Origin of the sequence: Agrobacterium tumefaciens (genome assembly GCF_005221325.1) — a bacterium.
Lineage (GTDB): Bacteria > Pseudomonadota > Alphaproteobacteria > Rhizobiales > Rhizobiaceae > Agrobacterium.
This window is the reverse complement of sequence record NZ_CP039889.1, coordinates 1,501,200-1,557,500: the sequence shown is the minus strand read 5'-3', so window position 1 is coordinate 1,557,500 and position 56,301 is coordinate 1,501,200. Positions and strand designations below refer to the sequence as shown.

Below are 56,301 nucleotides of genomic sequence, written 5' to 3'. Positions count from 1 at the left end.
CTATGACGGGGTTTACCGTGCTGCTCTCGCTTATGGCATGAACCAGAGCATGGTCTCGCAGCTCATCAAGCTTCTCGCCAGCAGCGTCGATTTCCAGGCGCAGCTGAAACCGAGCGATACGCTGGAAGCCTTTTTCTCGGTGGAAGATGCGGACGGCAAGGCGACGGACAAATCCGAACTGCTTTACGTCAATGCCAAGTTCGGTGACAACGAGACACGTTTTTACCGGTTCCAGAGCCCCGAGGATAACAGCGTCGATTATTTCGACGAGAACGGCAAGAGCATCCGGCAATTCCTGTTGCGCAACCCCGTTCCGAACGGCCGCATGACCTCCGGTTTCGGCATGCGTCGCCACCCCGTCCTGAAATTCAGCCGCATGCATACCGGCACCGACTGGGCGGCAGCCCGTGGCACGCCGATCATCGCGACCGGCAACGGCACGGTGGAAAAGGCCGGCTGGGCCTCCGGTTACGGCAACCAGACCCTGATCCGCCATGCCAATGGCTACGTCTCCTCCTATAACCACCAGAGTGCGATCGCCAAGGGCGTCACCGAGGGCTCCAAGGTCCGGCAGGGTCAGGTGATCGGTTATGTCGGTTCGACCGGCCTTTCGACCGGTGCGCATCTGCATTACGAGCTGATCGTCAACGGCACGAAAGTGGACGCGATGAAGGTGCGCCTGCCGGGCGGAAAGTCGCTTTCCGGCGTGGCACTGGCCCGTTTCTCCGATGAGAGAAAACGCATCGACAATCTGCTCAACATCGATGAAAAGCCCAATCAGGTGGCGAGCCGCTGATCCCAGCGAATTCCAAATCAACAGTACCGATCATATGAAAAGGGCTCCGTTTCCGGAGCCCTTTCATTTTATGCTGCATCGGCCGTTTCGGTCTCGGCCTCACCCTTGGCGGGTTTGACCTTGAACAGCAACCGGTCGGTGCCCGAGGTTACCTTGACCCGCGAACCATCGGGGATTTCACCGCCGAGGATCATTTCCGCAAGCCGGTCCTGAACCGATTTCTGGATCACCCGCTTCAGCGGACGCGCACCATAAGCCGGATCGTAACCCTTGTTGGCAAGCCAGTTGCGGGCATCCTCATCCAGTTCGAGCGTGATCTTGCGATCGGCCAGAAGAGATACGAGGCGCTTCAACTGGATTTCCACGATCGCACCCATTTCGTCGCGCCGCAGGCGGTGGAACAGGATGATATCGTCGATACGGTTGAGGAATTCCGGCCGGAAATGCGACCGAACCCTCTCCATGACCAGTTCGCGAACCGAATCCACATCGTCATTGTCGCCCATCTGCGTCATGAATTCCGAACCGAGGTTCGAGGTCATGATGATGATGGTGTTCTTGAAATCGACGGTGCGGCCCTGACCATCCGTCAGGCGGCCATCATCCAGCACCTGCAACAGAACGTTGAAGACATCAGGATGCGCTTTCTCGATCTCGTCGAACAGCACGACCTGATAGGGCCGGCGACGAACCGCTTCCGTCAGGGCACCGCCCTCTTCGTAACCGACATAACCGGGAGGTGCGCCGATCAGCCGGGCAACGGAGTGTTTCTCCATATATTCCGACATATCGAGGCGAACCATCGCGGTTTCGTCGTCGAACAGGAAGCGGGCGAGCGACTTGGTCAGCTCGGTCTTGCCCACGCCCGTCGGGCCGAGGAAGATGAACGAGCCGATCGGTCGGTTCGGATCCTGAAGACCGGCGCGCGAACGGCGAACCGCCTTCGACACCGCCTGCACGGCCTCACCCTGTCCGACAACGGACTTGGCGAGCTCGTCTTCCATGCGCAACAGCTTTTCGCGCTGGCCTTCCAGCATCTTGTCGACCGGAATGCCGGTCCAGCGGGAGACGACGTGGGCAATATTGTCCGGTGTCACCACTTCCTGAACCATCGAACCGGCGCCGCTGCTGTCGCGTGCTTCCGCCGCAGCCAGTTCCTTTTCGAGACCCGGAATGATGCCGTAGGTCAACTCACCGGCCCGCTGGAACTGACCGTTGCGCTGGGCAATCGCCAATTCGTTGCGGGCTTCGTCGAGCCGCTTCTTCAGGTCGGCGGCATGGCCGAGCTTCTGCTTTTCCGCCTGCCAGCGGGCCGTCAGTGCATCTGCCTTTTCTTCCGTATCGGCCAGTTCGTCCTCAAGCTTCTTCAGGCGGTCAACCGACGATTGATCCGTTTCCTGCTTCAGGGCTTCGCGCTCGATCTTCAGCTGAATGATACGGCGATCCAGTTCGTCCAGTTCTTCCGGCTTGGAATCCACCTGCATGCGAAGACGCGAGGCAGCCTCATCCATCAGGTCGATTGCCTTGTCCGGCAGGAAGCGGTCGGTGATATAACGGTTGGAAAGCGTCGCAGCCGCAACCAGGGCCGAATCCGAGATGCGGACCTTGTGATGCTGTTCGTATTTTTCCTTCAGACCGCGCAAGATCGAGATCGTATCCTCGACGTTCGGCTCATCCACCAGAACGGGCTGGAAACGGCGGGCAAGGGCTGGATCCTTCTCTACATGCTTGCGGTATTCATCAAGCGTGGTGGCGCCAACGCAGTGCAGCTCACCACGGGCAAGCGCAGGCTTCAGCAGATTGGACGCATCCATCGCGCCATCGGCCTTGCCGGCGCCGACCAGCGTGTGCATCTCATCGATGAACAGGATGATGCCACCATTCTCGGCCTGCACCTCATTCAGCACAGCCTTCAGGCGCTCTTCGAATTCACCGCGATATTTCGCACCGGCAATCAGCGCGCCCATATCGAGCGCCATCAGCTTTTTGTCCTTCAGGCTCTCCGGCACATCGCCATTGACGATGCGCAGCGCAAGGCCTTCGGCAATCGCCGTTTTACCGACGCCCGGTTCACCGATTAGCACCGGATTGTTCTTGGTGCGGCGCGACAGGACCTGGATGGTGCGACGAATTTCGTCGTCACGACCGATGACAGGGTCGAGTCTACCCTCGCGGGCTTCCTCTGTCAGATCGCGCGCATATTTCTTCAGCGCGTCAAAGCCCTGTTCGGCATTGGCGCTGTCAGCGGTGCGGCCCTTGCGAATGTCGTTGATGACCTGATTGAGCGCCTGCGCACTCGCACCCGCCTTTTTCAGGGAAGCGGAGGTGGAAGCGGAGCTTTCAATCGCAAGCGCCTGCAGAAGACGCTCGACGGTCACGAAACTGTCGCCGGCTTTCTTGGCAAGATCTTCTGCGGTCGAGAATACCTTGGCGAGCGGAGCCGTCAGCGAAAGACCGCCATTGCCGCCGGAAACCTTGGGCAATTTTGCTAGCGCCGCGTCATTGGCAAGACGCGCTTCCCTGGCATCGCCGCCAGCGCGCTCGATCAGCGATGCGGCCATGCCCTGCTCATCATCAAGCAGAACTTTCAAAACATGTTCGGGCGAGAACTGCTGATGGTTTTCGGCAAGCGCAAAGGTCTGCGCCGATTGCAGAAAACCGCGAACGCGCTCGGAGTATTTTTCAATATTCATAGTCGAACCTCCATTGACCGGTCCGCCCGCTTTCGGCACGGACCCGGGTGTTAGGGTTGAGGCTCCCTCAAAGGCAAGCCCCGCTACGACAGCCGTGTTCATAGGATTTCACGATCGCCGCCTCTCGATGGTCGGTCGCCGGCGAATGCGGTTTCCGTCCATCCTGCACGAATATGGGAGGCATTTTCATGGGTTTAAAGGGGCGAAAATCCGCTGTGCGGGAAATTTTCGCCTGACTTGACCGACAGCAATTCCGCCCCGCATCAGACTGGGGCAAAAGCCCGTCTCGCGTCCATCGCCAAAAACAAAAAACTCCGGCAAGCCGGAGTTTTTCAATCGCAGAGCTTATTTGCAGACGCGGCTTATTCAGCAGCATTCTCAAGCGTAGTCGCTGCAGCATCATCACCAGCCGGCGCATCTTCGCCTTCAGCACCTTCCGCAGCGGCGGTGCGACGCGGGCGACGCGGGCGCGGACCGGTTGCCCGGCGCGTCTTGGGTGTGCGTTCGGCCGGCGCTTCCGCCTGCTGCTGCTCTTCCTCGACGGCCACTTCCATGGGCGTGCCTTCGATGACGGGCTGCGGTGCCTGGCTGGCATCGTAGACCGGCGGCTGCTGTTCGGCGGCGACCTGCGGCTGGCGCGGCTGACGCTCCTGCCGTTCGCGGCGATCCGGACGCTCACGACGCTCCTGGCGCGGTTCGTTCCGCTCAGTACGTTCCTGGCGTTCCGGCTGCTGCGCGCGCTCGACCTGTTCGGCCTGCTGCTGCGGTGCAACGAAGTTATCGTCGCCGTCGTTCATATCCATCTCGTCGCCATCGGCGGCATTGAACTCGCCACGGTCGTCGCGCTGGAAGCGTTCCTGCATCTGGGCCTGAGCCGACGCGATGATGCGGTTATAATGTTCAGCGTGCTGCAGATAGTTCTCAGCGATCACGCGGTCGCCGGAACTCTGCGCGTCGCGCGCCAGAGCCGTGTATTTTTCCGCTATGTGCTGGGCTGTGCCACGGATTTTAACATCGGGGCCGGAGCTGTCATAAGTCCTGGTGAGCGGATTACCGCCCTTGCGGTTGAAGTTGTTGTTGTTACCGCCACCATTGTTATTGTTGTTGCTTCCACGCCCCCGGCCGCGCTTGTTTTGCTGTCCTGGCCTCATCAATTGCTCACCTGAATTCTGTTTTGCTGACAATCTGATTATTTTCATGCAATTCCGGGCGGAAAACCGCTGGAAATTTTTCCTGAAATTGCTGCATTACGCGCCCTGCTGAAGATAACCCCAGACAAGACCTCGCGTATGACGACCGGTCGCGCAAAATGCTGCAACGAGCCACCTGCGAACAAAGTTTACTGATTCACATGCCGGAAACGCCCAGCCTTCAGGGTTCTAAAAGAACCCGCTTCGGGACTGAGACCCATACCCTGACGAATCTAAATTCGTCCTCAGCCACCCGGCATGTGGCCGCAAACTATCCCGCTTCCTGCGGAAAACCAAGCCTTTTCTTTTGCTGTGCAAAATATCCTTGCAAAAAATCCGCAGACATATCGCGAACAACTATCTCCGGAAGGTCAAAACTCTGTCGTTACCGCCATAATCCTTCACGGCATCCAGAAGAGAGAAGCCGTGGGAAGCAAATATAGCGGAAACATCAAGCCTTTGATCGAAACCGATCTCCACACCGACAATCCCGTTTTCCACAAGAAAGCGGCCTGCGTCGGCAGCAATGAGGCGGTACGGTGCAAGGCCGTCCTGACCTCCATCCAGCGCAGCCATCGGATCGTGGTTACGAACCTCTTGGTCGAGCGTTGCAACGATATCAGTTCTTATATAGGGCGGATTCGACACAATTATGTCAAAGCGACCAGAGATTTTTTCGAACCAGTCACTGCGAATGATTTCGAAGCGTGAATTGAGACCGTTTCGAGCAGCATTTCTGGCCGCCGTTTCCAGCGCATCGGCCGAAATATCACTTCCGATACCGGACGCCTGCGCACATTCCTTTAAAAGCGCCAGACAGATCGCACCCGTTCCCGTGCCCAAGTCCAGAATGCGGGCGCTACCCTTTCGGGAAACCGTCTCTTTTAACGCCGGCAACAGCGTATCGACGAGAACCTCTGTATCCGGGCGGGGTTCGAGCGTTTCCTTCGACAGAAGAAGATCAAGGCCATGAAACTCGCGGTGGCCGAGAATGCGATGCACCGGTTCGCCGCAGGCCCGACGCTCGATCATGGCGACGATACGGGCGTTTTCTTCCACGGTGACTGGCCGTTCGGACTTCATCACGAAATCGGTCAATGAAAAATCGACAACATCAGCAATCAGAAGCCGCGCATCGACAAGCGGATCATCGATCCCGGCTGCCTGCAGCCTTTTGCGGGCGGCGGCAAGCGCGCTCGCGACACTCGCTTCAGTCCCCGTGCTCAAAGCTGCTCGCCAAGCTGTGCCAGCTGGCCGGCCTGATAATCGGCAATCAGCGCATCCACTAGTTCATCGATCTCGCCTTCGATCATGCGATCCAGCTTATAGAGCGTGAGATTGATGCGGTGATCGGTGACGCGGCCCTGCGGAAAATTATAGGTGCGGATGCGCTCGGAACGATCGCCGGAACCGACCTGGCTCTTGCGGTCGGCCGAGCGTTCGCTCTCCACCTTTTGCCGCTCGATGTCATAAAGACGCGAGCGCAGGACCTGCATGGCCTTGGCGCGGTTCTGATGTTGCGATTTTTCCGAGCTGGTGACGATCAGGCCCGTCGGAAGATGGGTGATGCGAACGGCGGAGTCGGTGGTGTTGACGTGCTGGCCGCCCGCACCCGAAGCGCGCATCGTATCGATGCGGATGTCTTCCGGACGAATTTCGACGTCGATGTCCTCCGCTTCCGGCAGCACCGCAACGGTGGCGGCCGACGTGTGGATGCGGCCGCTCGCTTCCGTTTCGGGCACACGTTGCACACGGTGCACGCCGGATTCGAATTTCAGCTTGGAAAACACCCCTCGCCCGCTAATCGTCGCGATGATTTCCTTGTAACCGCCCGCTTCGCCTTCGCTGGCGGAAAGAACTTCAACCTTCCAGCCCTTGGTCGCAGCGAAGCGCTCATACATGCGGAACAGATCGCCGGCGAACAGCGCCGCCTCGGAACCGCCGGTGCCGGCGCGGATTTCAAGGATCGCGCTTTTTTCATCCGCCGCATCCTTGGGAAGCAGCAGGACCTGCATATCTTTTTCAAGCTCACCGATGCGGCTTTCGACCTCCGGCAGCTCCATTTCCGCCAGATCACGCATGTCCTTGTCAGTCGTCTTGTCGGCAAGCAGCGCCTCGAGATCGGCGGCCTCGGAGATCGCCTTCTCGTATTCGCGGATTTTCTTCACCACCGGCTCAAGTTCGGAATATTCCGAAGCCAGCTTCACATAGACATCCGCTGCCGGACCGGCCGACATGCGCGCTTCGATCTCTCCGAAACGCCTTTCCAACTCGCGCATTTTTTCGACGGGAAGCTTCGCCACCAGTCACTCCAATAATGAAACAGGTCTTTTAGAGCGCTTTCGCTTTTCTTCGAAACGCGAAAGCGCTCTAACTTTTTGCTTTAACGCATTTCCGGACGGAAAACCGGGGTCCACTTTTCCTGGAAATGCTCTAAATGGGAATGGAATGCGTCGCGGCAAAGCGTAACAACACCTCGCGCGCGCTTTCCAGCGAATTGTGATCGTCCAGCGCCGCGTTCAGCTCTTCGGCAAGCTTTGTGGCATCAAGCCCGAGCAGCATCGCCTTCACCGGGCCGATCGCCGTCGGCGACATGGAAACAGAACGGAAGCCGAGACCAATCAAAGCCATGGCCGAAAGCGGCTTGCTTGCCATTTCACCGCATAGCGTGACCGACGTATGGTGCCTTTCACCGGCGCGCACGATATCGCGCAAAATGCGCAGGAATGGCTTGCCGAGATTGTCGAAACGATCCGACACCCGTGCATTGCCGCGATCGACCGCCATCGAGAACTGGAACAGGTCGTTCGAGCCGACGGAAACGAAATCCACCTCCTGCATCAGCTCATCGAGCTGCCACATCAGCGAAGGGACCTCCAGCATCGCGCCGAACTGCAACTTTTTCGGCAGCGCATGGCTGAACTTCGAAAGATGCTGCACTTCTTTCTGCAACAGATCGCGTGCGGCGCGGATTTCGGAAACCTCAGTCACCATCGGCAGCATCATGCGCAGCTCCGCACCGGAGGCGGCGCGCAAAAGCGCGCGCATCTGCGTGCGCATCAGGCCCGGCCGGTCGAGCGACAGGCGGATCGCCCGCCAGCCGAGCGCCGGATTTTCCTCTTCCTGACCGCGCATATAAGAAACGACCTTGTCGCCACCGATATCCAGCGTGCGGAAAGTGACGCTCTTGCCCTTGGCCTGGCGCAAAACCGAACGGTAGAAAGCCTCCTGCTCCTCGCCCTTGGGCATGTTGGAGGCGATCATGAATTGCAGCTCGGTGCGGAACAGGCCGATGCCATCGGCGCCGGATTCCTCCAGCTGCGGCAGGTCCACGAGAAGGCCCGCATTCATCTTCAGATTGACCTTCTGGCCATCCTTGGTGATCGGCTCGACATTGCGCAGCGCACGGAACTGCTCCTGCCGCTTGGCGCGCAGGCGCACTTTTTCTTCATAGGCGCGCTGCAAATCCGACATCGGGCGCAGATGCACCTGACCGTCATCACCATCGATGATGATCGGATCGTTGTTTTCGGCCAGCGCAACAATGCCCGCCGCCTGCCCGATGATCGGAATGCCCATGGCGCGCGCCACGATAACGACGTGGCTCGTCACCGCGCCGTCTTCGAGTACCAGCCCGCGCAGTTTTTCACGCGGATAATCCAAAAGTTCGGCCGCACCCATGGCGCGCGCCAGAACGATGGCATCGAGCGGGAAATCCTGTTCCGGTCCACGCCCGCCGAAACCGATCAGCTGGCGCAGCAGCCGGTTGGCGAGATCGTCGAAATCATGCATGCGCTCGCGCAGATAGGGATCGGTCAGGCGCATCATGCGCGCCTTGGTGTCGCTCTGCACCTTCTCGACCGCCGCTTCCGCCGTCAGGCCGTTGCGGATCGCCTCTTCCATGCGCCGCACCCAGCCCTGATCGTGGGCGAACATGCGATAGGTCTCGAGAACCTCGCGGTGCTCACCTTCGGTCGGCACGTCGCGGCGCTGCAACATGTCATCGATCGACAGGCGGAGCGACCCTATAGCATCGGCAAGACGCCGGATTTCCGTATCCGCGTCCTCGTTCAGCAGGTTCGTGACGACGATGCGCGGATCATGCAGCACGACATGGCCAAGACCGATGCCTTCGCCATAACCGTCGCCATCGATGGAGACGGCGCGCGTCAGGTCCAGCTCCACACCGGGGCGGGTGATCTTTTTCAACTCACCGCTCGCCACTATTTCAGCGATAAGCATCGCGGTTGTCTCGAGCGCTTCAACTTCATCCTCCCGGTATGTTCGGCTGGCCTTGTTCTGGACCACAAGAACGCCAAGAGTGCGACCGGAGCGCAAAATCGGCACGCCGAGGAAGGAATGATAAATTTCCTCACCGGTTTCAGGAAGATAACGGAAAGCGGGATGCGCCTGCGCATCGGAAAGATTGAGTGGCTGGGCGGAAGCGGCAATGGTGCCGACAAGACCTTGCCCCATTTTCAGCTGGGCAAGATGCACGGCATCCTTGTTGAGACCTTCGGTGGCATAAAGCTCCAGCACGCTGTCGGAGCGCAGCACGTAAACCGAGCAAACCTCCGCCACCATGTTGCTGGCTATCTGGCGAACGATCTGGTCCAGGCGGTCCTGCGGCTCAAGGTGCTCCGCCATCATTTCGCGCAGCCGCTTGAGCAGGACGCGCGGACCTGCGGAAAGGTCTCTCATCGCGTTTGCTCCCCGACGCTTCCGATCCGAATGTCATAATATTCGAGAATCAAAACGTCATTTAAAAATTTATAGCGCGAGAAGCGCGTCCCGCAAGGGACACGCTTTCATGAAACGCCACATCGGAAGAACGCAACTCCGAAGAATCGGAGCATCGGGAACCGATGTCTCGGCTTAAGCTTTATCGAGACCGTAGGCGGAATGCAAAGTGCGAACCGCAAGTTCGGCGTAGGCGCCGTCGATCAGGATCGAAATCTTGATCTCTGACGTGGTGATCGCCTTGATGTTGATGTTCTTCTCGGCAAGCGCCTTGAACGCGCTGGCGGCAACGCCGGCGTGGCTGCGCATGCCGATACCGATGACCGAAACCTTGGCAAGGCCCGTTTCGTTCTGCGCGACGTCAAAGCCGATCTGCGCCTTGTTGTCATCGAGAACCTTGAGCGCCTTGGCAACGTCGCCCGAGGGGACGGTGAAGGTCATGTCGGTGCGCGAACCGTCTTCGGAGATGTTCTGCACGATCATGTCAACGTTGATATGCGCTTCCGCCAGCGGTCCGAAGATCGCGGCGGAGACGCCCGGACGGTCGGCCACACGGCGCAGCGAAATCTGTGCTTCATCCTTGGCATAGGCGATGCCGGTTACGACTTCCTGTTCCACGATTTCATCCTCGTCACAAATCAAAGTACCGGGCGGGTTGATGAGGTCGCCCATGCCCGGCGCATCGGGATCCTCGAAACTGGAGCGAACGAAGGTGCGCACCTTGTGTACCATGGCAAGCTCAACTGAGCGAACCTGCAGAACCTTCGCGCCGAGAGACGCCATTTCGAGCATTTCCTCGAAGGCGATCTTCTTCATGCGGCGAGCCTTGGGCTCGATGCGCGGATCGGTGGTGTAGACGCCGTCGACATCGGTATAGATGTCGCAGCGATCCGCCTTGACGGCGGCGGCAATGGCCACAGCCGACGTGTCCGAGCCGCCGCGGCCGAGCGTCGCGATGCGGTTATCCGGACCGATGCCCTGGAAACCAGCGACAACGGCAACCTGTCCCTCACCCATGCGCTTGACGATATCGGACCCGTCGATCTCGAGAATACGGGCGGCGCCATGGGCGTTATCGGTGCGGATCGGGATCTGCCAGCCCTGCCAGGAGCGCGCATTGATGCCCATGGACTGCAGGGTGATTGCCAGCAGGCCTGATGTCACCTGCTCGCCGGATGCGACAACCGCGTCATATTCGCGCGCATCATAAAAGGAGGCGGCGTTGGTGCCGGCCACCTTCGCAGCATTCTGCACCCAGTCCACCAATTCGTTGGTTTTGCCGGACATGGCGGAAACGACTACGGCCACTTCATGGCCGGCATCCACTTCGCGTTTCACATGCCGTGCGACATTGTGAATGCGTTCGAGGTTCGCGACGGACGTGCCGCCGAATTTCATGACAATGCGAGCCATAGCCTTGACCAGTACCATCCCATTTTCCCGCCGGCTCCTTCAGGAAAACGGACGGACAAGAACAAACCCAGTCGGCCCTTCCTTAAAAAAGAGCCTCAAGTTGCGGGTCTCTTAGCGAAAAGGTGGGGGGCACGCAATGCCGTTTATGAACCATGCGGTACGCCTTTTGAGCCGCCTTCAAAACGGATGAAGACGCCGCAGAACGGTTAGCAGGATAAAACACCCGTAAAAGAGCGTACCGCAGTGCACTGTACAAACCGGCCTATTCGCAGTATGGAGCGCGGCAATGCAACCGGCCAGATGGCCGAAATGGCCCGTATCGGCTGCCCCGGAGACTTTAGGACCTATTGGTTTCGGGCGGATGCGGGCAGCTTCATATCCGAAAGACGGTAGATGACAGACACCCAGGGTATCGCCCCGGCGATCGCGCAGGCGTTGGAAAAACGCGGTTATAAAGACTTGACCCCCGTACAGCAGGCCATGCTTGCGCCTGAGCTGGCCGACAAGGACGCGCTGGTTTCCGCGCAGACCGGCTCCGGCAAGACGGTTGCCTTCGGCATCGCGCTTGCGACCACGCTGCTTTCGGAAAATACCCGCTTCGGTCAGGCTTCCGCACCACTAGCGCTGGCAATCGCACCAACCCGCGAACTGGCCATGCAGGTCAAGCGCGAGCTGGAATGGCTTTATGAATTCGCTGGCGTGTCGATCGCGTCCTGCGTCGGCGGCATGGATATCCGCAACGAGCGCCGGGCGCTGGAGCGCGGCGCCCATATCGTCGTCGGTACGCCTGGCCGCCTGTGCGACCACATCAAGCGGGGTGCACTCGACCTTTCGTCCATCCGCGCCGTGGTGCTGGATGAAGCCGACGAGATGCTCGATCTCGGCTTCCGCGAAGATCTGGAATTCATTCTGGAAGAATCGCCCGAAAACCGTCGCACGCTGATGTTCTCGGCCACCGTGCCGCGCAGCATCGCCAAGCTGGCCGAAAGCTACCAGAAGAACGCAGTGCGCATCGCCACCGCTTCCGAACAGAAGCAGCATGTGGATATCGAATACCGTGCCCTGCTGGTATCGCCGTCGGACCGCGAAAACGCCATCATCAACGCGCTGCGCTTTTATGAAGCCCGCAACGCCATCGTTTTCTGCTCCACGCGCGCCGCCGTCAACCATCTGACGGCCCGGCTGAACAATCGCGGCTTTTCGGTCGTGGCTCTCTCCGGTGAACTCACCCAGAACGAGCGCACACACGCCCTGCAGGCCATGCGTGACGGCCGCGCCCGCGTTTGCGTGGCAACCGACGTTGCCGCCCGCGGCATCGACCTGCCGGGCCTCGAACTCGTTATCCACGCCGACCTGCCGACCAATTCCGAAACGCTTCTGCACCGTTCGGGCCGTACCGGCCGCGCCGGGCAAAAGGGTGTCAGCGCCATTGTTGTGCCCGTAAGCCAGCGCCGCAAGGCCGAGCGTCTTCTCGAAGGCGCAAAGGTCAGCCCGACGTGGGTTCACCCGCCCTCCGTCGAAGAGATCGTCGAGCGTGATGGTGCAAGGCTTCTGGCCGATCCAACACTCAGCGAAGCCGTGGCCGAGGACGAACGCGATTTCGTCACCAAGCTGCTCGAACAGCATGGCGCGGAAAAAGTCGCCGCCGCCTTCGTGCGTCTCTACCATGCCGGACGTTCCGCGCCTGAAGACATCACCGAAGTTTCGCTCGATAACAGCCGCAAGCCGCGCCGCGACAGCTTCGAGACCGTCGAAAACAACGCACCGCGCCGCGAACGCTCCGACTTCTCCGACAGCGCATGGTTCTCGCTGTCCGTTGGCCGCAAGCAGAGCGCCGAGCCGCGCTGGCTCATCCCGATGCTTTGCCGTTTCGGCAAGATCACCCGCCAGGATATCGGCGCGATCCGCATGCAGCAGACGGAGACCTTCGTGGAACTGGCCGCCGATGCCGTCGACCGTTTCACCTCCGCCATCGGCAAGGACATGATGCTGGAGAAGGGCATTCGCCTGAAGGCGCTGGAAGGCAAGCCGGAAATGACCGGCGGCGTCCGCGAAGACACCCGCCCGGCCAAGGCGCAGCGGAAATTCAGCAAGCCGGACAATGCAAGCGCCCCCCGTGACGACCGCAAGGGCGAAGACAAGCCCTGGAAGAAGAAAAAGCCCTTTGGCGACAAGCCGAAATACGAGGGCAAGAAGGACAAGCCTTTCGAGAAGCGTGGGCCGAAGCCGACGAAAGGTTGAGGTCACTCTGCGACTGACGGCGGCGGCAGGCATACCCGCTCTCAACGTCATCCTCGGGCTTGTCCCGAGGATCTGCAACCTATTGATTTTATTCAACGTGATTGGATCCTCGGCACAGGGCCACTGCTGTCCGGTTTAAATTTCCATTCCGAGAAGTGTCATCTGTCTTGGATCGGCGGTTTTAGCTGGTGGCGGCCTTGTGAGGCTGTCGGTTCTTCGGCGATGCATAAGATTGGCGCGCACCAGGCGTGCGAATGCCAGTGGGCTTTGGACGAGTTTCTGGTCTGCCTGCGCCATGCGCAACAATAGATAGGCGATGAGCGCCACGGCGATCTGGATGCGCACGGCGTTCTCGCTGTTGCCAAGGAAATGCCGGATCCTCAGCGTCTGCTTGACCCAGCGAAAGAACAGTTCGATCGCCCAGCGCCGTTTGTAGAGATCGGCGATCTCCTGTGCGGGCGCGTCGAGATCGTTGGTCAGCAGTCGCAGCACCTTGCCCGTCTGCGTCCTGACTGTGATCTCCCGCACGGGGTCGCCAAACCGATTGCGGCGGCTTGCCGCCATGCGGGCGGGCAGAAGCCCGATGCGATCGAAGAGGACGATGCCATCGCCGCTGACAGCTTGCTGGCTTGTTACGGTCAGCTTCGTATGGGACTTGAACCGCGTGACGATGCGGCAGCCGGCCTTGTCGAGCGCCGCCCACCAGCCGAAATCATAATAGCCAAGATCGAACACATAGGTCGCACCCGCCGCGATCGGCATGGCCTTGGCGGCTGTGATGTCGTTGACATTGGCGGGCGTGACCGCCGCATAGATCGGTCGCTCGGCATCGGCGTCGTAGACGACATGAACCTTGGCGCCGCAGGCCTGATGGGAAAACCGTGCCCAGTCGCACCCGGCCCCGCTCAGCCGAACGCCGGTCGCGTCGATGAGATAGGTGGCCTCCGACACCGACCGGCGCAACCCGCGGCCCGCGCGGGCGACCATCTCGCGAAACAGACCGGCAAAGACCTCGCTTGAGCGCCGTGCATTGGCATCGCACAGCGTCGAGCGCGACACCGGCCTTCCACCGACGTGATAAAGCCGCGCGGCATGGCTTTCGAGGCCGCCGACGATCTCGCGCAGACTGACGGCTCCGGACAACTGGCCGTAAAGCAGGGCGATGAACTGGCTCTTCGTTGACAGCCGGCGCACATGCTTGTCGGCGCCATGCTCATCCACAAGCCTGTCGAACCTGCTCCAAGCCACCCGCTTCAACAGATCGTGGAATACGCTATTGTAGTGCCGCACGGTGTTTTTCCTGTTCGTGTCCGAGATCGTCGCCAAACGTTCGAATACGAGTAGAATCAACACCGTGCGCCATGTCTACAAATTTAAACCGGACAGCAGTGGCACAGGGCCGAGGATGACGTCGCGTAACTGGCTAGACCTCTTTCCATCGTCTGGGCACTACACCCGTTTTGCGTCCAGTGCGCGATAGATAATCTGTATAGCAAAGAAAAAGCCCCGCATTCGCGGGGCTTTTCTGTCTCTATCCGTCAAGAACGCTGCGCTCAGAACTCCAGCGCGCGATCGCCGTTTTCATCCTTGATACGGTTCGGCAGACCAATCTTGTTCAGGATGTTCAGGAACGGCTTCGGCGGCAGTTCTTCAACATTCGCCATCTGCTTAACATCCCATTCGCCTGTCGCAATCAGCATGGCGGCAGCGACCGGGGGAACGCCGGCGGTGTAGGAGATGCCCTGCGAGCCGACTTCCTCGTAAGCTTCCTTGTGGTCGGCCACGTTGTAGATGAAGACTTCGCGTTCCTTGCCGTCCTTGATGCCCTTGACGATATCGCCAATGCAGGTCTTGCCGACATAGTCGGGCGCCAGCGACGACGGATCGGGCAGGACGGCCTTCACCACCTTCAGCGGCACGACTTCCAGACCTTCTGCCGTCTTGACCGGCTTTTCGGACAGGAGACCGAGGTTCTTCAGCACGGTGAAGACGTTGATGTAGTGATCACCGAAGCCCATCCAGAAGCGCACATCGGCACCCTCCATATTTTTGGACAGCGAATGCACCTCATCATGGCCGGTCATATAGGCCTTCTGCTTGCCGACGACGGGCAGGTCGAATTCCTGGCCGACTTCGAACATCTGGTTCGTCTGCCACTGACCATTCTGCCAGGAATAAACGACGCCGGTGAATTCGCGGAAGTTGATTTCCGGATCGAAGTTTGTCGAGAACCAGCGGCCATGGCTGCCGGCATTGATATCGACGATATCGACCGAAGTGACCTTGTCGAAATAGTCATCCTTGGCAAGGCGGGCATAGGCGTTGACGACGCCCGGGTCGAAACCGACGCCGAGAATGGCGGTAATGCCCTTTTCCTTGCATTCTTCCGCGCGCTTCCACTCGTAGTTTCCATACCACGGCGGCGCTTCGCAGATCTTGGTCGGATCCTCGTGGATCGCGGTATCCATATAGGCAACACCCGTGTCCATGCAGGCACGAAGAACGGACATGTTGACGAAAGCCGAACCGACATTGATGACGATTTCCACGCCGGTTTTCCTGATCAAGGCTTTCGTCGCCTCGATATCCATAGCGTCAAGCGCATGGGCCTCAAGCTTCACATCTGTCTTGAGGCTCTTCTTTTCGCGTACGGACTCGACAATCTTGCGGCACTTTTCCAAAGTCCGTGACGCAATATGAATGTCTCCCAATACATCGCTGTTCTGGGCGCATTTATGCGCCACGACCTGTGCTACGCCACCGGCGCCGATGATCAGAACGTTCTTCTTCATTTCAGGTGATGCCTCCTTTTCCCCGCAGGGATAAGCTTCGTTGATGTTAAAAACAGGGTTTAAGACAGGCTTTGCTCGAAATCGGCAAAGTCGAATTCACGAACGGCGCGCACGGAGCCGTCCAGTTCCTTGATGGCGATCGCCGGCATCTTCACGCCGTTGAACCAGTTCTTCTTGACCATGGTGTAACCGGCCGCGTCCTGGAAGGAGATGCGGTCCCCCACCTTCAGCTCCTTGTCGAAGCGGAAATCGCCGAAAATATCGCCGGCAAGGCAGGACTTGCCGCAGACCATGTAAGGATGCTCGCCCTCATTCGGCGAAACCTTCGCGGTTTCGCGGTAGATCAGCAGATCGAGCATGTGGGCTTCGATGGAACTGTCGACGATGGCGAGGTTCTTGCCGTTGAACAGCGTATCGAGAACCGTCACCTCGAGCGTCGTGCTCTTGGTGATCGAGGCCTCGCCCGGCTCCAGATAGACCTGCACGCCATATTTTTCGGAGAAGGCGCGCAGACGGTCGCAGAACTGGTCGAGCGGATAATCGTCACCGGTGAAATGAATGCCGCCACCGAGGCTCACCCATTCGGCACGCGACAACAGCGATCCGAATTTCTCTTCGATCTGCGTCAGCATGCGGTCGAACAGCGAGAAATCACCGTTTTCGCAATTATTGTGGATCATGAAACCGGAAATGCGGTCCATGACCTTATCGACCTTGGCGACATCCCACTCGCCAAGACGGCTGAAGGGGCGTGCAGGATCGGCAAGATCGAAGCTCGAGGAGCTGACCTGCGGATTGAGGCGCAGACCACGGGTGATGCTAGATGCCTTCTCCGCAAAACGCTCCAGCTGGCCGATCGAATTGAAGATGATCTTGTCGGCATTCGCGATCACTTCGTCGATTTCATAATCGGCATAGGCGACGGAATAGGCATGGGTCTCACCACCGAATTTCTCGCGACCGAGACGCACTTCATAGAGCGAAGACGAGGTGGTGCCGTCCATATATTGCGACATGAAATCGAACACCGACCATGTGGCGAAGCATTTCAGCGCCAAGAGCGCCTTGGCGCCGGATTTTTCCCGCACATAGGCAATCTTCTCCATGTTGCGAAGAAGTTTTGTCTTGTCGATGAGGTAATAGGGCGTCTGCAGCATGTCGTTTCACATATTGATTGAAGTCAAGGTCGGTCTTGGATGATGGGCCTTATATGATGCTTGTGACAGGAAAACAAATGTCCGGGGGCGAATTCCTGAAAAATGCCCGGCTCAGCAATATGGTTGAAGAAAACACATGACGTTACGGAACCAAGCGCCAGCGGGCGCGTTTCAATCGCGGACAGGCGGGTTGTTTCTGCCGCCGCAACAAGAGTTAGGCGGCGACGGTCGTTGACATGTCGCCAACTCCATCAACGATGTTCAGGAAGGACTTCACTCATGGCAAGCGTGCGTAGCAGCGTTAATGACAAGATCCAGCAATCCCTCGAAAACGGTGATGCAGCCGATGTGGCCGCACAGCTCGCCCAGCTTCGCGACGATCTGGCAAATCTTGCCAAGAGCGTGAAAGCGCTTGGCGTCGGCGCCTCTTACGAGCTGAAGGCACAGGCCGCCCGGGTCGCAGACGATGCGATTTCTGCGTCGAGCGACATGGCGGATACTGTCCGCAACGAGATTTCCACGCTGAACGACAACCTCACCGATCAGGTCCAGAAGAACCCGCTGCAGTCGCTCGGCATCGCCGTTGGCGTCGGCTTCGTTCTTGCCCTCCTGACGCGTCGATAAGCTCATGCTTGAGGCATTGCTGGTCTATCTGGGGGAGACCCAGCGTGAAGGGCGTGTCGTCACGAGACGGCTGCGCTCCGTCATTATATTATCGGTGCTGGCAGGGATATTTTTCCTGATAGCCTTCGTCGCAGCGGTCGTGGCGGGATCAATCTATCTCGCGCGTCACGTTGGGGCTGGACCGGCGGCGCTCGTCGTTGCGGGCTCTGCCTTTCTGCTCGGTGTTATCATGCTGGTGGCGCTCGCCATCCTCAAACGCCCGAGGGTCTACGCGACCAGACCGATGACACCGCTTGCTGCCGCAGCACCTTTAACGGCAGCGCCGCTCGCTCTGCAATCGCTGCTTTCGCTTGCAATCCAGGCACGCCCTTACGCGACACTTGCCGTCGCTGTTGCGGCCGGATTTCTCGCGACGAGAGCGGGTACAAAAAAGACCAAGTAACTTCTTGGCCGCCTGGCAAGACCAACCGCGCATCCAGACGATGGATGCGCGGTTTTTTTTATGTTACCCGCGAAGGATAGACTGGTTGATGGCATCCTGTGCCACGCCGCCCTTATTTGAACAAAGTGACATACAGTCTCGGGCAGTCTCTGCGCGTCCGTAATTTTCTGAAAGGCAATTGATGAAGAAGAAAGTCCTTGTCGTCGGCGGTGCCGGCTATATCGGTTCGCACACCTGCCTTCTCCTGTCTGAGCGAGGATATGAACCAGTTGTTTTCGACAATCTCTCCAACGGGCATGAGGAATTTGTCCGCTGGGGGCCTTTCGAACAGGGTGATATTCGTGACCGGGCGCGGCTGGACGAAGTCTTCGCCAAACACCAGCCGGAAGCCGTCCTCCACTTCGCCGCGCTGATCGAAGTCGGCGAATCGGTCAAGCAGCCGGTCGCATTTTACGACAATAACGTCATCGGTTCGCTCAACCTGCTTTCCGCCGCCATCGATGCCGGCGTCACGTCCTTCGTTTTCTCCTCCACCTGCGCGACCTACGGATTGCCGGAACAGGTGCCGATCGACGAGACGCACCGGCAGGCGCCGATCAACCCCTATGGCCGCACCAAATGGGTGGTGGAGCAGGCGCTGAAGGATTACAGCACCTATAAGGGGCTGCGCTCGGTAATGTTGCGCTATTTCAACGCTGCGGGTGCGGATTTCGAAGGCCGCATCGGCGAATGGCACAAGCCGGAAACCCACGCGATCCCGCTTGCCATCGAGGCTGCACTGGGCCGGCGTCAGGGCTTCAAGGTGTTCGGCACAGATTACGACACGCGCGACGGCACCTGCGTGCGCGACTATATCCACATTCTCGACCTTGCCGATGCGCATGTGCGGGCAGTGGATTACCTGCTGGAGGGCGGCGAGACTGTCGAGCTTAACCTCGGCACCGGCACCGGCACCACGGTGAAGGAACTGCTGGAGGCAATTTCCGAAGTCTCCGGCCGCCCCTTCCCCGTCGAATATACCGGGCGGCGTGACGGCGATTCCACCACCCTCGTTGCCAATAACGACAAGGCCAGAGAGGTTCTCGGCTGGGAACCGCGTTACTCCCTGTCGGATATCATCAAATCCGCCTGGGCGTGGCACTCCTCCCGCAATGCCGGGGACTGAACAACCTTACGCCCATACCAAAAAAGCACCGGCCAGCTGGCCGGTGCCTTTCGCGGGACGACTGATCGAAGCCCGTCCCGCTCCTGCCTCCCAGGGATTGGGAATTAAGGCTTGGTTGCCGATGTGGTCGTGCTGTCAGGAGCGGCCGGCGCTGCCGCATTCTTCTCGCTGGCCTTCTGCTCCAGCGTCTTGAATTCCGGCGCTGCCTTCAACGTTTCCGCCGTTTCGGTGGTGGTCAGGCGGATGGTGCCATCCTGCGTATTGCGCGTCATCGTGACCTTATCCATGGGAACTGCCACATCCTTGGCGCCGATGCCGAGGAAGCCGCCGACGCCGATCACTGCTGCGACCAGACCGCCGTCTTCTTTCATGATGAGGTTGGTGACGTTACCGATGCTCTCATCGGCGGCGGTATAGACCGACTTGCCGATATAGTCGTTGGCGCTCACCTGGGTTTCACCCTGCTCGGTCAGATAGGCGCCGCCTGTCGTGGTGGCCGCGCTGTCATTGGCCGAAGGAGCCGCAGGCGTCATGGGTGTGGCGGGCGGTGTTGCCGGTTCCGTCTGCGCGCCCGGATTTGCCGGTGCGGGCTGAGTGTTGCCCTGAGCGATGGCCAGCGGCGCGAAAGCCGTCGTGCCCATCAAAGCGGCGGTGACGAGTATCGTAAGTTTCTTTGCCATTTCGTACCTTCCTTTCATCGTTCTCAACTGGCCGGGCGGTGATGGTTTTCACTTTCGCTCCGTGGCCGGTTCGTCTTGCAAACGGGCTCGTCGTTGAAATAGTTCCGATTTTTTCCGGTCGCGCCGATGCGATTGTCGCCTGCTGAGACAATTGAAGGTAAAAAACAGGCATTGCTAACGGAGGACAGCGCGCTATTATCCCTGCCGTAACAATGCCATAACTGCCGGAGTTTTTTATATGCCTGGACCCGGCGACAGACTGAAAGACATGATCTCGGCTTTGCGTCGGCGCAGCGCTAATTTTTTCCCGACGGCCTCCATCGGCACCTATCTGGTGGTGATGGCAACCGTCATCACGCTGCCGCTCATCCTTTTCGTCGGTTATCTGATGCTGCGCCTCGAGGCGGAAAAACGCGATGACCTGCAGCGGGAAACAATCGAGGATGTGCGGGTGGTCTCACGCAATATTGACCGCCGTCTGCAGGAAATCGCCACTTCGCTCAATCTGCTCTCGCAATTCCCCGAGCTTGAGAATGGCAACCTCGCAGCGTTTCAGGGGCGCGTTGCCGAAAGCCTGAAACGGGAGGGCCTCTACGCCATTCTCGCCACAAAGGATGGCCAGCAGCGTCTCAACACGCGCGTGCCCTATGGCGAGCCGCTCGGCAAGGTGGCGGCCGAGGCCAATCTGGCCAGGGCGATCGATTCCCGCCGCATCACCGTTTCGGATCTGTTTTTCGGCTCCGTCAGCAAGGAATGGGTGTTCAACGTCACTCTGCCGCTCGATCCGGACCTTGGATCCGCGGGAGACGCGCTGATCCTGACGCAGAATGCCAGTGATCTCAGCCGGCTCATTCCCACGGAAAACCTGCCGCGCCACTGGGCGGTCGCGATCATCGACGGCACCAACCGCGTCGTCGTTTCCACTGCGCAGGACGAGGCGGAAGTGGGCAAGCCCTTTGTAAACCCCGCCATACTTTCGGAAATGCAGGCCTTCAGCGGTAATTTTTTCGACGGCAAGGGCAACCTCTACGCCTATGCGCAGCTGCCGGGCTGGCAATGGAAGACCGTGATGTGGGGACCGCTTGCCGCGAGCCAGGCGGCGCTGATCGACACCTGGCGGCAGATGATGATCGGCAGCCTTGTGCTGGTGCTGATCGCCATCGGCGGCGCCTATCTGGTCGGTCGGCAATTGCGCAGCTCCATCCGCGATCTGACCCATATGGCCGAGCGCATCGGCGAAGGCGAGATCGTCGCCCCCGTCGATACCAAGATAAAGGAGGCCAACCAGGTCGCCATCGCACTCTCCAACGCCTCCTTCGACAGAAGCCAGTCGGAAGAGCGATTACAACTGCTGCTGCACGAACTGGTACACCGTTCCAAGAACATTCTGACGCTGGTTCAGGCGATGATACGGCAGCTGGGACGCGAAAATAAAAGCATTCCTGAATTCCAGAAGGAAGTGGACCACCGCCTGCGCGGCCTTGGAATGTCGATTCGGGCTCTGGCGGAAGTTCAATGGCAGGGTCTGCCGATCCGCAAGCTGATCGAAACCCATCTCGATGTTTTCGGCACGGTCGTGGAGCGCTTCAGGCTGGAGGGCGACGATTTCATGCTGTCGCCGGAAGCGGCGCAGAACTTCGGGCTCGTGGTGCATGAGCTGACGACGAACTCCATCAAATATGGTGCACTTTCGGTACCGCCGGGAAAAATAACCGTAAGCTGGAAAGCGCTCGAAAAAGATGGTCGGCAGATGCTCCAACTGATCTGGACGGAGACAGGCGGGCCGCCCGCAACCGAGCCGAGCCGCAAGGGCTTCGGCACCACCGTCATCAAACGCCATGCGGAAGGCGCCTTCGGCGGGAACGTCACGACGGAGTATCGCCAGACCGGCTTCGAATGGTCGCTGGAAGCGCCGCTGCGCTATTTCATCCCCAAGCGATCCGAGCAGACACACTGAGCGTCGCCCCGGCAGCTAAAATTTGGCGATTGTCAAAAAAAATGCATTTTGCGGGAACCCAATGCGCCGGTGTGCATTTTTACTGCAGGCCAAGCAATTCCCCCGTCCCCGCCTGAAGCTTGGCTTGATATAAACGGGTTTCACCCCTGAAAACCCGTCATAAAAATAGCACGGCTCTCTTATGGGCCGTGCTTTTTTATTGTGGGCTTTGGCATGGTCGTCAGGCCTCAACCATCCCTCCGCAACCTTCTCAGGAAACCGCACTGTCACCCGAAGGGAACTTCAGGCGATAGACGATCCGCTCCGGTGTCAGCTGGTATTCGGCACTGCCGCCGAGAGCGGAAGGCACCACCTTTTCCAGCACCACGCTGCCGAAACTGCCGCGCCTGGCCTCCGCCGGTTCCTTCGAGGGCATCATCGGCTCATTCCACTCTACAATATAAAAATCACCGTCCTGGCGACATTGGAGAGCGATCGGCGGGTGATAGGCCAGATTGCCACTATGGCTTACGGTGTTGACGACCAGCTCATGGAAGGCGAGCCCGATATAAAGCGCGCCATTCGGGTTGAGCAGCAGGTTTTCGCCTTCCATATGGATGAGGTTCGGATACTCAGGCACATAAAGCTCGAATTGCTGCCGCAGAAGCTCGAATATGCGTGCACCCCGCCAGTCCGAATCCGTGATGAGATCCTGGCTCTGGGCAAGAGCATGCAGCCGGCCGCGGAACTTGCGCAGGAAATCATCCTTGGTGAGGCTGAAACGGGCCGTCTGTCCCGCAAGGCTCTGGATAATCGCCAGCAGGTTCTTGGAGCGGTGGCTGACCTCACGCAGCAACGAGCGCAGGAGCTGCTCGCGCCGCCGTTCCGACGTCACCTCCCGAATGGTGGTCTTCATTACCACCTGGTTCGACTGATTGAAGGTGGAGTGAACCTGAAACTGGAAGACACGATCATTGCCGGCGTTGACTTCCAGCATACCGCGGCTGCCCGCCGTGTTCATGTCCTTCTTCAGTTCAGCCAGCCGGACGGAGAGATCGTTGCCGAACAGATTTTCATCCGTCGGGTACGAATCCACCGGCAGTTTCCAGACATCCGGCAGATTGGCCACGAATATATAATCGCGGTTCCAGTCCTGCAGCATGACCGTCTCGCCCGAATCGAGCAAGGCAAGGACGAGCGAATCGTGAAGTTCGCTCTCGTCCCTCTCCGCGTTATGCCATGCCAGCCGATGCAAATTCATCTCCTTGCAGAAAGCCGCGGGAAGACCCCACGACCATAACCGCCAACGTCCGGGCGCCACACTGGTTCCCGGTCAGGCTGCGGTTTCGGCAAATCTCACGCCGCGACGCGTGAGCTTTCGTTGAAAAACAGGGCCTGGCTGATGAGAGCTTTCACCATGTCCGGGTTAAACGGCTTCGTCACGAGGAAGGTCGGCTCCGGTCGCTCGCCTGTCAAAAGACGCTCGGGGAAGGCCGTGATAAAGATCACCGGGAGGGTGGTCATCTGCAGGATGTCCTTCATCGCATCGAGACCGGAGCTGCCGTCAGCGAGCTGGATATCGGCCAGGATCATTTTCGGCTGAGTGCGATGGAAGAGATCGAGGGCTTCCGTATGGGTGCGGGCGATGCCCGTGACGCGGTGGCCAAGATCGGTGACCATCTGCTCGATATCCATGGCGATCAGAGGTTCGTCCTCGATGATCATGATGTCGGTCGCCACCTGCCTTGCAATTTCAGAGGCCGCCTCGTCGATCAGCCTGCCGACCTGATCCTCGGACACTTTCAGGACCTCTGCGGTTTCCGATGGCGTGAACTCTTCAACCGTCGTCAAAAGGAAAGCCTGACGGGCCAGCGCCGGCACGGCGGAGAGATTGGCGGAGGCGCGCTTTTCCCATCCCGACAGGTTTTCGTCGGTCTTAATATTGATCGTGACGGAACTAAAGATCGATACGAACAATTGATAGAGCGAAACGCGATCGCTGCTTGTCTGCGGAAAAATGCTGATATCGGCGATCAGAGCTTCGAGTGTTGCCGCAACATAGGCATCGCCCGTCGATTGTGAACCGCAAACGGCACGCGCGAACCTGCGCAGATATGGCAGGTGCGGTGCGATGCGTGTAGAAACTGACATGGAATTCTCCCCTTTCATGCGGTCTGCAACGCAAACCCGAGATAGCAACGTGCGCATCACAAAAAAAGTTCCAAACTGCCGGAACTATTTTTTTTACCGCGCATTATTTGCCACGACGAAAAAGGAATACCGGACGTTATGAGCATGTTTCAATCGGATCAAGATCAGCCGGACAATTCGGCGCCCCCCCAGGTTCCACATTCCGGGCGGGCGGTGATTTCCCGTAAGCTCAGAGAGCTTTATGATGCCGTTCAGGATGAAGGCATCCCTGACAAATTCCTCGACCTTCTCGAAAAACTCGATGAAGCCGAAAGTAAAGCCAAAATGAAGGCTTCGGAGGAATGATGGCGAAAGAGCCGGAGCAGACAGAATACAATTTCAAGCGGGAAATGCTGGCAGCGCTGCCGAACCTGCGCGCCTTCGCGATTTCGCTCATCCGTTCGAGGGACCGTGCAGACGACCTCGTGCAGGACACAATCATGAAGGCCTGGGCCAAACAGGACAGTTTTCAGCCCGGCACCAATATGCGGGCATGGCTGGTGACGATCCTGCGCAACGAATTCTACAGCCAGATTCGTAAGTCCGGCCGTGAAGTGCAGGATACGGACGGGGTCTATACCTCGCGCCTTTCCGTGCCGCCGGAACAGCATGGTTCCGTCGATCTTCAGGATTTCCGCGCAGCACTCGCAAAATTGCCCGACGACCAGCGTGAAGCCATCCTGCTGATCGGCGCCTCGGGTTTTGCCTATGAGGAAGCCGCCGAGATTTGCGGTTGCCCTGTTGGCACGATCAAGAGCCGCGTGAGCCGTGCAAGGCTGCGCCTCCAGGAACTGCTTGGTATCGAAAACGAAAACGAATTCGGTCCGGATGCGCAGATGAGCGCGGTGACAGCCGCGGCCACGGCGCGCTGAAAGAACGAAATTGGAATGACAATGAACGGGTAGGCTCACGTCTGCCCGTTTTTCCATTTCCGCTTTTCAAATACCCGTTTCCTTGACCGACTGCATGACCACGAAGGTCGAGGTATTGGCGACAGACGGCAGGCTTGAGATTTTTTCGCCGAGCACCCTTCTGTATTTGCGGATGTCGCTGGTGCGCACCTTCAGGAGATAATCGAAGGCGCCGGCGATCATGTGGCACTCTTCCACTTCCTTGATCTTGCGCACCGCCGTGTTGAACTCCTCCAGCGCCTTTTCCCGCGTGTCGGAAAGCTTGACTTCGGCGAAGGCGATGTGATCGACACCGAGCTTCTGCGGATTGAGCATGGCCCGGAAGCCGAGAATATAGCCCTCATCCACCAGCCGCTTCAACCGTGTCTGGCAAGGCGTCTTGGAAAGGCCGACCCTTTTTGAGAGTTGCAGCACCGACATGCGCCCGTCTTCGCTGAGCGCCTCGAGAATCTTGAGATCGAAGTGATCCAGACCGTCTGTTTTCTGACTATTTGCCATGCAATTTTACGCCATTCTCGATTTATAAAAGTTCATATGGCCTGTTTTATCCTGAAAATAAGGCCATAGCAATTTTTCCGGCAATGATATTGTAAGCGCCAGGATGACAAGCGGCGGGCGGAGGACGCGCTGCCGCCGACGATCTGTTTTCAACAGCGTTTTCAGGATTTTCAGAATGGCCGATGGTGCAAGCAACGCCGCTCTTGCGATGAACGGTATCTTCCAGAATTTTGCACCGCCGGTGCGCGAACAGAGCCTGCTGCGCAAGGCGATCACCGCCGCCTATCGCCGCCCGGAGGAAGAGTGCCTGGCGCCGCTGCTCGAGGCAGCAACCGTGGCATCGGAACAGGCGACCGCCATTCGCGCCACGGCACGCAAGCTGATCGAGGCGTTGCGCGCCAAGACCAAGGGCACCGGTGTCGAAGGACTGGTGCAGGAATATTCGCTCTCCAGCCATGAGGGCGTGGCGCTGATGTGCCTTGCCGAAGCGCTTCTGCGCATTCCCGACACCGCGACCCGCGATGCGCTGATCCGCGACAAGATCGCGCGCGGCGACTGGAAGTCCCATATTGGCGGCGGACGCTCGCTTTTTGTCAATGCCGCCACCTGGGGCCTCGTCATCACCGGCAAGCTGACCTCGACGGTCAATGACAGCGGCCTTTCGGCGGCGCTGACCAAGCTGATCGCCCGCGCCGGCGAACCCGTCATCCGCCGTGGCGTCGATATGGCGATGCGCATGATGGGCGAGCAGTTCGTGACCGGCGAGACGATCGGCGAAGCGATCAAGCGTTCCAAACCGCTTGAAGAGCAGGGCTTCCAATATTCCTACGACATGCTGGGCGAAGCCGCGACCACCGCAAAGGATGCGGAGCGCTATTACAAGGATTACGAAAACGCCATCCACGCCATCGGCAAGGCCTCTGCCGGCCGCGGTATCTATGGCGGGCCGGGCATTTCCATCAAGCTTTCAGCGCTGCATCCGCGTTACGCCCGCGCGCAGGCCGAGCGGGTGATGGCGGAGCTTCTGCCGCGCGTGAAGTCGCTGATGCTGCTCAGCAAGACATACGATATCGGCCTCAATATCGATGCCGAGGAAGCCGACCGGCTGGAACTGTCGCTAGATCTTCTCGAAGAACTGGCGCTGGACAAGGACCTTGCCGGCTGGAACGGCCTCGGTTTCGTCGTGCAGGCCTATGGCCGCCGCTGCCCCTTCGTTCTGGATTACATCATCGATCTCGCCCGCCGTTCGGGCCGCCGCATCATGGTGCGCCTCGTCAAGGGCGCTTATTGGGATGCGGAAATCAAGCGCGCGCAGGTGGAGGGGCTGGAAGACTTCCCTGTGTTCACCCGGAAGGTGCACACCGATGTCTCCTACATCGCCTGCGCCCGCAAGCTGCTCGACGCGCGCGATCTGGTCTTCCCGCAATTTGCGACCCACAATGCGCAGTCCATGGCGACGATCTATCACCTCGCCGGCCCCGATTTCAAACTCGGCGACTACGAGTTCCAGTGCCTGCACGGCATGGGCGAACCACTTTACAGCGAAGTCGTCGGCAAGAAGAAACTCGACCGCCCCTGCCGCTTCTACGCCCCGGTCGGCACCCATGAGACACTGCTGGCCTATCTCGTTCGTCGTCTTCTGGAAAACGGCGCGAACTCCTCTTTCGTCAACCGCATTGCCGACCCAGCCGTGCCGGTGGATTCCCTGCTGGAAGACCCGGTTGCGGTAGTCAAAGCCTATGCCGTTCCCGGTGCACAGCACGACCGCATCGCCACCCCCGCCGGTCTCTTCGGCCCGGAACGGAAAAATTCCGCCGGCCTCGACCTCTCCAGTGAAACGACGCTCTCTGCCCTCGACAAGACCTTGAAGGCAGGTGCAGCAACAGAATGGAAGGCTGCCGCACCACAGGCGGGCGGCCAGACACGTCCGGTCCTCAACCCCGGCGATCACACCGATATCGTCGGCCAGGTGACGGAACCCACCGAAGCCGATGTCGAGGCGGCCATGCAACGGGCGGCGGCCTCAAGCTGGTCCTCCACCCCCGTGGAAGACCGCGCCGCCTGCCTGGAGCGCGCAGCTGACGCCATGCAGGCCGAAATGCCCGCGTTGCTCGGCCTCATCATGCGCGAGGCAGGAAAATCCATGCCCAACGCCATTGCCGAGGTGCGCGAGGCCATCGACTTCCTGCGTTATTACGCGGCGGAAGCCCGCAGGAACTTCAAATCAGGCGAAACGCCGCTCGGTCCGATCGTCTGCATCAGCCCATGGAACTTCCCGCTCGCCATCTTCATCGGACAGGTGACGGCGGCGCTGGTTGCCGGCAACCCGGTTCTGGCAAAACCCGCCGAGGAGACACCCCTGATCGCCGCGCAGGGCGTACGCCTGCTGCATGAAGCGGGCGTTCCGCAAGACGCCGTGCAGCTTCTGCCGGGCGACGGCAAGACGGGTGCAGCACTCGTCGGTTCACCACTGACGGCGGGCGTGATGTTCACCGGCTCCACGGAAGTGGCGCGGCTCATTCAGGGCCAGCTTGCCGGCCGGGTTCTGTCCAATGGCCAGCCGGTGCCGCTGATCGCAGAGACCGGCGGCCAGAACGCCATGATCGTCGATTCCTCGGCACTTGCAGAACAGGTCGTCGCCGATGTCATTGCGTCCGCCTTCGACAGTGCCGGACAGCGCTGCTCCGCACTGCGCATTCTCTGCCTGCAGGAAGATGTGGCGGACCGCACGCTGACCATGCTGAAAGGCGCATTGCATGAATTGCGGATCGGCCGTACGGATCGGCTCTCCGTGGATGTCGGTCCCGTCATCACTGCAGAAGCAAAAGGCATCATCGAAAAGCACATTGACGGCATGCGTTCGCTCGGTCACCGCATCGAGCAGATCGCGCTTGCGGGGGAAACCGGCAAGGGCACCTTCGTGCCACCAACCATCATCGAGATGAAATCGCTTGCCGATCTGAAGCGCGAGGTCTTCGGGCCGGTGCTGCACGTCATCCGCTTCAAGCGCGATAATCTCGACCGGCTGATCGACGAGATCAACGCCACCGGCTACGGCCTGACCTTCGGCCTGCATACGCGTCTCGACGATACGATCCAGCATGTGCTCTCCCGCGTCGCGGCCGGCAATCTTTATGTGAACCGCAACATCATCGGCGCGGTGGTCGGCGTGCAACCGTTTGGCGGGCGCGGCCTTTCCGGCACCGGCCCCAAGGCCGGCGGCCCGCTCTATCTTGGCCGCATGACGGAAAAAGCACCGAAGATCGACCGCATCGCCAGCCAGCAGGATCAGGCCGCGGTCGATCTCGCCCGCTGGCTGGATGAAAATGGTCAGACCGTCGCCGCCGAAGCCGCGCGCCAGGCGGCAGCGCTTTCCGGCCTCGGCTTCGAGACCGAACTGGCGGGACCGGTCGGCGAGCGCAACGTCTATGCGCTGCATCCACGCGGCAAGATCCTGCTGGTGCCGGCAACCGAACAGGGGCTTTACCGCCAGCTTGCGGCGGCGCTTTCCACCGGGAACTCGGTTGTCATCGACAATGCTTCCGGACTGGAAAAGGCAATCTACGGCCTGCCGGCAACCGTCACCTCGCGCATCGTCTGGGCGGATGACTGGAAGAAATCAGCACCTTTCGCCGGTGCGCTGGTCGAGGGCGATGCGGAGCGTGTGGTTGCGATCAACAGGAAGATTGCCACCCTGCCCGGCCCGCTGGTTCTCGTTCAGGCAGCGACGACGGACGCACTTTCCGGCGAAAGCCAGCCTTATACTCTCGACTGGTTGGTGGAGGAGGTCTCCGTCAGCGTCAACACCACGGCTGCCGGCGGCAATGCCAGCCTGATGAGCATAGGCTAAGACATGGTCCCGGCAGGGTCTCGACCCTGCCGCGCCACCTATTGTCCAGTAATCTCGCCACGGCCGAAGAGCTGGTTCAGAACCTGTTCTTCCAGCCTTGCGAATTCCGGCGTGCCATGGCGGCGCGGACGCGGCAGCTTCACATCGAGATCGAGCGCGATACGCCCCTCATCGATGACGACGATGCGATCCGCGAGCGCGACGGCCTCCGAAACATCGTGGGTTACGAGCACGGCGGTGAATTTCTGTTTGCGCCAGATACGCTCCAGTAAAAGCTGCATTTCGATGCGGGTGAGCGCATCGAGCGCGCCGAGCGGCTCGTCCAGCGCCAGGATTTGCGGATGGGCGACAAGCGCGCGTGCCAGCGCCACGCGCTGCTTCTGGCCGCCGGAAAGCACATAGGGCCACTCGCCCGCCCGATCCTTTAAGCCGACCTCATCGAGAATGCCAAGCGCCTGTTCCCTTGCAGCTTCGCCTTTGGCGATGCCGGTCAGGCCCACCGAAACATTGTTTGCGATCCGCTCCCACGGCAGAAGGCGCGGCTCCTGAAACATCATGCGGGTGCGGCTTGATGCATCCTTTGAGACGGTTCCGGTCGTCGGCGTGTCGAGGCCGGCCAGAATACGCAAAAGCGTGCTCTTGCCGCAGCCGCTCTTGCCGATGATGGCCAGAAACTCGCCTTCCCGCACATCGAGATCGATGCCGCGCAGAACCGGCTTGTCGCCGAAGCTCTTCGTGACGTTGCGGAAGCTGAAGGCGACCTTGCCTTCGGCCGGTTTGGCACGGTGTTCGATCTTCGCCTCGGTTCCGGGCGGAAGAGGTTGCGGGGCATCGGGGCGTCTCAGCGTCGTCACATTACCGGTCGACATGGGTTACCTCAGACTTTCTTGAAGGCTGGATGCCATTGCAGGAAGACGCTTTCGAGGAAGCGGGCGAAACTGTCGGCGAGCTTGCCGAGAAGCGCATAGATGAGGATCGACAGCACAACGACATCGATCAGCAGGAATTCGCGCGCCTGCATGGCCATGTAGCCGAGGCCGGAGGACGAGGAGATGGTTTCCGCCACGATCAGCGTCAGCCACATGATGCCGAGCGCGTAACGCAGGCCGGTGAAGATGGACGGCAGCGCGCCGGGCAGGATGACCCGCCGGAACAGCGTGAAGGGCGACATGCCGTAGGTGCGGCCCATCTCCACCAGCTGCGGATCGACGCCCTGAATGCCGAGCAGCGTGTTGATGTAGATCGGGAAGAAGACCCCGAGCGCGACGAGAAAGAGCTTCGCTTCCTCATCGATGCCGAACCACAGGATGACGAGCGGAATGAGCGCCAGATGCGGAATATTGCGGATCATCTGCAGCGTCGTATCGGTGAAGCTGCGCGAAAATCTCGACAGACCATTGGCCAAACCGAAGATGAAGCCGATAGCGCCGCCAATGGCGAAACCGGCGAGTGCGCGGGCGGAACTGACGCCGATATTGGCGATGAGTTCACCCGAGAGCAAAAGCCGCCAGAAGGCTTCGGCAACAGCGGAGGGGGCCGGCAGCACGTTGGCGGAAATCAGGCCAACACGCGCCGCCACTTCCCATCCCGCAAGGATGATGGCGGGAAGCAGCCAGCCGGTGGCGGCACCACCTATCTCAGTACGCTTTCCAGTGCTCATGACGTCCCTCCGGTCCGGCTTAGTTGGTCGCGCCCGACCAGACGGCATCCTTGATGCTGATCTGTTTCGGGATGAGGCCAAGACGATAGAAGCGGTCGGCGGTTTCCTGCTGGCTGGCGACGATCTTGTCGTCGATCCTGGTGATGCCGAATTCCGAGCGGTTGGCGGCGAGCGTCTGCGCCTCCAGCGGAACGCCCGTCACTTCATGCAGCGCAGCCGCCACCTTGTCGCGGTTTGCGGCAGACCATTTTGCCGCTTCGCCCAGAGCACCGACGGTGGTGTTGATCGTATCCGCATGGGATTTGGCATAATCGCGATTGGCGAGGAAATAGGTGCTGACGTCAAGAACGTCGCTGGTGCGGGCAAGGGTCACCGGCTTGTAGCGGGTTTCGGCAATCGCGTAGAACGGGTCCCAGACGGCCCAGGCATCAATCTTGTCGCTGGCAAAAGCGGCCGCGGCGTCGGCCGGGCTGAGATAGGTCACCTCGATATCGCTGAATTTCAGGCCGTTCTTCTCCAGCGCCGCAACCAGCAGATTGTGGGCACTGGTGCCCTTGCCGACGCCGACCTTCTTGCCCTTGAGATCGGCAACCGATTTGATACCGCTTTCAGGCTTGGTGAAGATCGCCTCGCCCTTGCCGTTCGAAGGAAGCGCCGCGACATAGACAATGGCCGAACCCGCCGCCTGACCGAAAATCGGCGGCGCGTCGCCTGTCCAGCCGACATTGATGGAGCCGACATTCAGCGCTTCCACCAGCGGCGGGCCTGCCGTGAACTCCACCCAGGACACCTTCACGCCTTTGGCCTCGAGCGCCTTTTCGATGACGCCCTGCTGACGGGCGATCACCGGCAGGCCGGTTTTCTGATAACCGATCTTCAGTTCTTCCGCCGCCTGTGCGGCAAATGCCAGCGTTGAAAAGGCGGCGGCGGCGATGAGACCGGCGGAAAGGACGCGTCGGGTAATGGCTGGCATTTCATCTCCTATCACCAGCCCCACTGGCCGGTCTGCGATATGGAGCAATGCTAGGGTTTCCAACAAAAACGATAGAGAGACAATAATTCAATATAACTGATATCGCAGGAATAAAATTCCGCTGCCATCAGGCATTTCCGCAAATATTGGCGGCGGCTTGTTTTCAGCCCCCAAACGAAAACGCCGGCGCACGAGGCGCCGGCATATGGATCAATCAGGATGCGGTGGGCTTATTCGATATCGAAGGAAACGCCCTGTGCCAAAGGCAGCGCCTTGGAATAGTTGATGGTGTTGGTGGCGCGGCGCATATAGGCCTTCCAGGAATCCGAACCGGATTCACGGCCGCCACCGGTTTCCTTCTCACCGCCGAAGGCGCCACCGATTTCCGCACCCGATGTGCCAATATTGACGTTGGCGATGCCGCAATCCGAGCCCTCCGACGACAGGAAGCGTTCCGATTCCTGAATGTCGCGGGTGAAGATCGATGAAGAAAGACCGGCGGCGACGGCGTTATGGGCGTCGATCGCCTGATCGAGATCGCTATATTTCATGATATAGAGGATCGGCGCGAAGGTTTCTTCCAGAACGGGGCCAACCTGCTTCGGCATTTCGACCAGTGCCGGCTTCACGTAATAAGCGTCTGCCGCACCGGTATCCACGCGGCTGCCGCCATTCACAACGCCACCTGCCGCCTTGGCAGCCTCAAGCGCCTTTTGCATGCCGTCAAAGGCCGCCTTGTCGACCAGCGGGCCGACAAGTGCGGCGCTTTCCAGCGGATTGCCGACGGAGACGGAGGCATAGGCCTTCTTCAGGCGCGGCACGAGTTCGTCATAAACGCTGTCATGCACGAAAAGGCGACGAAGTGTGGTGCAGCGCTGGCCGGCGGTGCCCATGGCGCCGAAGGCGATGGCGCGCAGCGCCATGTCGAGATCGGCCGAGGGGCAGACGATGCCGGCATTGTTGCCGCCAAGCTCCAGAATGGCGCGGGCGAAGCGCTTTGCCAGACGCGGGCCGACATCACGGCCCATGCGGGTGGAACCGGTGGCGGAGACGAGCGGCACCTTGGCATTGTCCACCATGGCTTCACCGACGGCGCGGTCACCGATCAGCAGTTGCGACAGACCTTCCGGCGCATCGCCGAAGCGCGCAGCCGCGCGCTCGAAGATGCCCTGCACGGCAAGGGCCGTCAGCGGGGTCTTCTCCGAAGGCTTCCAAACCACCGAATTGCCGCAGACGATGGCAAGCGCGGCATTCCACGACCAGACGGCGACGGGGAAATTGAAGGCCGAGATGACGCCGACGACACCGAGCGGATGCCAGGTTTCCATCATGCGGTGGCCGGGGCGTTCGGTGGCGATGGTGAGACCATAAAGCTGGCGCGAAAGACCGACGGCGAAATCGCAGATATCGATCATCTCCTGCACTTCACCGAGGCCTTCAGACGGGATCTTGCCCGCTTCCAGCGAAACGAGACGGCCAAGATCGGTCTTGAAGGCGCGGAGTTCTTCGCCGAGCAGGCGGATCAGCTCACCGCGGCGAGGCGCCGGTACATTACGCCAGGTCCTGAAGGCCGCGTCAGCCTTGTCGACCACGGCTGCGACACCCTCTACCGACACAGTCTTGAGGCTCGCGATCTGCTCACCCGTGACGGGGCTGAAGGACGCCATGTCGCCGCCGGTATAAAGATCGCGGGCAACACCCATCCTGTCGAGCAGAGCCGCGGCTTCCTGTTTCACATCAAGCTTCGTCATCGCATCCATGTCCATCGTCCTTTTGGTTGAAAGGGGAGGAAAGGCCGTGTGGATACGGCGCTTTCAACTCCCGGCACTCATCTTTCCCCGAATTTTTCATTCGTTGTTTGAAACTGGGCCCGGCAACGCCGGAAAACACCGTTCCATTCTTTCCCGTAATCATATATGGCCATAACAACCCTTTTCCAATGAGGAAAGCGGGTAAGTTGATGCGAGAATGGAATGGATCCGCGCAGAAGACTGGTTCCTGACATCGTTACCCTGCAAGCGTTCGAATGCGCGGCACGGCATGGCAATTTTACGCGTGCGGCCGAAGAACTCAACCTCACGCAGAGCGCTGTCAGCCGACAGATCGGCGAGCTGGAAGCGCAGACGGGAATGCAGCTGTTCGAGCGCATCCGCCGGCGGGTCGTGCTTTCGGAAGCGGGGCGCAAGTTCCTGCCCGATGTGCGGCGCCTGTTGCAGCAATCCGAACAGCTGATGGTGCGTGCGGTTTCCGCCGGAACCTCGCATGCATCGCTCTCCGTCGCAACATTACCGACATTCGGAAGCCGCTGGCTGATGCCGCGCCTCTCCCGCTTCATCGACGCCAACCCTGATATGACGATCACGATCGGCTCGCGCTCGCATCCCTTCGATTTTGATGAGGAAGGTTTCGATCTCGCCATTCACTACGGCCAGCCAATCTGGGCACACGGCACCTGCACGTTCTTATGCAACGAGGTGATCGTGCCGGTCGCGAGCCCTGCCCTGCTCCGCCGCGCAGGCGTGGACCGGGCGCAGGATCTGGCCGGACAACCGCTGCTGCATGTCACGACGCGGCCGAAACTCTGGACGGAATGGCTGGAAATGAACGGCGTGACGGCTGACAATGCCTATCAGGGCAGCCGTTTCGATCAGTTTTCGATGATCATCGAGGCCGCCGCGAGCGGCATCGGTTTCGCCCTTCTACCCAGATATCTCATCGAGGCGGAACTCGCCTCCGGCCGCCTCGAAATCGTCTTCGACATACCCCTGCAAACCGACAAGAGCTATTACGTCGCCCTGCCGGAAGGGCGGCAGGACAATGCGCTTGCCCGCGCCTTTCAGTCCTGGCTGCTCGATCAGGTTGGCAAGCCGTTATAGCTAGCTGTGCGCATCAGAGGCGATTGCGGAAAAACGGGTTCCATCGCACGGTGCCGAGCCTTACCTTTTCACGGATCATCGTCAAAAGTCCCGATCCAGCGATGACGGCGAGACCCAGCACCGCAACGGCGTCAGGATATTCGTGAAAGAAGGTCATGCCAATCGCCACGGCCCAGAGTATTTGCGAATAATGCGATGGCGCGATCTGGCTCGCCGGCGCGATGCGGGTTGCGACCAGAAGGGTGATCTGTCCCGTCGCCGTGCAAAGGCCGATGAAGGCGAAGGCCAGAAGCTGGTGCAGGTTGGGTATGACGAAATCGGGGATGGAAGCGATGCCGTTGAAGGTAAGGCCGTAAATCAGGAGCACGCCCATGATCGAGGTGCGCTTTTCCTTGCCCGCGAGCGAGCGCAAAAGCACGATGGTCATCGCCGCCAGGAACGCGACGCCGATGGCGGCGATATGGCCGAGTTCCAGCGTCTTGAAGCCCGGCCGCACGACGAGGACGACGCCGACGATGCCGGCCAGAACCGCCGCCCAGCGCCATGGGCCGATATTCTCCTTCAGCACCACGGCGGAAAGTACTGTCACGAAAAGCGGTGACAGGAAGATCAGCGCATAGGCTTCCGCAAGGGGAATGGTGGTGAAGGCATAGATGCCGAAAATGCCGGCAAAGAGACCGGAAATCGCACGCCCATGCACCGCGAATGGCCGGCTCATGCGCCAGAATTCGCGCCACCTTTCCTCACGCGGTTTGCTGAAGAAGATGAAGATGCCGGAGAAGAGAATACTGAAAAAACCGATCTCGAAAACGCTGATCTGCGATCCCAGCGACTTGATCGTGGCATCGCCCATGGAAAAGGTCGCATAAGCGAACAGACCGAGCAGAAAACCCTTTTGCATTTGACTTCCCCGAACATCGACCGCAACGCAAAGCATCCCCCGGCCGCGTGGAACGCGACCCGGACGCCCCCTCCAAGGGGACAGACAGTCTGGCAGATTTGATCCTCGACCCTATGGCTAGACCCGGCTACCTATGAGTGCAAGCCGCAAAACAGGCAAAAATGAGCGATCTCACCGCATCGATGCAATCGGCTGCGAGGTGCGGCAAATTTGTCCCGCCAAGGCCATCACATCACCGTCATGGAAAGAGGTTAGCCGGTGTTGATCGTGGCGCTTGGCGACGGGCATGAAGGCGGCTAAATATCATCATGCGATTTTTCACCCGCCGATTTCCCCGGCCGGTGCTGCCGAGTTAACATGGCCTCGCTAACCGAAAGGAAAAAGAATGCGGATAGTGATGATCGGTTCGGGTTATGTCGGCCTTGTGTCCGGCGCGTGTTTTGCAGATTTCGGCCACGATGTGGTCTGCGTCGACAAGATGCCGGAGAAGATCGAGGCCCTGAAAAACGGCCATATTCCGATCTTCGAACCGGGTCTGGAGACGATCGTCGCCAACAACGCCAGGGCCGGCCGGTTGAGTTTCACCACCGATCTTTCCGCGGCCGTCGCCAATGCCGAGGTCGTCTTCATCGCGGTCGGCACGCCCTCGCGGCGCGGCGATGGCCATGCGGATCTCGGTTACGTCTATGCGGCGGCAAAAGAGATCGCCCATGCGCTGGATGGTTTCACCGTCATCGTCACCAAATCGACCGTTCCGGTCGGCACCGGCGATGAGGTGGAGCGCATCATTCGCGAGGAAAACCCCTCCGCCGATTTCGCCGTGGTGTCCAACCCGGAATTCCTGCGCGAAGGGGCAGCCATCGAGGATTTCAAGCGGCCGGACCGTATCGTCGTTGGCCTTTCCGACGAGCGTGCCCGCCCTGTCATGACGGAGGTTTACCGTCCGCTCTACCTCAATCAGTCGCCGCTACTCTTCACCACGCGGCGCGCGTCGGAACTGATCAAATATGCCGCCAACGCCTTTCTGGCGATGAAGATCACCTTCATCAACGAAATGGCTGACCTCTGCGAAAAGGTCGGCGCCAATGTGCAGGACGTGTCGCGCGGCATCGGTCTCGATGGCCGCATCGGCTCGAAATTCCTGCATGCCGGCCCCGGTTATGGCGGCTCCTGTTTCCCAAAGGATACACTGGCGCTTGCCAAGACCGCGCAGGATTATGATGCGCCGGTGCGGCTGATCGAAACCACCATTGCCATCAACGACAATCGCAAGCGCGCCATGGGCCGCAAGGTCATCAATGCGGTGGGCGGCGACGTTCGTGGCAAGAAGATCGCCGTGCTGGGCCTCACCTTCAAGCCGAACACCGATGACATGCGCGACAGCCCGGCGATCGCCATCATCCAGACCCTGCAGGATGGTGGGGCAAAAGTGGTCGGTTACGATCCCGAAGGCATGGCGAATGCCCGCCATCTGATGGAGGATATCGAATACGCAACAGGCCCCTACGAGGCGGCGCAAGATGCAGATGCCGTGGTGATCGTGACGGAATGGAACCAGTTCCGCGCGCTTGATCTGCCGCGCCTGAAGGCGATCATGAAAAGCCCTGTTCTGGTGGACCTGCGCAATATTTACCGCACGGATGAAGTTGCCGCGCATGGTTTCATCTATGCCGCCGTCGGCCGCCCGCATGAGGATACCGCCGGCAAGGAACTCTAGCGCTTCGTCGTCTGGAATTTCACTGAAACAATTTTCGCGCTTCGGGTTAACCGCAAACGCACCAACAGATTCGGGACATAGTCATCATGCGTTATCTGGTTACCGGTACGGCAGGCTTCATCGGCTTTTACGTCGCAAAGCGGCTGCTGGATGCGGGACACTTCGTGACCGGCTTCGACGGCATGACGAAATATTACGATGTCAGCCTGAAAGAAAAACGCCACGCCATCCTTTCCCGCTCCAACGGCTTCCGGGCTGAAATCGGCATGCTGGAAGATACCGATGCGCTAAAGCGGGCGGCGGAGGCCGCAGAACCTGAGATCATCATCCATCTCGCCGCCCAGGCCGGTGTTCGTTACAGCCTTGAAAATCCGCGCGCCTATATCGATTCCAATCTCATCGGCTCATTCAACATGCTGGAGCTCGCGAGAAGCCTTGATGTCAAGCACCTGATGCTGGCATCGACCTCCTCCATCTACGGCGCCAACGAAAAAATCCCATTTGCGGAGAGCGACAAGGCCGACGAGCCGATGACGCTTTATGCCGCCACCAAAAAATCGATGGAGCTGATGGCGCACAGCTATGCCCATCTGCACAAGCTGCCCACCACCGCCTTCCGTTTCTTCACCGTCTATGGCCCGTGGGGACGGCCGGACATGGCGCCGATCAAATTCGTTGATGCCGTCTCCAACGGCCAGCCGATCGATATTTACGGGCAAGGCAATATGAGCCGTGATTTCACCTATATCGACGATCTGGTCGAAGGCATCGTCCGGCTGAGCACCGTCATCCCCTCCGAGGAAAACCGCGTGACGCAGGAAGGCGTGACCGACACGCTTTCGCACCACGCGCCGTTCCGCGTTGTCAATATCGGCGGCGGCCAGCCGGTAGAACTGATGCACTTCGTCGAAACGATCGAAAAGGCAGTCGGCAAGCCGGCGATCCGCAACATGCTGCCGATGCAGCAGGGCGATGTGCCGCGCACCTTCGCCTCGCCCGATCTTCTGAGGGCATTGACCGGTTATGTGCCGCAGACCCCAGTCGAGGAGGGCATCAAGGCCCTCGTCACCTGGTATCGCCAGATGCAATCGGCCGAGCTGCAGGACTAACTACAAAGTCGCCAGCAGGCGATTTGAGATCGTGCCGGCGGAAGCGCTCTGCATGGCGATCTTGGTTTCCACGGCCTCGATGATGGTATCGCTGAAATCCATCTCTGTCAGATCGCGGATATTGGAAAGGCCACCGGGCGAAAAGACGTTCACCTCCAATATCTTGTCACCAACGATATCGAGCCCCACGAGGAACATGCCGTCCTCCACGAGCTTCGGCCGCACCATCTCGGCAAGCGCCACGATTTCATCCGTCACCTTCACGGCCTCGGCGGTGCCTTTTGCGTGGATATTGGAACGCAGGTCGCCCTTGGCCGGCACGCGGCGAAGGGCGGCATATTTGCCGTCACGCATCAGCGGACGGCCATTCATCATGAAAAAGCGGATATCGCCGTCTTTCGCGGCCGGCAGATAGGCCTGCGCGATCAGATAACCTTCGAGGCTCACCGCCTCGAAAATCTGGTTGAGATTGGTCTCCTTGCTGGAGCCGATCTTGAAGACGTTCTTGCCGCCGGAGCCCTGCAGCGGCTTGACGATGACGCCCTTTGGATGCGCATCGGCAAAGGCGCGGATTTCATCGACATTGCGCGAGATGATCGTGGTCGGGCGAACGATTTCGGGGAAGCTCTGGAAGTAGAGCTTGTTCTGCGCAAGCGCCAGACCCTCTGGATCGTTCAGCACCACGACGCCGCGCTGTTCGGCAAGCCGCCCGAAGAGAATGCCGGCATGCACCGCCCATGGCCGTGTCGTCTGGTCGAGCGAAGGGTCGTTGCGCAGCATCAGCGCATCGATTTCCTCGACATCCATGGTGCGCCGCTCCAGCGCCTTGTCCTGGAGCGTGGAATGGAACGTCTCGCCTTTCTTGATTCTACCCTTCGGCAGGACGGTGGCGTGAATGGTCAGGCTGTCATCCGAGCGCAGGGTAAAATCCCCTGGCGTCAGATAGACCACCTCATGGCCGCGATTGAGCGCCGCCATGGCCAGAAGGCCGGTGGCGTAGTTCGGCCCTTCGGTTTCGATGGAATTGACGAAAAATGCGATACGCATAAAGCCCCTCCTATAATGTCGCCAGTTCGGCAATTGATAATCCCGCCCGTATTTTCTCCAGCCGCTCATTGGCCTTGGCGGGCAGCAGAAAGGCGGGTCTCACACCCGGCGGGCGAAGCAGGCCACGCAGGGCAAGCTCCTGCATGACAGGGAAATGCTGGGCGGCAATCTTGCCCATCCAGAAGGGGTCGAGCGCCCCGCCCCTGCACAGATGGTCCAGCACCTCGGCCAGCCCACGCAGATAGATCGCATCCTTGGAAAGACCGCCGCCGCGATAGATGCGCAGCACCATGTTGAAGGCGCCGGCAGCATCGAAACCATGTTCACGAGTCATGATGCGGAAGGTTTCCACGAAAGTCGCGCCGTCCAGCATGGCAGCGCAGCCGACGACGCGGCCGGCGACCAGCCGCAGGCGTTCGCGCGTCATCCCACCCGCCAGATGTTCCGCCAGCACCGCCAGCCCCTCCTGCACACCCTCGTAACCGGAGAGGCCGGTGCGGAAGAGCCTGAGGCCCTGGGACGAGCCATTGAAATAGGTGAGCAGATGCACGCCGATCTCATGCGACAGCAGCGCCTCGACACGACGCTGCTCCATGACCGTGTGACGGGAGATCAACAGCTTTTCGCCCGTCACCATCAGACCGGGCGGCAGGTCGTCGCGGATTTCGACACGGGCCTTGAATTCCGGTTCTTCCCCCCGATAAGCCTCGACCATTTCCCGTGATTTCTTGGCGACCGCATAACAATCCACCATGGCGATTTCGCTGGTTTCTTGCCCGCGCGGGCAATCCTCTAGCACACGAAGCGCCAACGTCAGAAGGGCGGGTTCGACGGCACCATAAAGGGCGCGCGAAAAATCGGTGAAGGTGCGGTGATGCAGGCTCGCAAGCATCGTCAGTTGCAGGTCGATCTCCCGCTGTTTCTCCCGGTAGAGATGATAGAGAACCGGGTCTTCCAGATGATCGAAAACAACGGAATAGAGCTTGCGCTTCTGCTCTTCCACATCAACGCCCAGCGGCCGGTAAAGCAGGCGCGGCGCAAACTGGAAGTTGCCATCACGAAATTCCTCGAAGGCCCGGCGGGCATTGATCGGCGTGACGGACAGAAGAAAATCGAAGGATGAAACGATCTCGTCAACCGAGCGGTCGGCGCGCCGGACGGCATCGACAAAGGCCTTGCGACCGAGCGCCCGGTGGCTGGTGACCTTCAGCGCATCCATACCGGACGAAAATGACGAGAAGGCCTGCAGACCGGCATCGAAGAGATCGGCGATCATCGTCTCACGCAGGCCGGGATAGTCAGCACCGGATTCGGGCTGGCGATAGATCGGTGCAAAACGCACGCTGATGCAGGGAAAATTCAGTCCGGCATTCTGAAACCGGAGGATCGGATCGGCTTCCGGCTCCGGCCGGGTGATGCGCGGCGTGCGAAAACGCACTTCGGCATCACAGACCGCCTTGATGAAGACCCGGCGGGCTTTCTGGGTTTCCGGTTCCGAAGTCGCCGAGACGGAAACCTCATAATGCGGCAGGAAGGGGGAATCGTCGGCGAGCAGGATATCGTGCTCCAACTCGCCGATATCGAGAACGATGAAGGCGCCGAAACGCTCCCGCATGGCTACGCCAACCGCCTCGATCAGCGGTGCGGCCTCCTGGATGGTGGAAGAGATGAGATAGGATGCATGGGCGGCGGCGATATCGCGGGCGGCGAGATTTTTCGTACCCCCGGTCAGATGCAGGCAGAGGAACGGCAGCGGCCGGTCGATATGCAGCCGGCCATCCTTTCCGACATCACGGCGAATGGCCTTGCCAGCCTCAAGGCAGGAGACGACATCATCCACGAGATCGGCGACGGGGGAGGGTGCGCGGCGTGCGGAGGAAACACTCATCGCCGCGACCTCAGGCACTCTTCGAGAACCGGCTGAAGAGCAGCGACAGTCTCTCTGATATCCGAAACCACACGCCTGTCCGGCTCTCCCGTCCACTCGTCCATGAAGAACTTCTTGAACTCGACTGCAATGGCGCAGCCGTTCTCCGCAAAACGTTCGTGAATGAAGCGGGTCTGTTCCCCCTTGCCCTGAAAGGCCACGTTCTCGCGCACATCAAGGCGGCGACCGCCGATGGTCGCGGATGCGAAATGCTGCCCCACCGCACTGACCACATCGTTCCAGCGGTTGCGATCCATTGAAAACGTGCCGATATTGATATCGGGTGCTTCCGCCTGCGCCGTTGGCGGCTCGCTGGCGCCCTGGCGGCGATGATTGTAGCTGTGCACATCCAGCACCACGAAAGCCCCATACCGCCGCTCGACGGCCGAGAGAACGCTTTCAAGCATCGCGTAATAATCCGCATGAAAACCGAGTGACTGGCGAACCGCGTCTTGTGATGGTTCCTCGTTCCAGACCTCAAGCCCCCAGGATTGCTCCGGCTTCAAATAGATCGCCTGATCGGCCGCGCGGTTGAGATCGATTTCGAAACGTGAATGGTGCACGACGATGCGGTTTGTAAGTCCCGCAATCATGTCAGCGGTGAACGGATCTTCCTCACGCAGCCTTTGTTCCGGAGAAAGAGCCATCAGGTCGACCATATCCGAACGGATGAAATGACCGTCGTGAATAGCCGTGCCGACAACCGGTGACTGCCCGAAGTCGATCGACCAGAAACCTTTGTTTTCAGTATCGCCGCGATATTTGTCGTCGTTTCTGGCTGCCATGCTGCCTCCCCTGCATGGGGTGTAAAACAGTGGAAGACGCCGGTTTGTTCCGGTTAAAATTGCGCACTATTCATTTGCGCGAGCCGATAAAGTCGTTCGGAAAACTGCGGAACTATACCGGAAAGCTGACGTTGTTCAGACAGGAGGGCCGCCGTGTCAAACGGACGCGATGGTGCCGAAGAACACCGGGATTTTTCCGTTTTCTCCCCGTGGCCAACGAAATGGCAGCCGAGCTTCTCACCCATCCGGCGTCCCTCCGTCCCGCTTTCCCTCCATAAGGAGCCGCAACATGGAAAAAACCGAAACGCGCAAACTTGCGGAAGAATATCTGCGGCTTGGCGGCACGCGTCAGGTGATGATCGACGACAACAAGACCTTCGTGCGCCAATGGGAACACGAACCGGCGGAAGCCGAGCGATTCTGGCAAACGCATATCGAAAATCTCGATGCGGAGCGCCGCAAGGACGTGGAGTTTTTCCTGCCCTCCATCAATTCCGACAAGGATGACTGAACCCAAAGGAGACAGACATGACTGCCATCAACGCTGCAAAAATCCTCATTCTCGCAACGGACGGCTATGAGCGTTCCGAATTGCGCGTGCCCTATGATCAGCTGAAGGCCAAGGGTGCAGATGTGAAGATCGCTTCCATCAAGGAGGGCGAGATCAAGAGCTGGGACAAAAAGGACTGGGGTGACAGCATCACCGTCGATCTTTCCGCCAAGGCCGTAAAAATGGAAGATTTTGACGCGCTGGTTCTCCCCGGCGGCCAGATAAACCCGGATATTCTGCGCCATGACGAAAATGCGATGCGGGTGGTCCGCGATTTCGTCACGTCCGGCAAGGTCGTTGCGGCCATCTGCCATGCGCCGTGGCTGCTCATCGAAGCGGATGCCCTGCGGGGCCGCGATGCCACCTCTTACTGGTCGATCAAGACCGACCTCAAGAATGCCGGCGCCAACTGGAAGGATGAAAAGGTAGTGACCGACAAGGGGATCATCACCTCCCGCAGCCCTGACGATCTCGACGCCTTCGTCGCCAAGATCGTGGAAGAGGTCGAGGAAGGTCGCCACGAACGTCGCGCCGCTTAAGGCACGCACCACATCCCCATGCCGCCGGTTTCCCGGCGGCATTTCTATTTGGGAGGAAGATATGAAAAGCAGATTGCTGGCAAGCGGCGCGGAGCGCACCTTCATCCTCGTCATCGATCCCGGGGAAGAAGCCTTCGAGGCCATCAGGCGTTTTGCGAAGGCCGAGAATATCAACGCCGCCTCGGTCACCGCGATTGGCGCCTTCGCTACGGCAACACTGGCCTTTTTTGATCTGTCCACACAGGACTACAGTGAAATTCCGGTCACCGATCAAAGCGAAGTTCTGAGCCTGCTGGGGGACATTACCCTGGACGAGAACGGTGTGCCCAATCCGCATCTGCATGTGGTTCTTGGTTTTGCCGACGGGTCCACAAGAGGCGGACATTTTCTGAAGGGCGTGGTGCGTCCTACTCTGGAGGTGGTCATTCGCGAAACGCCCGCAGAACTGCGGCGCAGTTATAACAGGGAATTCGGCATTGCTCTCATCGACCCTGCAAAATGAGAGCCACAGAACCGGAAAAACCCGATCGCACTAACCCCTCCCATGGAGGGAATGTCATGGCCCTAACTTCGGCGGTAAATGGTCACTGGAAAGTTTGTTGCCGAAGAAAGCGCGGATCGCCCGCCCGGCCATTTGCCAGCCGCCCGAACCGTAAATCTGCGTTTCCATCCAATCGAGTGACGAATGATCGGGGAAAAGCTCCTTGTATCGATCAAACCACTGCATGGCGACAAACTCGCTCTTAGGAACGCCATCGCCGTATTTATAGGCGAGGACGACCTCACCATAGGCTTCGCCGGCAAGATGATCGTCGTCGTGACCAACAAGGGATTTCATGTTGGCAACGGCCTGCTGCTTTTCCTCCGGCGTTCCATGCCGGCGGCTGACACTTGCCACCTTGATCGCGGATAGCTCCACGCCCCCATGCATTGCCCCGACATAGAGGTTGCGAACCCGTTCGAAGTTTGCGCGGATCGTCAGATCGGCTTTTTGAACATTTTCAAGCTGCCAGGCGTAGTTGTAGAACGCAACCGGGTCCCCTTCCTCGACGGCTCGCTCAAGCCAGTGATCCGCCTGGCCCACGTCAAGCAGATGCGGTTTGGCATCATCCCGGGTGCCCCTGACGATATCATACATGCTGGCCGCAGCCCCATAGACACGTCTCTCCGCAAAGGCACGCGTGAGATAAGCCGACTCGTCCTGGAAGCCACCGTCCCAGATCATCCGGCAGGCATGCATCGGCGTGAATTCATCCGGCTCGTAAAGCGGTGCAAGCGCCGCCGCCCGGTCGATCAAACGCGTGGCGATCACGGGGTCCGCCTCTATGCCCCACATGCCGAACTGCCAGGCAAAGGCCCCCATGGTCAGCATCGTCGGTTCATCGAAACGGCGCACGGCAGTTTCCAGCACCCGCGCATAGGCGCCTTCCACATCCTCGACATGGTGGATCAACATCAGGTTGGTGAAGTCCCGGAACGGCCCGTCCACGCCGGGATATGTTCCCGGCTCTCTCAGATAGCGGACAGATTCGACATGGCGCCGATGCGCCAGTTCCGCATCCTGCAGGGAATAGTGCGTAAAGTTGGCATATTTGCCGAGAGCAATGAACCGCAGCCGATCGGGAAGGTCTCGCAACAGCCATTGTTCGAATTTTTTCTTCCGCTCCGCAGCGCCTCGAACATCGTCCGGCTCGGGATAATCAGGAATTGTCAGCGTATCGTGAACGCCTGGCCAGCGGACAGCGTTGCGTTCCTTTTCGCTCAATTGCGAGCACAGGGGGCTGGACGCGAATTTTTCAACCTCACCTTCCGAACCGCCCCAGCGTGCGCTCAGATATTGCGCATATTCCGCAAGCACATCCCCCCAGCCGGGCTTGAACGAAAGGCAATAACGCAGCCAGTAATAACCGGGATTTTGAAGATCTCCCTCCTCTACCGGCGGCGCGGAAACAGGAAGCGTTGCGGTGGCGATGCCGGGCGGTTTCAGCCCGTACCTTGCAAGCTGGGCGCAAGCCGCCTCGTAAATATCCGCCTCGAATTCATCCCGTTGCATGGTGTTTTGAACCGGCCCGCCGTCAAACAGCGCATCGATGAAATCCGGCTGGCCGAGATACTGGCAGATCTGCATCATGGTTTCGCAGGCGACCGCCGGCCTCTGGGACAGCGCCATTGCCTTCAACAGATATTCGGCTGCGTCGATGCAGGCCATATGCGCGGCGATCCACTGATCTTCCCCAACCTCCGATGCCCACGACGCCGTGCGGATATCGCAGGCCCGGCGAAAGTAATATTCACCGGAAATCATATGCGCATGGTAGGAGGCAGGGTGGGATCGAACCCACTCATTCAATAGTTCAAGCCGCAGGGCCGCATCGACACCCGCATTGTCGAACAGGGCGGAGCTGGTTGCAAGAAAGGTGTAGCGATCGTCCGGAACGGCATCGGCTTGCCACCATGCCTCTTCCAGTTCCGCCAAAAGACGTTCGACCTCGTCGAAACGCCGCTCAAGCATCACCTTGCGCAGTTCCTCCTGCTGGCGCAGGCGAATCCACAGCGGCCCATTCAGCGACAAGGGAGGCAAGCTTTCGACAATCGGCATGGGCGATCCTTGAAACGGTTTCGTGAAAGGCGATCTTCAGGCAATTCATTTCATGGCCCGGTTGTAAGGGTTTTGCAACTGCTTGAAATAACCGACAAAGTAGCGGCTCTCGTCCGTAGTCGAGCTGTGATCGTCAACAGCGGTCGTCCTCCGAGGGGGATGCCTCGTGGCCTTCAATGACGAACCCGTTCTGACACCAGGCGCAGCGGGCAGGCTCGCGTAAAACAAACGGACGGAACCGGAAAAACGCCGTTGCGTTATACCTCCACATCAGGGGGCGCCATGGCGGCAGTGGCCAATCGAAAATATGGGAATGATGACGGTGTCAGACAGATTCTGATCGGTCGCACGCGTAGCATCGCGCGCATTGTTATTCGCCCTGCCCATGGCCCCCTTAATATCGCCGGCGACCGGGTAGAGACGCCTTTCAGGACATTTTCATGCCGACATCGGAACTGACGAAAGAACGCGATCTCAGGGATTCAAAGCCGATATGGGCCGATAGCCCACGCATCGGTGTCCGCAGCAGGCATACACCGGCCACCAACCATTACGACACGATCGTCGTCGGGGCCGGCATCAGCGGCGCGCTAGTGTCCCATGCCCTGCACAGGTCGGGACAGACGACGCTCATCATCGACCGGCGCGAACCGGTCATGGGCAGCAGTGTGGCCAGCACGGCGATGATACAGCACGAGATCGACACGCCCCTGACGGAACTCAGAAAGATGATCGGCAAGGATGCCGCCGACAGCGCATGGCAGCGTTCCGCCCGCGCCGTCCTGCGTCTGGAGGAAATCGTTTCTTCGCTCGGCATTTCCTGCAGCATGAAACGCAAACAGGCGCTTTATCTCGCCGGAGACGAAATGGGATCGCGCGCATTGAAAGCCGAAGCGGCCGCGCGCGAAGAGGCCGGCATCGAAGCCCGCTTCCTCTCCACCGGGGAATTGCGAGAGCAATATGGCCTCAATCGTACCGCCGCCATCCTCAGCGACATCTCGGCCTCAGCCAATCCGGCGCAGCTGACGGCCGGCCTGCTGCGCCATACGGCGGCCGCAGGCGCTGAAATCGTCTCGAAGCTTGAGATTACCGATCTCAGAAATCTCGGCGACGAGGTGGTCCTAGCGACCGCCGACGGCAAAATCCTTTCCGCACGCAACGTCGTCTTCTGCACCGGCTATGAATTCCTGAAAATACTGGAGAGCCCGAAACACCAGATCATTTCCACCTGGGCGTTGGCGAGCAAAAAGGGGCTCGATCTACCCGGCTGGCTGGAGAGCCATATCGTCTGGGAAGCGTCCGATCCCTATCTCTACCTGCGCACCGACCGCGACGGGCGGGTGATCGCCGGAGGTGAGGATGAGGAAAATTCCACCTCCTACCAGTCGGAGCGCAAACTGGCCGACAAGGCGCAGACGATCCGCCGCAAGATCGAAAAGCTTCTCGGCATCGATATGGACGAGCCGGACTATCGCTGGGCGGCCGCCTTCGGCACCACCACCACCGGCCTGCCGCTGATCGGCGCGGTGCCGGGCATGAAAAACGTCTATGCCGTGATGGGCTTCGGCGGCAATGGCATCACCTTCAGCCAGATCGCCGCCGAAATCGTGGCGGCCGCCGTCAATGGCGGCAAGGATCCCGACGCCGATCTCTTCCGCTTCGGCTGATACGCTTCAATCATCCTTGATGCCGGCCGCCACCTGCAGGCGGCGGAGCGTCCACAGGACAACGATACCGGCGCCCGCGGCAACAAGGGCGAGTGGCCACATGCCGAGACCGGCGGAAAGGCCGATTGCCGCAGACAGCCACATGCTGGCGCCGGTCGTCAGGCCTTTGACATTGCCTCTGGTATAAACGACCACGCCCGCCGCAAGAAAGGCGATGCCTGCCGTCACGGCTTCCACCAGCCGGATGGGATCGAGCCGCGCCGCCTCATGGCCTTCCGCCATCGTTTCCATCATGTGGATGGTGATGATGCAGAAGGTGACTGCGGCAAGGCCGATCAGCATGTTGGTACGCAGACCGGCGGTATTCTTATGGAATTCCCGCTCCAGACCGATAAGGCCGCACAGGATGACCGCGCCGAACACGCGCACCAGCAGCACCTCGAAGGGGATGGAAATATTCATGGAAAATTCTTCTGCCAGACTTTGGGGCATTATCGCACTCCTCCCGGATTTGCTCACACTAAGTTCGCAAAGGCGGGTTTGTTCCGCGCGTGCAATATAAACGTTGCGCACAACCAACCCGGAACCATAGGACCGGTAAAAAGTTTGTTTCCGGTGCGCATGAGCGCACGTCATCCATTCACTTCATGGGAGAAGGAACAATGGCCGAGAAGAAACTCGACGACCTGTTTTACGATACGCTGAAGGATATCTATTATGCCGAAAGGCAAATCCTGAAAGCCCTGCCGAAAATGGCCCGGGCAGCAACCGACCCGAAGCTGAAACAGGCTTTTGAAAAGCACAAGGAAGAAACCCAGGGCCACGTCGAACGCCTGCAGGAGGTGTTCGAGATCATTGGCAAGCGGGCACAGGGCAAGACCTGTGAAGCCATTCAGGGCATCATCGCAGAAGGTGAAGAGATCATCGACGATTTCAAGGGCACGCCAGCACTCGATGCCGGTCTCGTTTCCTCGGCACAGGCGGTCGAGCACTATGAGATCGCCCGCTACGGCACGCTGAAAGCCTGGGCGGAAAAGCTGGGCCACACGAAGGCGGTCTCGCTGCTGGATGCCACGCTCAAGGAAGAGACAAAGACCGACGAGGCGCTGACCATGCTTGCCAAGACCTCGGTCAATGCCGCTGCGGAGAAAAAGGCGGCGTAAGGCGCGCGGCCCCAAAACAAAAACCGGAATGGTCACCCATTCCGGTTTTTTTGTGCGTGAAAGCCCGAGGACCTTACGGCAGCGTATAAGCGATCACGTAATCACCAGGCTTGGTTCCAACCGAACCGTGGCCGCCTGCGACCATCACCACATATTGCTTTCCGTTTTCAAGCGAATAGGTCATGGGCGTTGCCTGACCGCCGGCCGGCAGACGCGCTTCCCAGAGCTGCTTGCCAGTGGTGAGATCATAGGCGCGCAGATAGTTGTCGACGGCTGCACCGAGGAAGGCGACACCGCCCTTGGTGATCATCGGCCCGCCAATACCCGGCACGCCCACCTTGAAGGGCAGCGGCAGCGGCGTCATGTCATAGACCGTGCCGTTCTTGTGCTTGTAGGCGATATCGCCGGTCCGCAAATCGGCACCCGCGACATAACCCCATGGCGGCGCCTGGCAGGGGATTTTCAGCGGACCAAGGAACGGTCCCATGAAGACACCATAGGGTGCGCCGTCATTGCGGTTGAGGCCCTGCTCGCTGCCCTTTTCGTCCTGTCCCTTCGGCGGAATCTCGGCACGCGGCACGAGCTGCGAGGTGAAAGCGAGATAGGTCGGCATGCCGAACATCACCTGACGCTCGGGATCGACCGCAACGCTGCCCCAGTTGAACGTGCCGAAATTGCCGGGATAGATGATCGAGCCGTTGAGCGAAGGCGGCGTATAGCGACCCTTGTAGTTCAGCTGATGGAAGCGGATGCGGCAGGCGAGCTGGTCGAACATGGAGACGCCCCACATGTCCTTTTCCTTCAGCGGCTCCGGCTTGAAGGACAGCGCCGTCGTCGGCTGCGTCGGGGAGGTGAAGTCCTCGGGAATGGCGCCGGTCGGTGCCGGTTCTTCCGTGATCGGCAAAAGCGGCTCACCCGAGCGCCGATCCAGCACATAGATATCACCCTGCTTGGTGGGGCCAACGAGGGCGGGAACCGTCTGGCCATCCTTGGTGATGTCGAGCAGTACCGGCTGGGCCGGCACGTCCATGTCCCAGAGATCGTGATGGACCGTCTGGCGCACCCAGCGGTCTTTGCCCGTATTGATATCGAGCGCGACAATCGAGGAGGAGTATTTCTCCACATTTTCGCTGCGGCCCATGCCGAGCTGGTCCGGAACCTGATTGCCGAGCGGGACGTAAATGAGGCCGAGACCTTCGTCATAGCTCAGCACCGACCAGCTGTTGGGCGAGTTGGTCGTATAGGTCTCACCCGCCGCGATCGGCTCGGTCTTTTGCGGATTGCCGGAATCCCAGTTCCAGATGAGCGCGCCGCTATTCACATCAAAAGCACGGATGACGCCCGACTGTTCCTGCGTGGAATAGTTGTCGTTTACCGCACCACCGATGATGATCTTGCCCGCAGCGATGACCGGCGGCGAGGTCGAATAATAATAGCCGGCGGGATTGTATTTCATGCCCTGTTCAAGATGCAGCACGCCCTGATCTGCAAAGGAGGTGCAGACCTGACCGGTGGCCGCATCAAGCGCGATCAACCGCGCGTCCGAAGTCGGCAGGTACACACGCTCGGCGCAGGCCGTGCCGGCAGCGGCATTCGGCTCTGCATAATAGGAAACGCCACGGCACGTCTGGTGCTGGCGGTCCGGATTGAGACCGACATTGGGGTCGTATTTCCATTTCTCCTTGCCGGTGGCGGCGTCGATGGCGATCGCCCAATTATGCGGTGTGCAGATGTAAAGCGTATTGCCGATCTTGAGCGGCGTGACCTGATAGGTGGTTTCGCCCACATCGTCAGGCAGCTTTACGTCACCCGTCTGATAACGCCAGGCTTCCTTCAGCTGAGAGACATTGTCGACATTCACCTGGGTCAGCGGCGAATAACGCTGGCCATAGGGCGTGCGGCCATATTGATGCCACTCACCATCAGGCACATCGCCGCCATAGACCGGTGCCGCAGACGCCGTCTCCTGCGGAAGCGAACCCGGCTGATCATGCGGGTCCTGCGCCATGGAATATCCCGCGACCACAATGGAGGCGAGAACGGACAGCGCCAGCGGCCAGGCATTCGGGCCATAGCTGAGCCCCGTCGGGCTGGAAAAACCGAGCGGTTTTCTGACCCATGGCACCAGCAGCCAAAGACCGATGACGATGATGATGCCGCCGCGCGGTCCAAGCTGCCACCAGTCGAAACCGACTTCCCAGATCGCCCAGGCGAGCGTTGCGACGATGAAGAGAGCATAGACGTGAAGGGCGGCGCGATTGCGCTTGAACAGCAGAACGGCCGTCAACAGGAAGGCCAGCCCGGAAAGGACATAATAAAAGCTCCCGCCCAACATGACGAGCTGAGAGCCGAGACCGAACAGCGCAAGGCCGATCAGAGTGAGAATGACTGCAGTGACCGTGACTGCCATGAATGAAACCCCCGATTCCTGTCACTTTGTGTGAAATGAAATCGGGCGCAATCTGGTTCCATACAAATTCTCATCATGAGAATTTCACGCCATGGTTATGGATTTTGCGGTGCCCCGGTCGAATCCTGCGGCGTGGGGTTGGTGTCGGTCGATGCTGGTGGTGCGGCGCGGCCATTGGCAGGATTGTTGTCGAACGTGCCTGATCCCGACGGCTGCTGCGGCACCGGTGCGGTCTCGGTCTGCGGGTTCTGCGGCAGGTTCTCGTCGGGTTCGAAAACCGAATATTCGACGACAGCCCACACGATCAGTGCAAGCAATACGCTGACGATCAGAATGACGAGGACGGGGCGTCCCCTTGATCCTTGCCGCGCGCGCGTGGCGGTCTCGCTTTTCGGCGCATCCTGACCGTGGAGATAGCTGGCGTTTTCTCTGCCCATGTCTTTCACTCCTCTAACCCTTTAGGATTTAATCCCGGGGTCACGGTTTTGTTCCAGAAGCAGAAGAGCGGCCTTAACCGCACTCGACCGGCAAACGGGATCGGTTTGAACCGTCACAATCCGCCACATCCACCGCGCTGAAGCTTTGCCCGAGACCGAGCCAGGAGACCGGCTGCCGGGCTTCGTCCTCACCCATTTCCGACGGATAGTCTGCGACACTGTCGGAACTCGCCAACGGCAAGGGTGGTGTCATGCTCCGAAATTCGGAGCCGGAATTGACAAAGGAAAGGTATCTTTTCACCACGCGGCGCCATGCGCGCCAGAAGGTCAACAGGTCCAGAAAAGCAGGCATTCTCAGCATCATGATCATCAGGCAATATATTCTGTAAAAATAATATGCGCAGTCTGGCATGCCGAACGCCCACGCGCATCCCCGTTGCAGCGCAACTGCAGCGAATGGTCGGATTGTGCCAACAAACCGTCATAAAGTGTCAGGTCGGACCCAACCGATCAGGATCAGCGACCCAGCTACACGATCCAGCGCGTCCATTCCTCACTGTCCGGTTTTATAATATCCGACGTGACGTCACGGTTTTCCGACTCGAAATGCCGCATCTGGCGCGGTGAAAGGCCAAAGGTCTTTTTGAAGGCGCGGCTGAAATTTTCCGGATTGGTGAAACCATAGGCAGCGGCCACATCGGCAATCGTCATATGGCCCGATTGCGGTGCCCGCAGGAAATCCATGGCGCGTTCAAGACGCCGATGGGTAATGCAGGCGGCGCGTATCGAAGCGCGATCGCGCCAGCGGCGCTTCCAAAGACCCTGTGTTCATCATGCCGCTTTTCCGTGAACGTCGCGCTGACCCCGCTGTCCATGAAAACTATATAGGATTGAAATCGCCTAACAATACGGGAAGGAGGCGAGACGGTTCGCTAAAGACGAGTGCGTGAAAATTATTTCGCGGTCCAGCCGCCATCGATGGAAATCGTCGTGCCGGTGATGGAGCGCGCCATATCGCCTGCAAGATAAAGCGCCATTTCCGCCACTTCCTCCGGCTGAACGAACCGTCTGGTCGGCTGTGGGGCAAGCATCACCTTCTTCACCACCTCCTCTTCGCTCATGCCATGCACCCGCGCCTGATCTGCAACCTGAGCGGCGACAAGCGGGGTCCAGACATAACCGGGGCAGATGGCATTGCAGGTGATGCCAAGCTCGGCCACTTCCAGCGCGACGCTTTTCGTCAGCCCCACCACCGCATGTTTGGTCGCCACATAAGGTCCCTTGAAGGGCGAGGCGCGTAATCCATGCGCAGACGCGATGTTGACGATGCGGCCCCAGCCCCTTTCCTTCATGCCCGGCAGAGCCGCATGGATCGTATGGAAAGCGCTGTCGAGCGAGATCGCGGCGATGCGAGAAAAATCGGCAAAATCGAATTCGTCGATCGGCGCGACCTTCTGGATGCCCGCATTGTTGACCAGCACATCGATATGGCCGAATTCGGCGATGACGGCATCCGGTAGCTGCGCGCTCTCGTCATAATGGGCGAGATTGGCGGAAAAATAGACCGGCCGATGCCGCGCCACTTTCGCAACCGCTTCAAGGGCCTGAGCGCCCTCCTCCGTCGTCTCCACGCCATGCACCGCGACCAGAAACCCGGCTTCGGCAAAACGTTTGGCGATGGCGAGCCCGATGCCGCTGGTGGAACCCGTGACCAGCACGGTTTTCGGTTGATCCTCCATCGGCCTAGTCCTTCAGCTGCGGCAGGTTGCGGAAAAGTTCGAGCGATTCCGGATTGGCGAGCGCATCGGCATTCTTCACCGGTCGGCCATGAATGGTATCGCGCACCGCGATTTCGGAAATCTTGCCCGAACGGGTGCGGGGAATGGCGCCGACGGCGATGATCCGCGCCGGCACATGCCGCGGCGTGGCGCCCGAACGGATGCGGCTGCGGATGATCTTTTCCAGCTCTTCCGTGAGGGTGGCACCACCCTTCATGCGCAGGAAGAGGATGACCCGCTGGTCTCCGTCAATATCCTGCCCGACGGCAATGGCCTCCTCGACATCAGGCACGGTTTCCACCTGCCGATATATCTCAGCCGTGCCAATACGCACCCCGCCGGGATTGAGCGTCGTGTCCGAACGCCCATGGATGACATAACCGCCGGACGGACGCAGTTCGGCAAAATCGCCATGCGCCCAGATGCCGGGGAAACGATCGAAATAGGCGGCCTGATAGCGCGAGCCATCCTCATCGCCCCAGAATTTGACCGGCATGGAGAGATGGGCATTACGGCAGACGAGTTCACCGGCAACGCCGGGAACGGAGCGGCCTTCATCATCGAGCGTATCGATATCCATGCCGAGCATCGCGCCCTGCAATTCACCGCGATGGACCGGCTGCAGCGGATTACCGCCGAGGAAACAGGCGCAGATATCCGTGCCGCCGGAAATCGAGGCGAGATGCACATCCGCCTTCCAGTCGCGATAGATGTAATCGAAGGATTGTGGAATGAGCGGCGAGCCGGTGGAGAGGATCGTTCTGAGCGATGAAAGATCGTGGCTTTCGCGCGGCTTCAAGCCTGCCTTCAGGCAGGCATCGATAAACTTGGCCGAGGTTCCAAAGGTCTCGATCCGTTCGGCATCGATGAGATCGATCAGCCGCGCAGGATTTGGATAGCCCGGGTTACCGTCATAGGTAACAAGCGTCGCGCGGAGTGCCAGACCGGAGACCTGCCAGTTCCACATCATCCAGCCGCAGGTGGTGAAATAGAAGAAGCGTTCACCCTCCTGAATATCGCATTGCAGTTTCAGCTCCTTCATGTGCTGAAGAAGCAGACCGCCGCCGGAATGGGTGATGCATTTCGGCTTGCCTGTTGTGCCCGAGGAATAAAGGATGGCCAGCGGCGCCTTCACAGGCAGACGGTTGAAGGCAATCTCACCCGCCGCATATGGCGCGACGAAATCCGCGAGCTTCACACAGCGGAGATCGGCAAGGCCAGCGGGAACGGCGTCGCCGATCAGCACGATCTTTTCAGGCCTCGCACTTTCCGCCACGGCGCGGATAGTCGGGCCGACATCGATGCGTTTGCCGGCATAACCATATTCCGGCACGGCGAGGAGGACTTTCGGGTCGATCTGCGACAGGCGGTCGGAGGCACCCGCCGGGCCGAAATCCGGCGAGCAGGAGGACCAGATGGCTCCGATAGCGCTCACGGCCAGATAGCTGACAATCGCCTCGATATCATGGGTGACGATGGCGCCGACGCGGTCGCCCTCCTGCACACCCGCATGAACGAGCGCCTGCACCATGCGGGACACGTCGTCATAAAGCTCTTTGCGGCTTATCTCGCGCCGTGTGCCATCATCGCGATGGGCGATGATGGCGAGCCGCTCATCGGCATCGCGCAGCAGATTTTCCGCATAATTGAGCCGTGCGCCCGGATAAAACTCGGCGTCCCGGATCGTCGCGCCGGGTTTGAATGCCGCTTCGCCGCGCGTACCGATAATGCCGAGCTCATCCCATAGCGCATCGTAAAATTCATCCGGGGCGTCGATGGACCACCGCAACATACCCGCATAATCATCGGCGGCCAGCCCGTGCAGCGGCGCGGTTTTCGCCGCGAATGCAAAAAGCGCCGAGCGCTCCCGCCTTTCCCGCGACGGCGCCCACAGAATATCTGATGGCATGGCCTCCATCATGCTTCGCCTCCGCGCAGCATTTCGACAATGGCGGAAAAATCGCGCTCACCGCCACCTTCGCCGACGAAGTTTTCATAAAGCGCCGATGCCGCAGCCCCAAGCGGAGTGGAAACACCCGTGCCATTGGCCGCTGCCTGCGACAATTTCAGATCCTTCAGCATCAAGGCCGCAGCAAAACCCGGTTGGTAGTCCTTGTTGGCAGGCGATGTCGGCACCGGCCCCGGCACTGGGCAATAGGTGGTGAGCGACCAGCATTGCCCCGAGGAAGTGGAGGCAACATCGAACAGCGCCTGATGCGAAAGCCCAAGCTTTTCACCGAGCACGAAGGCTTCTGAAACCGCGATCATGGAAATGCCGAGGATCATGTTGTTGCAGATCTTCGCCGCTTGACCATTACCGCCCTTGCCGCAATGCACGATCTTCTTGCCCATCGCCTCCAGCACCGGCTTTGCCGCCGAGAAAGCCTCCGCCTCGCCGCCGCACATGAAGGTCAGGGTGCCGGCTGCCGCGCCACCCGTGCCGCCGGAAACGGGGGCATCGACCGAGGGGCAACCGGCGGAAGCGGCAAGGTCATGCGCTTTCAGCGCGCTTTCCATATCCACCGTCGAGCAATCGATAAGCAGCGTTCCAGCGGAGACCTTTCGAACCAGATCGCCATAGACCGAAACGACATGTTCACCCTTCGGCAACATGGTGATGATCACTTCCGCCGCGTCGGTCGCTTCGGCAGAATCCACTGCCACGGGAATGCCGGCCTCCTTCGCCGCCGCACGGCAGGCTTCGGAAAGGTCGTAACCCCTGACGGTGTAACCCGCCTTGACGAGATTGGCGGCCATCGGCAGGCCCATATGTCCCAGCCCGAGAAAAGCGACGGTCTTCATCGGAGCGCTCCTTTCAGCGATTATCCGCAAGGATCATGTCGGC

The 56,301-nt window shown here is 59.6% G+C and carries 48 protein-coding genes (2 of these 48 running past the window's edge); 17 read left to right on the top strand and 31 right to left on the bottom strand.

The genetic code is table 11. The features are described from left to right. Window positions 1–796, top strand: the 3' portion of a protein-coding gene (locus tag CFBP5499_RS22105; RefSeq protein ID WP_080828235.1) for a M23 family metallopeptidase. Its footprint begins 1,151 nt before the window's first position; the window shows 796 of its 1,947 coding nt (coding positions 1,152–1,947); its start codon lies beyond the left edge, outside the window; it ends in the stop codon at window positions 794–796. A gap of 68 nt (window positions 797–864) precedes the next feature. On the opposite strand, the gene clpB is transcribed toward CFBP5499_RS22105, so the two are convergent. The 6 genes from clpB to CFBP5499_RS22075 form a co-directional block, all read right to left on the bottom strand. Then, window positions 865–3,489, bottom strand: a complete 2,625-nt coding sequence (gene clpB, locus CFBP5499_RS22100; RefSeq protein WP_080828238.1) for an ATP-dependent chaperone ClpB — start codon at window positions 3,487–3,489, stop codon at window positions 865–867. Window positions 3,490–3,851: 362 nt separating this feature from the next. Continuing rightward, on the bottom strand, window positions 3,852–4,640 hold the full coding sequence (locus tag CFBP5499_RS22095; protein ID WP_080828240.1) for a DUF4167 domain-containing protein: 789 nt from the start codon (window positions 4,638–4,640) through the stop codon (window positions 3,852–3,854). Between the two features lie 396 nt (window positions 4,641–5,036). Next, window positions 5,037–5,906: a peptide chain release factor N(5)-glutamine methyltransferase gene (prmC, locus tag CFBP5499_RS22090; RefSeq protein WP_080828242.1), complete on the bottom strand. Its 870-nt coding sequence runs from the start codon at window positions 5,904–5,906 to the stop codon at window positions 5,037–5,039. Then, window positions 5,903–6,982, bottom strand: coding sequence for a peptide chain release factor 1 (gene prfA, locus CFBP5499_RS22085; RefSeq protein WP_080828243.1), 1,080 nt, complete (start codon window positions 6,980–6,982; stop codon window positions 5,903–5,905). Before prfA ends, prmC begins: the two co-directional genes overlap by 4 nt. 130 nt (window positions 6,983–7,112) lie before the next feature. Continuing rightward, a complete protein-coding gene (gene ptsP / locus CFBP5499_RS22080) occupies window positions 7,113–9,380 on the bottom strand; it encodes a phosphoenolpyruvate--protein phosphotransferase (protein WP_080828245.1) in 2,268 nt (755 codons plus the stop codon). A gap of 174 nt (window positions 9,381–9,554) precedes the next feature. After that, entirely contained in the window at window positions 9,555–10,832 is a 1,278-nt protein-coding gene (locus CFBP5499_RS22075) for an aspartate kinase (protein WP_080830138.1), read from the bottom strand. A gap of 393 nt (window positions 10,833–11,225) precedes the next feature. Between CFBP5499_RS22075 and CFBP5499_RS22065 the strand changes: the two genes are divergently transcribed. Further along, the gene (locus CFBP5499_RS22065; protein ID WP_080828247.1) at window positions 11,226–13,073 is read left to right on the top strand and encodes a DEAD/DEAH box helicase; all 1,848 of its coding nucleotides are present in this window, start codon (window positions 11,226–11,228) and stop codon (window positions 13,071–13,073) included. Between the two features lie 135 nt (window positions 13,074–13,208). Here CFBP5499_RS22065 and CFBP5499_RS22060 read toward each other — a convergent pair whose 3' ends face one another. The 3 genes from CFBP5499_RS22060 to nspC form a co-directional block, all read right to left on the bottom strand. Beyond that, on the bottom strand, window positions 13,209–14,363 hold the full coding sequence (locus CFBP5499_RS22060) for an IS4 family transposase (protein ID WP_137066283.1): 1,155 nt from the start codon (window positions 14,361–14,363) through the stop codon (window positions 13,209–13,211). A gap of 263 nt (window positions 14,364–14,626) precedes the next feature. Next, window positions 14,627–15,865, bottom strand: a complete 1,239-nt coding sequence (locus tag CFBP5499_RS22055) for a saccharopine dehydrogenase family protein (RefSeq protein WP_080828249.1) — start codon at window positions 15,863–15,865, stop codon at window positions 14,627–14,629. 59 nt (window positions 15,866–15,924) lie between these two features. Beyond that, window positions 15,925–17,022, bottom strand: coding sequence for a carboxynorspermidine decarboxylase (gene nspC / locus CFBP5499_RS22050; RefSeq protein WP_080828251.1), 1,098 nt, complete (start codon window positions 17,020–17,022; stop codon window positions 15,925–15,927). A 279-nt stretch (window positions 17,023–17,301) separates the two neighbouring features. Here nspC and CFBP5499_RS22045 point away from each other — a divergent pair, with 279 nt between their 5' ends. The 3 genes from CFBP5499_RS22045 (at window position 17,302) to galE (ending at window position 19,253) form a co-directional block, all read left to right on the top strand. Continuing rightward, entirely contained in the window at window positions 17,302–17,646 is a 345-nt protein-coding gene (locus CFBP5499_RS22045) for a DUF883 family protein (RefSeq protein WP_130932534.1), read from the top strand. A 4-nt stretch (window positions 17,647–17,650) separates the two neighbouring features. After that, window positions 17,651–18,088 carry a hypothetical protein gene (locus CFBP5499_RS22040; protein WP_077984945.1) on the top strand — a complete coding sequence of 146 codons (438 nt, stop codon included), beginning with the start codon at window positions 17,651–17,653 and terminating at the stop codon, window positions 18,086–18,088. A gap of 181 nt (window positions 18,089–18,269) precedes the next feature. Then, entirely contained in the window at window positions 18,270–19,253 is a 984-nt protein-coding gene (gene galE / locus CFBP5499_RS22035) for a UDP-glucose 4-epimerase GalE (protein WP_130932535.1), read from the top strand. A 104-nt stretch (window positions 19,254–19,357) separates the two neighbouring features. Here the strand turns inward: galE and CFBP5499_RS22030 are convergent, their stop codons facing one another. After that, window positions 19,358–19,933: a PRC-barrel domain-containing protein gene (locus CFBP5499_RS22030; protein WP_080828256.1), complete on the bottom strand. Its 576-nt coding sequence runs from the start codon at window positions 19,931–19,933 to the stop codon at window positions 19,358–19,360. Window positions 19,934–20,171: 238 nt separating this feature from the next. On the opposite strand from CFBP5499_RS22030, the gene CFBP5499_RS22025 reads away from it, so the two are divergent. Then, the gene (locus CFBP5499_RS22025; RefSeq protein ID WP_175416849.1) at window positions 20,172–21,890 is read left to right on the top strand and encodes a sensor histidine kinase; all 1,719 of its coding nucleotides are present in this window, start codon (window positions 20,172–20,174) and stop codon (window positions 21,888–21,890) included. 250 nt (window positions 21,891–22,140) lie between these two features. On the opposite strand, the gene CFBP5499_RS22020 is transcribed toward CFBP5499_RS22025, so the two are convergent. Both CFBP5499_RS22020 and CFBP5499_RS22015 read right to left on the bottom strand, forming a co-directional pair. After that, the gene (locus tag CFBP5499_RS22020; protein WP_080828260.1) at window positions 22,141–23,130 is read right to left on the bottom strand and encodes a sensor histidine kinase; all 990 of its coding nucleotides are present in this window, start codon (window positions 23,128–23,130) and stop codon (window positions 22,141–22,143) included. Between the two features lie 95 nt (window positions 23,131–23,225). Then, a complete protein-coding gene (locus tag CFBP5499_RS22015) occupies window positions 23,226–24,020 on the bottom strand; it encodes a response regulator (RefSeq protein ID WP_080828262.1) in 795 nt (264 codons plus the stop codon). A gap of 138 nt (window positions 24,021–24,158) precedes the next feature. Here CFBP5499_RS22015 and CFBP5499_RS22010 point away from each other — a divergent pair, with 138 nt between their 5' ends. Next, window positions 24,159–24,365: a NepR family anti-sigma factor gene (locus CFBP5499_RS22010; protein WP_080828264.1), complete on the top strand. Its 207-nt coding sequence runs from the start codon at window positions 24,159–24,161 to the stop codon at window positions 24,363–24,365. Further along, window positions 24,365–24,931, top strand: a complete 567-nt coding sequence (locus tag CFBP5499_RS22005) for an RNA polymerase sigma factor (RefSeq protein WP_080828265.1) — start codon at window positions 24,365–24,367, stop codon at window positions 24,929–24,931. Before CFBP5499_RS22010 ends, CFBP5499_RS22005 begins: the two co-directional genes overlap by 1 nt. Before the next feature lie 66 nt (window positions 24,932–24,997). Here the strand turns inward: CFBP5499_RS22005 and CFBP5499_RS22000 are convergent, their stop codons facing one another. Continuing rightward, the gene (locus tag CFBP5499_RS22000) at window positions 24,998–25,468 is read right to left on the bottom strand and encodes an Lrp/AsnC family transcriptional regulator (RefSeq protein ID WP_080828267.1); all 471 of its coding nucleotides are present in this window, start codon (window positions 25,466–25,468) and stop codon (window positions 24,998–25,000) included. Between the two features lie 175 nt (window positions 25,469–25,643). On the opposite strand from CFBP5499_RS22000, the gene putA reads away from it, so the two are divergent. Then, entirely contained in the window at window positions 25,644–29,318 is a 3,675-nt protein-coding gene (putA, locus tag CFBP5499_RS21990) for a trifunctional transcriptional regulator/proline dehydrogenase/L-glutamate gamma-semialdehyde dehydrogenase (RefSeq protein ID WP_080828271.1), read from the top strand. A 38-nt stretch (window positions 29,319–29,356) separates the two neighbouring features. Here the strand turns inward: putA and CFBP5499_RS21985 are convergent, their stop codons facing one another. The 4 genes from CFBP5499_RS21985 to CFBP5499_RS21970 all read right to left on the bottom strand — a co-directional run bounded on the left by CFBP5499_RS21985 (window position 29,357) and on the right by CFBP5499_RS21970 (window position 33,711). Further along, window positions 29,357–30,187, bottom strand: a complete 831-nt coding sequence (locus CFBP5499_RS21985; RefSeq protein WP_080828273.1) for an ABC transporter ATP-binding protein — start codon at window positions 30,185–30,187, stop codon at window positions 29,357–29,359. An 8-nt stretch (window positions 30,188–30,195) separates the two neighbouring features. Then, window positions 30,196–30,978 (bottom strand): ABC transporter permease subunit, encoded by a 783-nt coding sequence (locus tag CFBP5499_RS21980; protein ID WP_080828274.1) that lies wholly within the window; start codon window positions 30,976–30,978, stop codon window positions 30,196–30,198. A 19-nt stretch (window positions 30,979–30,997) separates the two neighbouring features. Next, window positions 30,998–31,951 carry an aliphatic sulfonate ABC transporter substrate-binding protein gene (locus CFBP5499_RS21975; protein WP_080828275.1) on the bottom strand — a complete coding sequence of 318 codons (954 nt, stop codon included), beginning with the start codon at window positions 31,949–31,951 and terminating at the stop codon, window positions 30,998–31,000. Window positions 31,952–32,181: 230 nt separating this feature from the next. After that, window positions 32,182–33,711, bottom strand: a complete 1,530-nt coding sequence (locus CFBP5499_RS21970) for an L-piperidine-6-carboxylate dehydrogenase (protein ID WP_080830139.1) — start codon at window positions 33,709–33,711, stop codon at window positions 32,182–32,184. A 213-nt stretch (window positions 33,712–33,924) separates the two neighbouring features. On the opposite strand from CFBP5499_RS21970, the gene CFBP5499_RS21965 reads away from it, so the two are divergent. Further along, the gene (locus CFBP5499_RS21965; RefSeq protein ID WP_080828277.1) at window positions 33,925–34,827 is read left to right on the top strand and encodes a LysR family transcriptional regulator; all 903 of its coding nucleotides are present in this window, start codon (window positions 33,925–33,927) and stop codon (window positions 34,825–34,827) included. A gap of 13 nt (window positions 34,828–34,840) precedes the next feature. Here CFBP5499_RS21965 and CFBP5499_RS21960 read toward each other — a convergent pair whose 3' ends face one another. Further along, window positions 34,841–35,728, bottom strand: coding sequence for a DMT family transporter (locus tag CFBP5499_RS21960; RefSeq protein ID WP_080828279.1), 888 nt, complete (start codon window positions 35,726–35,728; stop codon window positions 34,841–34,843). Window positions 35,729–36,113: 385 nt separating this feature from the next. Between CFBP5499_RS21960 and CFBP5499_RS21955 the strand changes: the two genes are divergently transcribed. Both CFBP5499_RS21955 and CFBP5499_RS21950 read left to right on the top strand, forming a co-directional pair. After that, entirely contained in the window at window positions 36,114–37,445 is a 1,332-nt protein-coding gene (locus CFBP5499_RS21955) for a UDP-glucose dehydrogenase family protein (protein WP_080828280.1), read from the top strand. Window positions 37,446–37,531: 86 nt separating this feature from the next. Beyond that, window positions 37,532–38,554: an NAD-dependent epimerase gene (locus CFBP5499_RS21950; RefSeq protein WP_080828282.1), complete on the top strand. Its 1,023-nt coding sequence runs from the start codon at window positions 37,532–37,534 to the stop codon at window positions 38,552–38,554. Here the strand turns inward: CFBP5499_RS21950 and CFBP5499_RS21945 are convergent, their stop codons facing one another. From CFBP5499_RS21945 to CFBP5499_RS21935, 3 genes are read right to left on the bottom strand one after another with little or no spacing between them, the layout of a single operon-like run. Beyond that, on the bottom strand, window positions 38,555–39,601 hold the full coding sequence (locus CFBP5499_RS21945; RefSeq protein ID WP_080828284.1) for a glutathione synthase: 1,047 nt from the start codon (window positions 39,599–39,601) through the stop codon (window positions 38,555–38,557). It abuts the gene before it with no gap. A gap of 10 nt (window positions 39,602–39,611) precedes the next feature. Continuing rightward, window positions 39,612–41,489, bottom strand: a complete 1,878-nt coding sequence (locus tag CFBP5499_RS21940; RefSeq protein WP_080828286.1) for a flavohemoglobin expression-modulating QEGLA motif protein — start codon at window positions 41,487–41,489, stop codon at window positions 39,612–39,614. Beyond that, window positions 41,486–42,313 (bottom strand): N-formylglutamate amidohydrolase, encoded by an 828-nt coding sequence (locus tag CFBP5499_RS21935; RefSeq protein ID WP_080828288.1) that lies wholly within the window; start codon window positions 42,311–42,313, stop codon window positions 41,486–41,488. The genes CFBP5499_RS21940 and CFBP5499_RS21935 overlap by 4 nt, the downstream gene beginning before the upstream one ends. Window positions 42,314–42,602: 289 nt before the next feature. Here CFBP5499_RS21935 and CFBP5499_RS21925 point away from each other — a divergent pair, with 289 nt between their 5' ends. The 3 genes from CFBP5499_RS21925 (at window position 42,603) to CFBP5499_RS21915 (ending at window position 43,904) form a co-directional block, all read left to right on the top strand. Then, on the top strand, window positions 42,603–42,824 hold the full coding sequence (locus tag CFBP5499_RS21925; RefSeq protein WP_077984959.1) for a hypothetical protein: 222 nt from the start codon (window positions 42,603–42,605) through the stop codon (window positions 42,822–42,824). A 17-nt stretch (window positions 42,825–42,841) separates the two neighbouring features. Next, a complete protein-coding gene (locus tag CFBP5499_RS21920) occupies window positions 42,842–43,402 on the top strand; it encodes a type 1 glutamine amidotransferase domain-containing protein (protein WP_080828292.1) in 561 nt (186 codons plus the stop codon). A gap of 61 nt (window positions 43,403–43,463) precedes the next feature. Continuing rightward, window positions 43,464–43,904, top strand: coding sequence for a PPC domain-containing DNA-binding protein (locus CFBP5499_RS21915; RefSeq protein ID WP_080828293.1), 441 nt, complete (start codon window positions 43,464–43,466; stop codon window positions 43,902–43,904). Window positions 43,905–43,958: 54 nt separating this feature from the next. Here the strand turns inward: CFBP5499_RS21915 and CFBP5499_RS21910 are convergent, their stop codons facing one another. Continuing rightward, window positions 43,959–46,001: a DUF4034 domain-containing protein gene (locus CFBP5499_RS21910; RefSeq protein ID WP_080828295.1), complete on the bottom strand. Its 2,043-nt coding sequence runs from the start codon at window positions 45,999–46,001 to the stop codon at window positions 43,959–43,961. A gap of 440 nt (window positions 46,002–46,441) precedes the next feature. On the opposite strand from CFBP5499_RS21910, the gene CFBP5499_RS21905 reads away from it, so the two are divergent. After that, entirely contained in the window at window positions 46,442–47,668 is a 1,227-nt protein-coding gene (locus CFBP5499_RS21905; protein ID WP_080828297.1) for an NAD(P)/FAD-dependent oxidoreductase, read from the top strand. 6 nt (window positions 47,669–47,674) lie between these two features. Here the strand turns inward: CFBP5499_RS21905 and CFBP5499_RS21900 are convergent, their stop codons facing one another. After that, complete coding sequence (locus CFBP5499_RS21900; protein WP_080828299.1) at window positions 47,675–48,160, bottom strand: MgtC/SapB family protein; 486 nt, start codon at window positions 48,158–48,160, stop codon at window positions 47,675–47,677. Window positions 48,161–48,330: 170 nt separating this feature from the next. Here CFBP5499_RS21900 and CFBP5499_RS21895 point away from each other — a divergent pair, with 170 nt between their 5' ends. Beyond that, the gene (locus CFBP5499_RS21895; RefSeq protein WP_080828300.1) at window positions 48,331–48,831 is read left to right on the top strand and encodes a ferritin-like domain-containing protein; all 501 of its coding nucleotides are present in this window, start codon (window positions 48,331–48,333) and stop codon (window positions 48,829–48,831) included. 73 nt (window positions 48,832–48,904) lie between these two features. On the opposite strand, the gene CFBP5499_RS21890 is transcribed toward CFBP5499_RS21895, so the two are convergent. The 8 genes from CFBP5499_RS21890 to CFBP5499_RS21855 all read right to left on the bottom strand — a co-directional run. Then, window positions 48,905–51,241 carry a glucose/quinate/shikimate family membrane-bound PQQ-dependent dehydrogenase gene (locus CFBP5499_RS21890; RefSeq protein ID WP_080828302.1) on the bottom strand — a complete coding sequence of 779 codons (2,337 nt, stop codon included), beginning with the start codon at window positions 51,239–51,241 and terminating at the stop codon, window positions 48,905–48,907. Window positions 51,242–51,336: 95 nt separating this feature from the next. Then, on the bottom strand, window positions 51,337–51,678 hold the full coding sequence (locus CFBP5499_RS21885; RefSeq protein WP_080828303.1) for a hypothetical protein: 342 nt from the start codon (window positions 51,676–51,678) through the stop codon (window positions 51,337–51,339). A gap of 73 nt (window positions 51,679–51,751) precedes the next feature. Next, a complete protein-coding gene (locus CFBP5499_RS30135) occupies window positions 51,752–51,931 on the bottom strand; it encodes a hypothetical protein (protein ID WP_158523294.1) in 180 nt (59 codons plus the stop codon). A 275-nt stretch (window positions 51,932–52,206) separates the two neighbouring features. After that, window positions 52,207–52,449 (bottom strand): helix-turn-helix domain-containing protein, encoded by a 243-nt coding sequence (locus tag CFBP5499_RS21875; RefSeq protein WP_256387191.1) that lies wholly within the window; start codon window positions 52,447–52,449, stop codon window positions 52,207–52,209. A 182-nt stretch (window positions 52,450–52,631) separates the two neighbouring features. Continuing rightward, a complete protein-coding gene (locus tag CFBP5499_RS21870) occupies window positions 52,632–53,417 on the bottom strand; it encodes a 3-hydroxybutyrate dehydrogenase (protein ID WP_080828305.1) in 786 nt (261 codons plus the stop codon). A 4-nt stretch (window positions 53,418–53,421) separates the two neighbouring features. Next, complete coding sequence (locus CFBP5499_RS21865; protein WP_080828306.1) at window positions 53,422–55,377, bottom strand: acetoacetate--CoA ligase; 1,956 nt, start codon at window positions 55,375–55,377, stop codon at window positions 53,422–53,424. Further along, on the bottom strand, window positions 55,374–56,258 hold the full coding sequence (mmsB, locus tag CFBP5499_RS21860) for a 3-hydroxyisobutyrate dehydrogenase (RefSeq protein ID WP_080828308.1): 885 nt from the start codon (window positions 56,256–56,258) through the stop codon (window positions 55,374–55,376). Before mmsB ends, CFBP5499_RS21865 begins: the two co-directional genes overlap by 4 nt. A 13-nt stretch (window positions 56,259–56,271) precedes the next feature. Then, window positions 56,272–56,301, bottom strand: partial view of a GMC family oxidoreductase gene (locus CFBP5499_RS21855; protein WP_080828309.1) — the end only. 1,566 nt of this gene lie beyond the right edge of the window; the window shows 30 of its 1,596 coding nt (coding positions 1,567–1,596); the start codon falls outside the window, past its right edge; the stop codon is at window positions 56,272–56,274.

Bases quoted from the DNA above. Each gene is read 5' to 3' on its own strand.
- clpB (WP_080828238.1), bottom strand. From the start codon at position 3,489: ATGAATATTGAAAAATACTCCGAGCGCGTTCGCGGTTTTCTGCAATCG.
- CFBP5499_RS22095 (WP_080828240.1), bottom strand. From the start codon at position 4,640: ATGAGGCCAGGACAGCAAAACAAGCGCGGCCGGGGGCGTGGAAGCAAC.
- ptsP (WP_080828245.1), bottom strand. From the start codon at position 9,380: ATGAGAGACCTTTCCGCAGGTCCGCGCGTCCTGCTCAAGCGGCTGCGC.
- CFBP5499_RS22075 (WP_080830138.1), bottom strand. From the start codon at position 10,832: ATGGCTCGCATTGTCATGAAATTCGGCGGCACGTCCGTCGCGAACCTC.
- CFBP5499_RS22065 (WP_080828247.1), top strand. From the start codon at position 11,226: ATGACAGACACCCAGGGTATCGCCCCGGCGATCGCGCAGGCGTTGGAA.
- CFBP5499_RS22055 (WP_080828249.1), bottom strand. From the start codon at position 15,865: ATGAAGAAGAACGTTCTGATCATCGGCGCCGGTGGCGTAGCACAGGTC.
- nspC (WP_080828251.1), bottom strand. From the start codon at position 17,022: ATGCTGCAGACGCCCTATTACCTCATCGACAAGACAAAACTTCTTCGC.
- CFBP5499_RS22045 (WP_130932534.1), top strand. From the start codon at position 17,302: ATGGCAAGCGTGCGTAGCAGCGTTAATGACAAGATCCAGCAATCCCTC.
- CFBP5499_RS22040 (WP_077984945.1), top strand. From the start codon at position 17,651: ATGCTTGAGGCATTGCTGGTCTATCTGGGGGAGACCCAGCGTGAAGGG.
- galE (WP_130932535.1), top strand. From the start codon at position 18,270: ATGAAGAAGAAAGTCCTTGTCGTCGGCGGTGCCGGCTATATCGGTTCG.
- CFBP5499_RS22030 (WP_080828256.1), bottom strand. From the start codon at position 19,933: ATGGCAAAGAAACTTACGATACTCGTCACCGCCGCTTTGATGGGCACG.
- CFBP5499_RS22025 (WP_175416849.1), top strand. From the start codon at position 20,172: ATGCCTGGACCCGGCGACAGACTGAAAGACATGATCTCGGCTTTGCGT.
- CFBP5499_RS22020 (WP_080828260.1), bottom strand. From the start codon at position 23,130: ATGAATTTGCATCGGCTGGCATGGCATAACGCGGAGAGGGACGAGAGC.
- CFBP5499_RS22015 (WP_080828262.1), bottom strand. From the start codon at position 24,020: ATGTCAGTTTCTACACGCATCGCACCGCACCTGCCATATCTGCGCAGG.
- CFBP5499_RS22010 (WP_080828264.1), top strand. From the start codon at position 24,159: ATGAGCATGTTTCAATCGGATCAAGATCAGCCGGACAATTCGGCGCCC.
- CFBP5499_RS22005 (WP_080828265.1), top strand. From the start codon at position 24,365: ATGGCGAAAGAGCCGGAGCAGACAGAATACAATTTCAAGCGGGAAATG.
- CFBP5499_RS22000 (WP_080828267.1), bottom strand. From the start codon at position 25,468: ATGGCAAATAGTCAGAAAACAGACGGTCTGGATCACTTCGATCTCAAG.
- putA (WP_080828271.1), top strand. From the start codon at position 25,644: ATGGCCGATGGTGCAAGCAACGCCGCTCTTGCGATGAACGGTATCTTC.
- CFBP5499_RS21985 (WP_080828273.1), bottom strand. From the start codon at position 30,187: ATGTCGACCGGTAATGTGACGACGCTGAGACGCCCCGATGCCCCGCAA.
- CFBP5499_RS21980 (WP_080828274.1), bottom strand. From the start codon at position 30,978: ATGAGCACTGGAAAGCGTACTGAGATAGGTGGTGCCGCCACCGGCTGG.
- CFBP5499_RS21975 (WP_080828275.1), bottom strand. From the start codon at position 31,951: ATGCCAGCCATTACCCGACGCGTCCTTTCCGCCGGTCTCATCGCCGCC.
- CFBP5499_RS21970 (WP_080830139.1), bottom strand. From the start codon at position 33,711: ATGGATGCGATGACGAAGCTTGATGTGAAACAGGAAGCCGCGGCTCTG.
- CFBP5499_RS21965 (WP_080828277.1), top strand. From the start codon at position 33,925: ATGGATCCGCGCAGAAGACTGGTTCCTGACATCGTTACCCTGCAAGCG.
- CFBP5499_RS21960 (WP_080828279.1), bottom strand. From the start codon at position 35,728: ATGCAAAAGGGTTTTCTGCTCGGTCTGTTCGCTTATGCGACCTTTTCC.
- CFBP5499_RS21955 (WP_080828280.1), top strand. From the start codon at position 36,114: ATGCGGATAGTGATGATCGGTTCGGGTTATGTCGGCCTTGTGTCCGGC.
- CFBP5499_RS21950 (WP_080828282.1), top strand. From the start codon at position 37,532: ATGCGTTATCTGGTTACCGGTACGGCAGGCTTCATCGGCTTTTACGTC.
- CFBP5499_RS21945 (WP_080828284.1), bottom strand. From the start codon at position 39,601: ATGCGTATCGCATTTTTCGTCAATTCCATCGAAACCGAAGGGCCGAAC.
- CFBP5499_RS21940 (WP_080828286.1), bottom strand. From the start codon at position 41,489: ATGAGTGTTTCCTCCGCACGCCGCGCACCCTCCCCCGTCGCCGATCTC.
- CFBP5499_RS21935 (WP_080828288.1), bottom strand. From the start codon at position 42,313: ATGGCAGCCAGAAACGACGACAAATATCGCGGCGATACTGAAAACAAA.
- CFBP5499_RS21925 (WP_077984959.1), top strand. From the start codon at position 42,603: ATGGAAAAAACCGAAACGCGCAAACTTGCGGAAGAATATCTGCGGCTT.
- CFBP5499_RS21920 (WP_080828292.1), top strand. From the start codon at position 42,842: ATGACTGCCATCAACGCTGCAAAAATCCTCATTCTCGCAACGGACGGC.
- CFBP5499_RS21915 (WP_080828293.1), top strand. From the start codon at position 43,464: ATGAAAAGCAGATTGCTGGCAAGCGGCGCGGAGCGCACCTTCATCCTC.
- CFBP5499_RS21910 (WP_080828295.1), bottom strand. From the start codon at position 46,001: ATGCCGATTGTCGAAAGCTTGCCTCCCTTGTCGCTGAATGGGCCGCTG.
- CFBP5499_RS21905 (WP_080828297.1), top strand. From the start codon at position 46,442: ATGCCGACATCGGAACTGACGAAAGAACGCGATCTCAGGGATTCAAAG.
- CFBP5499_RS21900 (WP_080828299.1), bottom strand. From the start codon at position 48,160: ATGCCCCAAAGTCTGGCAGAAGAATTTTCCATGAATATTTCCATCCCC.
- CFBP5499_RS21895 (WP_080828300.1), top strand. From the start codon at position 48,331: ATGGCCGAGAAGAAACTCGACGACCTGTTTTACGATACGCTGAAGGAT.
- CFBP5499_RS21890 (WP_080828302.1), bottom strand. From the start codon at position 51,241: ATGGCAGTCACGGTCACTGCAGTCATTCTCACTCTGATCGGCCTTGCG.
- CFBP5499_RS21885 (WP_080828303.1), bottom strand. From the start codon at position 51,678: ATGGGCAGAGAAAACGCCAGCTATCTCCACGGTCAGGATGCGCCGAAA.
- CFBP5499_RS30135 (WP_158523294.1), bottom strand. From the start codon at position 51,931: ATGACACCACCCTTGCCGTTGGCGAGTTCCGACAGTGTCGCAGACTAT.
- CFBP5499_RS21870 (WP_080828305.1), bottom strand. From the start codon at position 53,417: ATGGAGGATCAACCGAAAACCGTGCTGGTCACGGGTTCCACCAGCGGC.
- CFBP5499_RS21865 (WP_080828306.1), bottom strand. From the start codon at position 55,377: ATGATGGAGGCCATGCCATCAGATATTCTGTGGGCGCCGTCGCGGGAA.
- mmsB (WP_080828308.1), bottom strand. From the start codon at position 56,258: ATGAAGACCGTCGCTTTTCTCGGGCTGGGACATATGGGCCTGCCGATG.